Below are 54,693 nucleotides of genomic sequence, written 5' to 3'. Positions count from 1 at the left end.
TGCTGGCTCTGCCGCTGCTGCCGGTGGCCTACGTGTGGCTGCTGCAGCGCCGACGGCGCTCGGCCCTGCGCTACAGCAGCGTGCGCATCGCCAGCGAGGCGGCGCGCGCGTCCCGATGGCGCCGCCACGTCCCGCCCTTGCTGCTCTTGGTGGCCCTCGCCGGGCTGCTGCTGGCCGTGTCGCGGCCGGTGGCGAGGGTTTCGCTGCCGTGGGCCCGCTCGACCATCATGCTGGCCATGGACGTGTCGCTCAGCATGCGGGTCGACGACGTCAAGCCGACCCGGCTCGAGGCCGCGCAGGAAGCGGCGAAGGCGTTCCTGCAGTATCTGCCCAGTGACATCGAGGTCGGGCTGGTCACCTTCGCCGGCAGCAGCCACGTCGCGCAGCGCCCCACGCTGGACCGCCCCGCGCTGGCCACGGCCATCGACCGCTTCCAGATGCAGTTGGGCACGGCGGTGGGCGACGCCATCGTGCTGTGCCTGGCCGAGCTGTTCCCGGACCAGGGCATCACCGTGGACGAAGGGGCATGGAGCCACGGGACGCAGGGGCGCAGCTTGGACGAGCAGGAGAAGAAGGCACCGAAACCGGTCACGCCGGTGGCGCCGGGCTCGTACCCCTCGGCCGCCATCATCCTGCTGAGCGACGGCCGCCGCACGACCGGCATGGATACGCTGCACGCGGCGCGGATGGCCGCCGACCGCGGAGTCCGTATCTACGTGGTCGGCCTGGGCTCGCCCAGCGACGCAGCCACGTTCAACGGCCTGCCGATCTACGTCCAGCTCGACGAACCCACGCTGCGCGAGGTGGCGCGGATGACCGATGGCCAGTACCACCACGCGGGCACCGCCGAGATGCTGCGCGGCGTCTACCAGAACCTGGGTTCGCGGCTCGAAGTGGAGGTGCGCGAGACCGAACTCACCGGCCTGCTGTCCTTCGCCTCGGCGCTGCTGGCACTCGCAGGCGGCGGCCTGTCGGTGCTCTGGTTCGGACGCATCGCCTGAAGGCGCGCTCAGCGGGCGGCCGCTTCGTCCAGCGGCACCTGCCGCGTGCCCGGGCGCGCGTTCGGGAAATCGCGCAGCGCGGCCTGCAGCAGTGCCACCGGGCTGGCGCCGGCGCTGCCGCTGGCCTGTGACTGGAACACCACCTGCCCGCTGGCCAGGTCGCGGATCTGCACGTCCAGCCGCTGCGAGGCACGCGCGCCGGTGCCGCCGATGGGGATGCCTAGCCCGATGCCCACGCCGCCGCCCCCGCTGCCGCCGCTGATGCCTATGCCGACCGACGAACCCCCTCCATACGGACCGCCCCATGGCCCGTAACCCATCGGGTCCTGCGTGGCCGTCAGCTGCACGGCCAGCCGCCCCGATGCGTCGTCGCGCCGCAGTCCCGCGCGGGCCAGCACGGCATCGGCGGCGGCTTCCATTTCGTTGCGCCGCGGCTGTGCCTGCTGCGATGGCAGGCGCTCGTAGCGATAGGTGGATCCGGCCGGCAGCTGCACCGGACCGGTGAAGACCTGCACCGTCGCGGGCGGTGGCGGGCCGGCGCAGGCGGCGAGCAGCGCGACAGCGGACAAGAGGATCGAGCGGCGGGACGGTGTCATGGCCGCATGGTCGCGCTGCGGGGGGCCATCCGATGTAGGACCGCGGCCGGACCTTGGCGCACCAAGCTCGGCGCTTGCAGGCCGCGGCCGTCTGGCAGCATGGCGCCTTCGACCGGCCCTCGCATGCTCCTGCCCTCCTCCCTTCCGACGTCTTCGACCGGGCCCAAGCCTCCGGGCGAGTTGCGCGTGCTCCACCTCGACACCGACCTGGTCGCCATCGACAAGCCGGCCGGCCTGCTGGTGCACCCTAGCCGGCTCGATGCGCACGAGGCGCACACGGCGCTGGAGATGCTGGAGCGGCAACTCGGCGAGCGGCTGCTTCCGCTGCATCGCCTGGACAAGGCGACCAGCGGCGTGCTGCTCTTCGCCCGCACCGCGCAAGCTGCTCGAGAGTACGGGCAAGCCTTCGAGGCCGGGCGCATCGGCAAGCACTACCTGGCGCTGGTGCGCGGCTGGCCTCCCGAAGCCGGCGAGATCGACTACCCGCTCGCGCGCGACCCCGAGCAGCCTTCGGCCGGCCAGCCGCGCGTGGACGCCCTCACCCGCTACCGCCGCCTGCGCTGCTTCGAGTGGCCGTTCCGCGTGGATGGCCGCCACGCCAGCAGCCGCTACTCGCTGGTCGAGGTGGAGCCGCTGACCGGCCGCCGGCACCAGATCCGCCGTCACTTCAAGTACCTCGCGCACCCGCTGGTGGGCGACACCACGCACGGCAAGGGCGCGCACAACCGCGCCGTGGCGCAATGGCTGGGTGTCTCCCGGCTGTGGCTGCACGCCGCGCGCCTGGAACTGCCAGGCGGGCTGCGCATCGCGGCCGCCTGCGGACCCGAGTGGGCGCCGCTGCTCGGCTGATCCCTGCAACTCGAAGACGAAGAAAGGCGCGCACCATGCCTTATGAACTCCACTACTGGCCCACCATCCAGGGGCGCGGCGAATTCGTGCGCCTCGCGCTAGAGGCGGCCGGTGCGCCCTACGTCGACGTCGCGCGAGAGGAAGGCGGCATGCCGGCGATGACGCACTATTTGGCTTCGCCCGAGGTCGCGCGGCCGCCGTTCGCGCCGCCCTTCCTGGTCGAGGGCAAGCTGGTGCTGGCGCAGACCGCGGCGATCCTGATGTATCTCGGGCCCAGGCTCGGACTGGTGGGGCGCAGCGAGGCCGACGCGTTCTGGACCCACCAGGTCCAGCTGACCATCGCCGACTTCGTGGCGGAGGTGCACGACACGCACCACCCGATCGCCGTCAGCCGGTACTACGAGGACCAGCAGGCCGAGGCGCAGGCGCGCGCGGCCGACTTCCGCAGGAACCGGCTGACCAAGTTCATGGCCTGGTTCGAGGCGGTGCTGGAACGCAACCCGCGCAATGCGGGTGCTTCCCTGCCGCACCTGGTGGGCGGCCGGCTCAGCTATGTCGACCTGTCGCTGTTCCAGGTGGTGGACGGTCTGCAGTACGCCTTCCCGAAGGCGACGCGGCGGGTGCTGAAGAAGGCGCCGCTCGTCGCGGCGCTGCACGCCGGAGTCGGCTCGCACCGGCGCCTGCGCGGCTACCTGGGCAGCGAGCGGCGCATCGCCTTCAACCAGCAGGGGCTGTTCCGGCGCTACCCGGAACTGGACGGCTGAAGCGCGGAACGCAGGGATCCCACGCACATTCCGGCCGCGCTGTCTGCGAGCAATTGCAGCGGCCGCGACATATGCACGGGGCTGGCTGGCGCGCGCAACATGGCCGCGGCCCGCTGGCGCCGCCGTGCCCTCGCCGGGCGTGCGGACGCCGGCCAGCCCAGCCGGATCGTTTCTAATACGGGCCCCGCGGGCAGGCAACGCCCCGGCCTGCGGGGCGAGCCGGGCTCCGGCTCCCGGGCCCATCCGGGCCCACCTGCCAAGGGCCATCGCCCGCCCCATCAACCACAAGGACCCGCAGCGCACCTGCCCGGTGCAGAGGATCGCTTCTTGCACAGCACGTTCGGCCCCTCGCGACTCGTCCGCCTGCTCGGCGCCTGGACGCCGGTGGAGGCGGACCGGTCGGGCATGGACTTCGCCGAGCGGACCAGCCTGTGGATCGGCCCGCTGGATGCGATCCGGCTGCAGTCTGCGCAGCAACCGGTGCGCCCCCGACCCGCCAGCGCAGCCCGCGGCCCCGCCGCACGCAGCCAGGCGATCGCCGCCCTCGACGAGGACGTGCAGCGGGTGCGTGGCGTGCTCGCCAAGGCGATCGCGCAGGACCCGCTGGCGCTGGCCAACCTGAAGCCGTCCGACCCGGACTTCGGCTACGCGCCGTTCCGGCAGCGCCACCTGGAGCTGCAGCGCCAGATGGAGCAGATGCTCACGGCCCTGCGCGACCACGTGCGGCAGAAGGTTGCGGGGCGCTCGCCGCGGCTGCGGCCGCTGGCCGAACTGGATGCGGCGCTGGAGGACGTGCTCGCCGTGCGCGAGCAGAAGCTGCTGCCCACCGCCGCGGCGCTGCTGGAGCGCCGCTTCCACCAGTTGCGACACGCGCACGCCAAGGCCCAGGCGGCCGACACACCCGACGACCCCGCCCAGTGGGCCAGGCCTGGCGGCTGGCTGCACGCCTTCGGCGAGGACTGGCGCCAGGCCCTGCTCGCCGAACTGGAGCTGCGGCTGGAGCCCGTGGCGGGGCTGCTGGACGCGCTGCGCAACGAACACGAACACACCCCATGAGCCAACGCCTTTTCTTCCTGGCCTTCCTCCTCGGCCTGCTCGCCCTGGGCTGGGTCGCCACCGGCTTCGTCGGCACCAGCACGCTGGCGCTGGCCATGACGGCCCTGATCGCAGCGGCCTACGTCGTCGGCGCCAACGAGCTGCGCCAGTTCCGCGTCGCCACCGGCTCGCTGCGCGCAGCGCTGGACGGACTGACGACGCCGCCAGCCGCGCTGGCCGACTGGCTGCAGCAGGTCCCCGCCGCCCTGCGCGACACCGTGCGGCTGCGCATCGAGGGCCACCGTGGCGCCCTGCCCGGCCCGGCGCTCACGCCCTACCTGGTCGGCCTGCTGGTCATGCTGGGCATGCTGGGCACCTTCCTGGGCATGGTGGTCACCTTCAAGGGCGCGGTGTTCGCGCTGCAGGGCTCCACCGACGTGCAGGCCATCCGCGCCGCGCTGGCCGAGCCGATCAGGGGACTGAGCCTGTCCTTCGGCACCTCGGTGGCCGGCGTGGCGGCCTCCGCCATGCTGGGGCTGATGTCCGCGATCGCGCGGCGCGAGCGGCTGGAAGCCGCACGCCGGCTGGACGCCGCCGTCGCCGGCGTGCTGCAGCCCTTCTCGCTGGCGCAGCAGCGGCAGGAATCCCTGCGCGCGCTGCAGGCGCAGTCGCGCGTGCTGCCCGAGGTGGCGGAATCGCTGCACGCCCTGCTGGAGCGCATCGAACGGCGCAGCGAGCAGCTCGATGCGCAGCTGCTGGAACGGCAGGAGCAACTGCAGCGCGAGGTCACCGCGGCCTACGGCGAGCTGGCCCGCAGCGTGGCCGCCTCGCTGCAGCAGAACCTGGCTGCCAGCACCCAGGCCACGGGCGAAGCGATCCGCCCCGTCGTGCAGTCGGCGATGGCGCAGCTGGTGCAGGAAGCGCAAGGCCTGCACGCGCGCCTGGGCGAGGTCGCTCGATCGCAGGCGGAATCCCTGTCGACCCGATTCGCGGCCGCCGAGCAGCAGCGCCTGCAGGCCTGGACCGCGGCGCTGGAGCAGCGCGCCACCCAGGTGGCCGAGCGCGCAGGCGGCGAGGCGCAGCTCGCGCTGGAGGAGGTCAGGCGGCTGCTGGAGCAGTCGGGCGAGCTGGTGCGCTCGCGCGCCGAGGCCGAGGCGCGCTGGCTGCAGGAGCACGGCGAGCGCATGGACCAGTTGGCGGCGACCTGGCGCAGCGAACTGGCCGCGCTGCGCGAGGACGAAAGCCGCCGCGGTGAAGCGGCCGTCGGGCGACTGGCCGACCTGCAGGCCACCCTGGCGCAACACCTCGCCGGCCTGCGGCAGGACGAGAGCCAGCGCGGCGAGCAGGCCGCGCAGCGCCTGGGCGAGCTGCAGGCCACGCTGGCCCAGCACCTGTCCACGCTGCGCGCGGAGGAAAGCGCACGCGGCGAAGCGGCGGTGCAGCGGCTGTCGGAACTGCAGGGGGCCGTCACCGGGCACCTCGCCACCCTGGGCGCGGCGCTGGAGGCACCGCTCACCCGCCTGCTGAACACCGCCGCCGAAGTGCCGCAGGCCGCCGCCGGCGTGATCTCGCAGCTGCGCGAGGAGATGAGCCGCGTGGCCGAGCGCGACAACCTGGCGCTGCAGGAGCGCACCGTGCTGCTGGAGCGGCTGGGCGCGCTGATCCAGTCGCTGGAGCAGGCAGCGGGCGATCAGCGCGGCGCCATCGAGTCGCTGGTCGGCTCCGCGACCTCGGTGCTGGAGCAGGCGCAATCGCGCTTCGGGCAGGCCCTGGAGGCGCAGGGGGCGCAGGCGGCCGAGATGGGGTCGCAGGTGGCCGAGGGCGCGGCCCGGCTGGCCGGCGTGGCCGAATCCTTCGGCGAGAGCGTGCAAGCCTTCCAGGCCAGCCACGACAAGTTGACCGGCACGCTGCAGCAGGTGGAGTCCTCGCTGCGCAAGTCGACCGAGCGCAGCGACGAGCAGCTGGCCTACTACGTGGCGCAGGCGCGCGAGGTCATCGACCTGAGCATCGCCTCGCAGCAATCCATGGTCGACAGCCTGCGCGAGCTGAAGGGCCAGCCGCGGACCACGACGGTAGTCGCCGACATAGGCACCGAATGACCGGCGTCGACGACAACGAAGCCACCGCACCGGACGTCGCGCCGGCCTGGACGGTGTTTGCCGACCTGATGTCGGGCCTGCTGGGCGCCTTCGTGCTGGTGCTGATCGGCGTGCTGGTCGGGCAGATGGACCTGGCAGCCAGCCTGGAAGCCGAGATCGAGAAGCGCCGCATCGAGGAGCAGCGCCGCATCGCGCTGGAGAAGGCGCTGGCGGTGCCGCTGGCCTCCGGCCGCATCACCGTCAACGAGGGCCGCATCGGCATCAGCGGCAGCGTGCTGTTCGCGCTCGGGTCCGACCAGCTGCGGCCCGAGGGGCGGCAGCTGCTCAGGAGCCTGGTCCATCCGTTGCGCGTGTACCTGGGCGAGCGCAACGAGCTGCTGATGGTCAGCGGCTTCACCGACGACACGCCGGTGCAGCAGGGCAGCCGCCGCTACGAGGACAACCTGGAGCTGTCGGCCCAGCGCGCGCTGACCGTCACGCGCGCCCTGATCGAGGACGGCATGCCCTCCTCGCAGGTGTTCGCCGCCGCCTTCGGCGCCGAGCAGCCGGTGGCGCCGAACACCGAGGCGAAGGGACGCGCACTGAACCGGCGGGTGGAGATGGCGCCGGTGCCGCGCACCTCGGCGGCCAAGCCGGAGGCGCCGCGTGGCTGAGGCCGCGGCCGGGCCGGCGGATTCGCCGCGCACGCTGGCGGAACTGAACGCGTACATCCGGCGCCTTCGCGCCGCACGGCGCGGCGATGCCGACGCACCCGACCCGGACGAACTGGCCAGCGCGCGGCGCTTCCGCGAAGCCTGGGACCGCCATCGCACCATGGACCAGCTGCAGCAGGCCGTGGCGCGCACGCCGGCCAACGCCGGGCCGCTGAACTCGCATGCGCTGGTGCTGCGCGCGCTGGAGCGGATGGGGGAGCTGTCGCCCGACTACCTGCGGCGCTTCATGGCGCAGGTCGAGACGCTGCAGTGGCTGGAGCGGGCGGCGGAGCAGGTTCCGCGGGCGGCGGAGGCGAAGAAGGCGGCGCGAGGGCGGCGGAAGAAGTAGGGGGACGCCGTTCTCATGCCTTGGCCACCTGGCAAGGCATGCGAGGCTGGAGGCGGGAGCACTGGAGTCCCGCCTTCGCGGGAATGACCAGAATCCGAGGGTTGGTGCGCATTCGAATCGCACCTGTTCCCAAGGAAAACACATGGTCCTCCTCGAATTCGCGATGTCGCCCACCGCCCGGCCGGGCGAGAGCCTCAGTCCCTACGTGGCCCGCATCCTGGACATCATCGACGGCAGCGGCGTCACCTACCAGCTCACCGCCATGGGCACCATCCTCGAGGGCGAGTGGGACGAGGTGATGGCGGTGGTCGGCGACTGCTTCCGGGCGCTGGCGGCCGACTGCCCGCGCATCGGCATGAACCTGAAGATGGACTGGCGCGCGGGCAGCGAGTCGCGGCTGCGCAGCAAGATCGATGCGGTCGAGGAGAAGCTCGGCCGCAAGCTGCGCACCTGAGCCGCTCAACCGGCCTGCTGGCCGCCGCCCACCATCCAGGGCGTACCGAACCGGTCGGTGCACATGCCGAAGGCTTCGGCCCAGAAGGTCTTGCCCATGGGCATGGTCACCGAACCGCCGGCGCACAAGGCCTCGAAGACCTTTCGTGCCTCCTGCGCCGACGGGTAGGTCAGCGCCAGGCCGAACCCGGCCATGGGCTTGTGCTGGCCGGCGGGCGAGTCCGAGGCCATCAGCCGGCAGTCGCCGTCCAGCACCAGCGAGGCATGCATGATCCGGTCGGCCGAACCGGGCGGGCACTGGTCGGGTTCGGGCGACTGGGCGTAGGTCATGAAGGTCTCCATCCGCCCGCCGAGCGTCTGCTCGTAGAAGCGCATGGCCTGCGAGCACTGGCCGTCGAAGAAGATGTAGCAGTCGATCGTGGGCATCGTGGGTCTCCTGGTCGTCGATTCGGGAACGGGCGGACGCGGCAATCCGTGGGCCCGCCCGTTGCACGACGAACGAGGGCCCGCCGGATCGACATGCGCGAACTCAGCGGCTGCCCGGCAGGAAGGCTTCCGGCACGGCTTCGCAGAAGCTGCGCTCCTCGCGCAGGATGAAGCGCAGGCGCTGCGCCGTCTCGAAGTTGGCGCGGCCCTCCGGGTCCGCCTTCAGCCGCGCCCGGTAGGCCTCGTAGGCCGCCAGGCTGTCGAAGGCGATGAGGCCCCAGGCGATGTCGTTGCTGCCCTCGTGCGGCAGGAAGTAGCCGATCAGCCGGCCGCCGCAGCGCGGGATGATGCGGCCCCACTGCCGCGCGTACTCGGTGAAGGCCTCGCGCTGGAACGGGTCGATGCGGTAGCGGATGAAGCAGGTGAGGGTCATGGCGGGCCCGTCTCGATGTGGGCCGCCATGGTGCGGCGCGGAGGCCCATCCACGCTTCGTCGCAGGACGAAGCATGCGCTACGGCGATGCCGCACACTAGGACGCATGAACACCAACCAGGTCGCCCGCATCGCCGCGCTGGTCGGCGAACCGGCCCGCACCGGCATGCTGCTGGCGCTGATGGACGGCCGGGCCCTGACGGCGCATGAACTGGCGGACGCCAGCCGCATCACGCCGCCGACCGCCAGCCGCCACCTGGCGCTGATGGTCGAGGGCGGGTTGCTGCGGGTGGAACGGCAGGGCCGCCATCGCTACCACCGCCTGGCCGGGCCCGAGGTGGCGCGCCTGCTGGAAGGCATGCTGCAGCTCGCGGCCCAGTCCCCTGTCGCGCCGCGCCGGGTGGCCACCGGGCCGCGCGATGCCGCCCTGCGGCTGGCGCGCACCTGCTACGACCACCTCGCCGGCGGCATCGCCGTGGCGCTGGCCGACCGGCTGGTGCAGGACGGTGCCGTGGTGATCGAGGACGACAGCGCGACCGTCACCGACCGCGCCGCCGAAGTGCTGGCGCCGCTGGGCCTGACGCAGGAGGCCCTGCGCGGCGATGGCCGCAGCGCCCGCCCGGCGTGCCGTCCCTGCCTGGACTGGGGCGAGCGCCGGATGCACCTGGCCGGTCGTTTCGGCGCCCTGCTCTGCTCGCACTGCCTGCAGCAGGGCTGGCTGCTGCGCAAGCCCGGCACGCGCGCCCTGACACTGACCCCGCCCGGCGCCCTCGTCCTGCGCCAATGGCTGGGCGAGGAACGCTGGCAGGCGCTGGCCAGCGCGCCGTGAGCGCCGTCAGCGCCGGCCGCCCACCATCGCCATGACCTTGCCCATGTCCAGCGTGCGCGCCTGCTGCTGCATCTGCGGCAGGTAGCGCGCCTGCAGGCCCTGCGCTTCGCCGGCGATGCCGGCATAGGTCTCCTTGAGCATCTGCGAGGACAGGGTGCGGCCGCCGGCGTAGTAGCGCCGCGCCACATGGCCGAGCGCGTAGGTCGCCACGAAGCTCATGCCCGAACTCACGGCCTGGCGCCCGACGCCGCCCAGCAGGCCGCCGCCGACCCGGCCGAGCAACCCGCCCAGCAACTTGCGGCCGGCCTGCTCCAGGTACTGCGAGGTCAGGCCCACGCCGAGGGTGGCCAGGAAGTCCTTGACGTGCCCCTGGTCCAGCTCGTAGCCGTAGGACTGGCCGATGCGGTACACCAGCCGCATCTGCAGAGGAATGATGGCCAGGGTCGACAGCGATTCGGGCAGCAGTTCCAGTGCGCCGTTGGTGATGGCGGCGTTCAGGATCATCTGGTCCAGCTCGGCGTCCGGCAGCGTCGAAGGCCGCCCGCCCACCGGCTGCACCGGCGACACGGCCGCGCGCACGCCGGCGTCGGGCATGGGGCCCTGCAGCGGCGCGGCGGCCATGGCCTGCGCTTCGTCGCTGAACCGCTGGGCGCCGGCCTCGTCCAGCTTCAGCGCCGCCCGCAGTTGCGACAGGAACTGCTGCTCGGGCACCGACTGCACGCCATCGGCGTCGCACACGCACACGGCCATCTCGTAGGCGAGCTGGCGCGCTTCGGGCGAACCGAGGGCCGCGGCCGCCTGGGCGATGTCCACGCGCTTCATCAGCACGTCCTGCACCAGCGTGGGCAGGTGCACGGCATCGGCATGCGCCAGCCCGTCGGCGATGCGCCGGACCTCCTCCCGCTCGCGGTCGTGCTTGCCGCCGTCGGCGAAGGCCGCCATCAGGCTGAGGGTGACGATGGCCTGGGTATCGGACGGGTTCATGCGCGGGACTCCTGGAAAAGACGATTGGGGTCCCGGTTGCGGCGCGGGTTCCCGAATGGCTCAGCCGGGCACCGGCATCGTGAACCACAGGGTCGCGCCGCGGCCGGGCTCGCCCTCGCCCCACACGCGCCCGCCGTGGCGGGCGATGGCGCGGGCCACCGTGGCCAGGCCGATCCCGGTGCCGGGGAACTCGTCCTGGCGGTGCAGCCGCTGGAAGGGGCCGAACAGCTTGCCGGCATGGGCCATGTCGAAGCCGGCGCCGTTGTCGCGCACGAAGAACTCGCCGCGCGCCACGCAGCCGCCGACGACGATCCGGGCCTCTGGCGTGCCGGAGGTGAACTTCCAGGCGTTGCCCAGCAGGTTCTCCATGACCGAGCGCATCAGCCGCACGTCGCCCGTCACGTGCAGGCCGGGCTCCACCTGCCAGTGCACCTGCCGGTCCGGCGCGTCGGCCTTCAGGCGCTGCAGGATCTCCGTCGCCAGGCTGCTGAGGTCGATCCGGCCGCGCACCAGTTCGGCCTGCGTCACCCGTGCCAGCGACAGCAGCCCCTGCACCAGCTGGACCATCTCCTCGACGTTGGCGCGGATGCGCCGCAGGAAGTGCCCGGCGCGCGTGCCTTCCTGGCCGGCCAGTTCCTGCTGCAGCAGCTGCGCGAAAGCGCCTATGCGCTGCAGCGGCGACTGCAGGTCGTGCGAGACCGAGTAGGAGTAGGCCTCCAGCTGCTCGTTGGCCAGCCGCAGCGCGGTCTCCTGCGCCATCAGGTCGGTGATGTCGGTGTCCACGCCGACCCAGAAGGCGATCCGGCCATCGTCGCCGCGGACCGGGCTGGCCTGGTAGGTGGTGGTGTGGTAGGTCCCGTCGCGGGCGCGGATGCGCCGCGTGCCCCGGAAGGCGCGGCCCTCCCGGCGGCACCGCGCCCATTCCTGGGTCGACGCGGCCATGTCGTCCGGATGGACCAGCTTCTGCCAGTCGTCCCCCAGCCACTCGGGCGGGGCACCGCCCACCAGGTCGTACCAGGCGCGGCTGATGAAGGTGAGGTGGCCTTGCGGATCCACGGTCCAGATCGGCAGCGGCGCCTCGCTGGCCAGGGTGCGGAACAGCGCCTCCTGCTGCTGCAGCTCGCGCGTGCGCTGCTCGATGCGTTGCTCCAGCGTGGCATTGAGCTCGCGCACCTGCTCCACCAGGTCCATCAGGGGGGCGATGTCCTGCGTGGCCCCTTCAACCCGCACCACCGCGCCGGCGGCGTCGCGCACCGGCCGGCCCACCGAGTGCACGTACACGCGGCGGCCGCGCGGGGTCGTCATCCGGAATTCGGCGTCGAAGGGCAAGCCGTCCTCGAGCGTGCGGCGCACGGCTGCTTCGAACGGACCCCGGTCGCGCTCGTCGAGGCCGGCGATCAGTTCGTCCAGGCCGGCGCGCCGGTCGGGCGGGAAGTCCAGGATGGCCGCGGCTTCGTCCGACCAGCTCAGGGTCCTGCTGGCGACGTCGAAGGTCCACGAGCCGAGGCGGGCCAGGTTCGCGGTCATGCGCAGGATGTCGGCCTGCCGCTGCAGCTGCTCCTGGGCCACCTTGAGGTCGTGCACGTCGGTGGCGGTCCCGTACCACGACACCAGCTCGCCGTGCTCGTTGCGGTTCGGCACCGCCCGCACCAGCTGCCAGCGGTCGCTGCCGTCGCGATAGCGCAGGCGCATCTCGACCTGCACGGGCTGGCCCTCCGGCACCCCGGCCGCCCGCTCCTGCGCGACCCGGCGGCTGTCCTCGGGGTGCGCCAGTTCCTCCCAGGGCGCGCCCAGCACGGAAGCCACGGGACGGCCGGTCGCCTCGAACCAGCGCTCGTTGACGAATTCCACCGTGCCGGCCGCGTTCGTGATGAAGACGATCTGCGGCATGGCCTGGGCGAGTTCGCCGAAGCGCCGTTCCATGCGGCGGCGGCGCTGCGCCTGCCGCTGGAGCTGCCGCCCCAGGATGGTGGCGGCCAGCACGGCCAGCGACCACAGGCCCCCGGTCAGCCACGCGAACCGTCGCCAGTCGGCCAGCAACTGGGCCACCGGCGATCCCGCGAGCACGACCAGCTCGGGATAGGCGGGCAGCACCCGCCACGCGTAGAGCCGTTCGACCCCGTCCAGCACACCGTGGTTGCGGAAGCTGCCGGCCGGCCCGGAGGGCAGGTAGTGCGTGAACAGCGGCAGGTTGGAGAAGTCCAGGCCGAGGGCCTGGGGCATGGGCGGGCTGCGCATCATCGCCTGGCCACTGGTGTGGAACAGGGCGATCACGCCGTTGGTGGCGAGGTCGAGTTCCCGCCACTCGGCCTGGATGTGGGGCGGCTCGATGGCGGCGGCCATCACCCGTTGCACCCGGCCGTCGGGGCCGCGCACCGCACGCGAAACCACCATGATGCCCTCCCGGGTCACGCGGCTGCGCACGACCCGGCCGACGTAGAAGCCGGATTGCGGATGGTCGACGTGCGCCCGGAAGTACTCGCGGTCGGCCACCGAGAAATCGGCGTGGCCCGCCATCGACCAGAACAGGATGGTCCCTTTCGGATCGACCACCCACAGGTTGCGCACGAACGGGACGCCCTCCAGCGAATGCCGCAGCCGCTCGCGCACGCGTTCCTCGTCCAGCGGGCCGGCCGCCTCCATCTCCCGCAGTTCGTGGGCGGCCAGCTGCATGCGCACGTCGACCGCACCCAGGCTGCGCGTGGTCTGTTCGGCGATCACGTGGGCCAGCGCCTGCGTCAGCTCCCCGCCGGAGCGCAGCGCCTCGGTGCGGAACCAGGCCAGCGTCATGGCCAGCATGCCGGCCGTCACCAGCGCGAAGGCGGCCACGCCCCACAGGATGCGCGGCGGCCGGTCGCGCCCCGGGCCGGCCAGCATCGGTGTGGAATCGGTCGGTCCGAAATCGGCTGTCTTGCGCCGCAGCATCCGCATGCCCCTATTGTTGTTCGTTGCCGGCCCCTGCGTGCCTGGCGGCGCCTCCGCGCGCGGTCGGCCGTGTAGGCAAAACGACATGCCTTTGCCCCCAGGCCCCACCGCGCGCATACTCGCGCTCGCGACACGAGGCGCCCGCCGGGCGCCTGCCACCGGGAGGATTGTTCATGGGATTGATGGATCGGCTGCTCGGCAAGGGCGGCGGCTCGGCGCAGTCCGGCGGCGCGGCGGCGCCGGCGCAGGCGCCGCAATCGACGCTCGGCTCACCGCAATCGGTCCGCAAGGAGCTGGCCCGCATCGCGGTGCGCGAATCGCTGCTGCACACCGGGGTCCCCGCCCAGTGGATCCGTGCCGAACCGCTCACCACGGCGGCACCGGGGCGCGAGACGGGCGTGCACGTGCGGCTGGTGGTGCAGCACTGGGACGCCCGCCTGATGCTGCACGCGGTGGCACTGCAGGACTTCATCGAGAAGCGCATCCTGGCGCTGGACCCGGAGGCGGAGCAGTGGCTGATCGGCCTGTCGTGGCAGTTCGCGCTGGAGGATGCGTCGGCCTGCCCGCCCCTGCCCCACCCCGGGAGCTGGACGGCCACCGGAAGCGACGCGCCGGCCGCACCGGTGGTGAGCGCGGCGCCCACAGCGAGCGCCGCGCCCGCGGAGCCGGCGGCCCCGCCGGTCCCCGAGCGCCCGGCCGTCCACGAGAAGCGCGCCGAACTCGATCGCCTGTTCAGCGCGCGCGACGCGCAGTTCGGCGCCGACGAGGACGGCTTCGGCAAGACCCAGCCCATGCCCTTCGAGAAGACGCAGCCGATGGCGACCCTCGGGAAGTCCCCGGCCACGGAGTCCGAGCAGGCCTTCGCGAAGACGCAGGTGCTGGATCGCGGGCAGGCGTACCAGAAGACCCAGCCCGTGCAGTACGACAAGACCCAGCCGCTCAAGCGCCCCGATCCCAAGGGCTGATCCCCGGCACACCCTCGCCGTCGCATCGGCGTCATCGTCGCCCGATCCGGCGCGGACGCTCCGATACGATTCCACCCGATGAGCCCTTCCGCAGCCGGCGAATCGGCTCCCCTCTGGACCCGGTTCCTGGCCTTCCTGGCCCCGCTGGTCCTCACCAACGTCCTGCAGGCGCTGTCCAGCACCCTCAACAGCATCTATCTGGGGCGCATGCTGGGCACGGCGGCGCTGGCCGCGGCGGTGGCCTTCTTCCCGCTGTTGATGGCGCTGATCGCGCTGGTGATCGGCATGGGCACCGGCAGTTCCATCCTGGTCGGGCAGGCCTGGGGCGCGAAGAAGCCCGAGGTCGTGCAGCGGGTGGCCGGCACCGCGCTGGCCAGCGCGTTCGCGGGCGGCCTCGTCGTGATGGCGATCGGCCTGGTCTCGATCGGTCCCCTGCTGCAAGGACTGCGCACGCCGCCCGAGGTGCTGCCGCAGGCCGTGGCCTATGCCCGCGTGATGCTGCTGGCGCTGCCGGCGCTGTTCCTGTCGATCGTGGCCGCGGCGCTGCTGCGCGGCGTGGGCGACAGCGTGACGCCGATGCGGGCCCTGCTCGTCACCACGGCCAGCACCATGGTGCTGACCCCGGCCCTGATCCGCGGATCGCTGGGGCTGCCTCCGCTGGGGGTGGCCAGCGCCGCGTGGGCGGTGCTGGCCGGCAACCTCGCCAGCCTGGGCTGGCTGGCCTGGCACCTTGCCCGGCGCCGGCACGTGCTGGCCTGGCGCGCGCTGGCGCCGCACCTGCGCTTCGACCGTGCCCTGCTGCGGCAGGTCGCCCGCCTGGGCGTCCCGACAGCGCTGTTCTTCATCACCGGCTCGCTGGCCGACCTGGCGCTGCTGTCGCTGGTCAACGCGCACGGGCTGCACGCGACCGCGGCCTGGGGCGCCGTCGGCCAGGTCACGGCCTACGTGCAGTTCCCGGCGATGTCGATCTCGATCGCGGCGTCCGTGTTCGCCGCGCACGCCATCGGCGCCGGGCGGCTGGCGCAGCTGCGGGAGGTCACGCGCATCGGGCTGGGCATGAACCTGGCACTGACCGGCGGGCTGGCGCTGCTGGTCGCCGTGCTGGCGCGGCCGGCGGCCGGCCTGTTCGTGGACGATGCGGCCGTGGTCGATCTCGCCTCGGCCGCGCTGAGGTTGACGGTGATCGGCAGCGTGCTGTTCGGGATGGCCAGCGTGCTGAGCGGCGTGATGCGCGCCACCGGCACCGTGCGCGTGCCCACGCTGATCACGATCGGCTGCCTCGCCTTGCTGATGGCGCCGTCGGGATGGGCGTTCGGCCGCGCCTTCGGCCTGCCCTGGATCTGGCTGGCCTACCCCGCCACGTACGGCGCCGGCCTGCTGCTGCAGGCGGCCTACTTCTTCGGCCCCTGGTCGCAGCGTCCGGTGCGCGCGCTGGTGTGAGCGCGCGCGACGCTCAGAACAGGTCGCCGGTGCGCGGCGGCGGCGGGCGCACGGTCCGCACGCTGCCGGCCCTGGGCGCGCGCGGCGGCAGCGGCGAGGGCTGGGCCAGCAGCGGCTTGTCCCACATCCGGAAGTAGGCCGGCGCGTCCTGCACGCGGCAGCTGAGCCAGTTGCCGTAGTCCTCCGGGTCCAGGATCACGACCATGCGCTTCTCGTCGCCCGGGCGGTGGAAGCGCCGCATCAGCGGGTGCTCGTCGGCGTTGACGGTGAGCATGGCGAAGCTCAGGACCTCGCGCCCGTCCGGGTGCCGCCACGGTGCCCAGATGCCGGCCACGCCGAAGGGCACGAAGCCGTCCTGGTGGATGGCCCAGCGCACGCATTCGCCCGTCTCCCAGTTGGGCTCGTAGATCGCCTCGCAGGGAATCACGCAGCGCTGGCCGCGGCGCCAGGCGTCGCGGAAGCTGGGCAGCCGGTCCACGGTCTCGCTGCGGGCGTTGTAGGTGCGCCGGCCGAAGGCCAGCTCGGTGGCGAACTCGGGCAGCAGCCCGAAGATGCCGTCGTCGACCACCCGCTCGAAGCCCGAGCCGTCCTGCGCCAGCCGGATGAAGGGCGCCAGCCCCAGCGGCCAGGCGTCCACCGGCTCGTCGTCGCGCTCGCGGGCGACCCCGAAGAAGGCCAGCAGGCGGTCGCGCCGGCTGACCGGCACGTAGTTGGAGCACATCGCACGATCCTAGCGGCCCGGGCAGTGAGGGATTGCCCGCTATTGTTTGTGTAGCTAACGCATACACTCCCCCTCCCCGCTTCGCGAAGCGGGGCGGCGACAACAAGACCAAGGCATGAGCTCCAGGGACAACGCGGCCATCTTCCAGCTGCTGGCGCTGCTCGAGGCACGCTACGCGATCCGCGTGCTCTGGGCCCTGAAGGACGGCCACCCGCAGACCTTCCGCCTGCTGCAGGACAGCGTGGGCGGCATCACGCCCAACACGCTGAACACCCGCATCAAGGAACTGCGCGAGGCCGGCCTGCTGGCGCGCGGCCCGGACGGCTACTGCGTCACGCCGGTGGGGGCGGATCTGCTCAGGCGGCTGTCGGACCTGCCGGCCTTCTCGGCCCGCTGGGTCGCGGCCCAGGGCCGCAAGCGCTCGCCGCCGGAGACCTGAGCGGCGGGCGGCTTGTTACGGCGGCCCCTTGCGGCGTCGGTACACTCGCCCGCCATGATCACGACCCCTTCCGGTCTTCAGTACGAAGACACCGCCCCCGGCACCGGCGCCGAGGCCCGCCCCGGCCAGCACGTGCACGTGCACTACACCGGCTGGCTGTACGAGAACGGCGCTGCCGGCGCCAAGTTCGATTCCAGCCGCGACCGCAACGACCCGTTCGCCTTCTCCCTCGGCGCAGGCATGGTGATCAAGGGCTGGGACGAAGGCGTGGCCGGCATGAAGGTGGGCGGCAAGCGCACGCTGATCATCCCGCCGCAGCTGGGCTACGGCGCCCGCGGCGCCGGCGGGGTGATCCCGCCGAACGCGACGCTGAAGTTCGACGTGGAGCTGCTGGACGCGCACTGACGCTCCGGAGTCCCGGGGGCACTCGGGATGACCGCGCTCAGCCCCGCTTCCGCGCCGTCACCTCGATCTCGATCTTCATCCGCGGATCCAGCAGCCCGGCCTGGATCATCATCGCCGCCGGCCGCGCGACGCCGAAGTGCCGGCGCAGCACCGGCCAGCAGGCCTCGAAGTCCTTGCCATCGGGCAGGACGTAGGTGACGCGCACCACGTCGTCCAGGCTGGCGCCGGCCTGGGCCAGCGCGGTCGCGATGTTCTGCAGGCACTGCTCGCACTGGGCCGCCACGTCGTCCGCGATCGACAGGGTGGCGTAGTCGAAGCCGGTGGTGCCGGACACGAACACCCAGTCGCCGTCGACCACCGCCCGCGAGTAGCCGATCTGCTCCTCGAAGGGGGAGCCCGAAGCGATCCATTGCCGTGCCATGCCGTCCTCCTGCCGCAAAGTCCCTACTGTAGGGCCGGTTGCCAGCCCATCCGTGGCTGCGGTCGGGCTGGCGCGGGTGGCCCGTTCGGGCTGGCTCAGCCTTTTTTTGGCTGCCGCGACCGTTCGCCGGCTTGAAAACCACTACGCTGCCCCAAGCTGCGGCGCTGGTTTACCGCCGATTCGACCGAAAAAGAGATGAACCCCGACGACCCCAAGATCGAACCGACCCTGGATGGCGCCCCGGCTCCGGCCGACATCAGCCCCGAAGAGCGCGAGGCCGCTTCGGCGGCCAACGAGGCCGACCTCGCGGCCTCGCTGGGCGAACTGGAGACGCTGCGCAGCAAGAACGCCGAGCTGTCCGAGCAGTACCTGCGGGCCCAGGCCGAGGTGCAGAACACCCGCCGCCGGGCCGACGAGGAGATGGCCAAGGCCCGCAAGTTCGCGATCGAGAGCTTCGCCGAGAGCCTGCTGCCCGTGTGCGACAGCCTGGAGGCCGGCCTGGCCGTCAAGGAAGCCACCGTCGAACAGGTCCGCGAAGGCGCCGAGGTCACCCTGCGCCAGCTCAAGCAGGCTTTGGAGCGCAACAAGGTGCTGGAAGTCAACCCGGCCGTGGGCGACAAGTTCGACCCGCACCTGCACCAGGCGATCTCCATGGTGCCGGCCCCGGGCCAGGAGCCGAACACCGTCGCTTCCGTATTGCAGAAGGGTTACCTGATCGCCGACCGCGTGCTGCGGCCGGCGCTGGTCATGGTGGCGGCGCCGCAGTAAGGCCCGCCTGAGGAACGACTTGAAACAGGCCCGGTTATCCACAACTGGGCTGCAGCAAGGATAGGGGCGCAGCCCCGCAGGACAGGAGAGAAGACATCATGGGCAAGATCATCGGCATCGACCTGGGCACCACGAACTCGTGCGTGTCCATCATGGAAGGCAATACCCCCAAGGTCATCGAGAACAGCGAAGGCGCGCGCACCACCCCGTCGATCGTGGCGTACCAGGACGACGGCGAGATCCTCGTCGGCGCGTCGGCCAAGCGCCAGGCCGTCACCAACCCCAAGAACACCATCTACGCCGTCAAGCGCCTGATCGGCCGCAAGTTCGAGGAGAAGGAAGTCCAGAAGGACATCCACCTCATGCCCTACCAGATCGTCAAGGCCGACAACGGCGACGCCTGGGTCGAGGTGCGCGGCAAGAAGCTGGCCCCGCCGCAGGTGTCGGCCGAGATCCTGCGCAAGATGAAGAAGACCGCCGAGGACTACCTGGGCGAGCCGGTCACCGAGGCCGTGATCACGGTGCCGGCGTACTTCAACGACGCCCAGCGCCAGGCTACCAAGGACGCCGGCCGCATCGCGGGCCTGGACGTCAAGCGCATCATCAACGAGCCGACGGCGGCCGCGCTGGCCTTCGGCCTGGACAAGCAGGAGAAGGGCGACCGCAAGATCGCCGTCTATGACCTGGGCGGCGGCACCTTCGACATCTCCATCATCGAGATCGCCGACGTCGACGGCGAGAAGCAGTTCGAGGTGCTCTCCACCAACGGCGACACCTTCCTGGGCGGGGAAGACTTCGACCAGCGCGTGATCGACTACATCATCTCGGAGTTCAAGAAGGAACAGGGCGTCGACCTGTCCAAGGACGTGCTGGCGCTGCAGCGCCTGAAGGAAGCCGCCGAGAAGGCCAAGATCGAGCTGTCCAACAGCGCGCAGACCGACATCAACCTGCCGTACATCACGGCCGACGCGTCGGGCCCCAAGCACCTGAACATCAAGCTCACCCGCGCCAAGCTGGAAAGCCTGGTCGACGAGCTGATCGAGCGCACCATCGCGCCCTGCCGCACGGCCATCAAGGACGCCGGCGTGAGCGTGAGCGACATCCACGACGTGATCCTGGTGGGCGGCCAGACCCGCATGCCCAAGGTGCAGGAGAAGGTCAAGGAGTTCTTCGGCCGCGAGCCGCGCAAGGACGTCAACCCCGACGAGGCGGTGGCCGTGGGTGCCGCCATCCAGGGCCAGGTGCTGGGCGGCGACCGCAAGGACGTGCTGCTGCTGGACGTGACCCCGCTGTCGCTGGGCATCGAGACGCTGGGTGGCGTGATGACCAAGATGATCGCCAAGAACACGACCATCCCGACCAAGTTCGCCCAGACGTTCTCCACCGCCGACGACAACCAGCCGGCCGTGACGATCAAGGTGTTCCAGGGCGAGCGCGAGATGGCCAGCGGCAACAAGCTGCTGGGCGAGTTCAACCTGGAGGGCATCCCGCCGGCACCGCGCGGCCTGCCGCAGATCGAGGTCACCTTCGACATCGACGCCAACGGCATCCTGCATGTCAGCGCCAAGGACAAGGGCACGGGCAAGGAGAACAAGATCACCATCAAGGCCAACTCGGGCCTGTCCGAGGACGAGATCCAGAAGATGGTGAAGGACGCCGAGCTCAACGCCGCCGAGGACAAGAAGAAGCTGGAGCTGGTGCAGGCCCGCAACCAGGGCGAGGCGCTGGTGCACAGCGTGCGCAAGAGCCTGGGCGAGTACGGCGAGAAGCTCGAGGCCGGCGAGAAGGAGAAGATCGAGGCCGCGCTGAAGGACGTCGAGGAAGCCCTCAAGGGCGAGGACAAGACGCAGATCGACGAGAAGACCAACGCGCTGATGACGGCCAGCCAGAAGCTGGGCGAGAAGATGTACGCCGACATGCAGCAGGCCCAGGCCGCTCAGGCGGCGGGCGCCGGTGAGGCCGGCGACGCGCAGCCGGGCGCCGCGGCCTCCGGCCCGGCCGACGACAACGTGGTCGACGCCGAGGTCAAAGAGGTGAAGAAGGGCTGATTGCGGCGCCCAGCCGATGAACGCGCGCCGCGTTGGTGAGGAGCCAACGCGGCGTTCGCGCTGAAAGAAACGATCAAGACACGATGGCCACCAAGCGTGATTACTACGAGGTTCTCGGGGTCCCGAAGAACGCCTCGGAAGACGAGATCAAGAAGGCTTATCGCAAGCTGGCGATGAAGTTCCACCCCGACCGCAACCAGGGGGACGCGGCCAAGGAGGCGGAAGCCAAGTTCAAGGAGGCCAAGGAGGCGTACGAGATGCTCTCGGATGCCGACAAGCGCGCGGCCTACGACCAGTACGGCCACGCGGGCGTGGACCCCAACATGCGCGGGCCCGGCGCCGGCCCCGAGGGCTTCGGCGGCTTCGCGGAAGCCTTCGGCGACATCTTCGGCGACATCTTCGGCCAGGGCCGGGCGGGCGGCGCCCGCGGCGGGCGCCAGGTCTACCGCGGCAACGACCTGTCGTACGCGATGGAGGTGACGCTGGAGGAGGCGGCCGCCGGCAAGGAAGCGCAGATCCGCATCCCGACCTGGGATCCCTGCGACACCTGCCACGGCAGCGGCGCCAAGCCGGGCACCCAGGCCAAGCCCTGCGGCACCTGCCACGGGGCCGGCGTGGTGCAGATGCGCCAGGGCTTCTTCTCGGTGCAGCAGACCTGCCCGACCTGCCGCGGCGCCGGCAAGATCATTCCCGAGCCCTGCCCCACCTGCCACGGCCAGGGCAAGGTCAAGAAGCAGAAGACGCTGGAGGTGAAGATCCCCGCCGGCATCGACGACGGCATGCGCATCCGCAGCGCCGGCAACGGCGAGCCGGGCCACAACGGCGGCCCGCCGGGCGACCTGTACATCGAGATCCGGCTGAAGAAGCACCCGATCTTCGAGCGCGACGGCGACGACCTGCACTGCGTGGTGCCGATCTCCTTCACCAGCGCCGCGCTGGGCGGCGAGATCGAGGTCCCCACCCTGCAGGGCAAGGCGGCGATCGACATCCCCGAGGGCACCCAGGCCGGCAAGCAGTTCCGCCTGCGCGGCAAGGGCATCAAGGGCGTGCGCTCCAGCTACCCCGGCGACCTGTACTGCCACATCAGCGTGGAGACGCCGGTCAAGCTCACCGAGCACCAGCGCAAGCTGCTCAAGGAACTGGACGAGTCGCTCAAGAAGGGCGGCGCCCGGCACTCGCCCTCCGAGGAATCCTGGGCCGACAAGCTCAAGGGTTTTTTCAGCGCCTGAGGCAGCTTCGCGGGCGCTCAACACCGCGCCGCTAGCCGAGGCGCTGGAGCCGCGGGTCGACGTCTAACGATTGCTTACCGGTTGTTCCGGCAGCGCGACAACGGCATTGGCGTACGCCGGGGCAACCCGCACAATGTCGGGATGTCGCTGAAGCTGTTCAGGTCGACGGGCTTCCACTCCATCCTCACCCCCGGCGAGGCGCGGCTCGCCTTGCACCCCGGCTGGGCCGTGGCCATCGCGGCCGGCTGGATCGGGGTGGCCTGCAACGTCTGGTTCTGGCACGCGCTCGGTGGCCGCACGGAGCAGCTGCCGGCTGCCGTCGGTGCGGCCCTGACCATGGCGGGCGCGGCCGGCTTCGTGCTCAGCCTGCTCGGCTGGCGGCGCACCTTCAAGGCCGCCGCCACCGGCCTGCTGCTGCTCGGCGCCCTGCTGGCCGGAGGCGTCCTCACGCAGGACCTGCCGCCCGAGCTGCTGGTCGATTCGGGCCTGCGCCTGTCCACCCTGATGCCCACCTGGGCCAGCCTGTTCCAGTGGCAGGTGCCCTCGCTGCTGGTGCTGCTGGGCCTGCTGCCGGTGTTGTACCTGTGGAACCTGCAGCTGCGCCGCCTCCCGGGCTCGGCCCAGTGGCGCACCAACCTGGCCGGCATGGTGACCTGGGCGCTGGTGTTCGCCTGCGGCTTCGCCGCCTTGTACGCGCTGTCCTGAGGCTCAGAACAGCCGGCCCTGCCCCGGCGGCGACGGTGGCCGGAACAGGCCCAGGTCCATCTGCACCCGCTCCCGATTGAAGCCCAGCCGACGCGTGGCGCGGCGGAAGCGCTGCGCCAGCAGCTCGGCCCAGGGGCCGCTGCCCTTCATGCGGGTGGCGAAGTCGGCGTCGTAGTCCTTGCCGCCGCGCATGTCCTGCACCCGTGCCATGACCCGCTGCGCGCGCTGCAGGTAGTGCATCTCCAGCCACTGGCGAAACAGCGGGCCGACCTCCCAGGGCAGCCGCAGCACGTGGTAGAAGGCGCTGCGCGCGCCGGCGTCCCAGGCCGCTTCCAGCACCTGCTCCATGTCCTCGGTGAGGAAGGGGATCTGCGGCGCCAGGCTCACGCCGCAGGGCACGCCGTGCTCGGCCAGCGTGCGCAGCAGCCGCAGCCGCCGGTGCGGCGCCGCGGCGCGCGGCTCCAGCTTGCGGGCCAGATCCGCATCCAGCGTGGTGATGGTCACGTACACCGCCGCCAGCTTGCGCTGCGCCATGGGCGCGATCAGGTCCAGGTCGCGCTCGACGCCGCTGGACTTGGTGACCAGCGAGAAAGCGTGGTCGGTCTCGTGCAGCACCTCGATCACCGAGCGCGTCAGCTTCAGCTCGCGCTCGACCGGCTGGTAGCAGTCGGTGGCAGTGCCGATGGCGATCATGCGCGGCTCGTAGCGCGGCCGGGACAGCTCGCGCCGCAGCACCTCGGCGATGCCGCGCTTGGCGATGATCTTCGTTTCGAAGTCCAGCCCCGGCGACAGGTTCAGGTAGCTGTGGGTCGGCCGGGCGTAGCAGTAGATGCAGCCGTGCTCGCAGCCGCGGTAGGGATTGAGCGAGCGGTCGAAGTAGACGTCGGGCGAATCGACCTGGCCGACGGCGCTGCGCGGGTCCTCCCAGATGACCTCGGTGGGCGGCGGCCGCGGCGACCCGTTGTCGTCCGCCTCGCCCCAGCCGTCATCGAAGGCCTCGCGCTGGTCGCGCTCGAACCGGTGCGGGTGGCGCGTGGCCGTGCCACGACCCTTGATCGCCTCGACGGGAATGCGCTGGTCGGCCATGACACTGTATTTTCATACAGGATCGGCCGCCCTGCACGCGGGCCGGAAAAGAAGGGCTCAGGCGCAGAGGCGCTGCCGGGCCTCGGCGTACTCCCGCTTGAGCCTGGCAATGAAGTCCGCGGCGCTGCTCACCTCGTGCACTGCGCCGATGCCCTGGCCGCAGCCCCAGATGTCCTTCCAGGCTTTCTTGGCGCTCTCGCCGCCGCCGAAGTTCATCTTGCTGGGGTCGCTCTCGGGCAGGTTGTCCGGGTCGAGGCCGGCGTTGCGGATCGAGGGCTTGAGGTAGTTGCCGTGCACGCCCGTGAACAGGCTGGAGTAGACGATGTCGTCGCTGGTGCAGTCGACGATGGCCTGCTTGTAGGCGTCCGACGCGCGCGCCTCGTGGGTGGCGATGAAGGCCGAGCCGATGTAGGCGAAGTCGGCGCCCATGGCCTGGGCCGCCAGCACGGCACCGCCGTTGGCGATGGCGCCGGACAGCGCCAGCGGGCCGTCGAACCATTCGCGGATCTCCTGCACCAGCGCGAACGGGCTCTTCACGCCCGCATGGCCGCCGGCGCCCGCCGCCACCGCGATCAGGCCGTCGGCGCCCTTCTCCACCGCCTTGCGCGCGAAGGTGTTGTTGATCACGTCGTGCAGCACGACGCCGCCGTAGCCGTGGATGGCGTCGTTGACGTCGGTGCGCGCGCCCAGCGAGGTGATGATCACCGGCACCTTGTGCTTGACCACCATCTCCATGTCGTGCTCGAGCCGGTCGTTGCTCTTGTGCACGATCTGGTTGATGGCGAACGGGGCCGCCGGCCGGTCCGGGTGCTGGCGGTTCCACGCCCCCAGCGTCTCGGTGATCTCGTGCAGCCACTCGTCCAGCTGCGACGCCGGCCGCGCGTTGAGCGCCGGCATGGCGCCGACGATCCCCGCCTTGCACTGCTCGATGACGAGCTTCGGGTTGCTGATGATGAACAGCGGCGAGCCGATCACCGGCAACGCAAGGCCTTGAAGGGCGCGGGGCAGTCTGGACATGCGATCTCCGTCAGGGCCGTCGCGCTGAGCTCGTTCGAAGGCGCGCGGCGGGGTTCAGGGCTTCGAAGGCTCAGCCCGGTCTCGGGGGCGACAGGATGTCGTCAGAACGCATCCACCGCCATCGCCATCACGCTCTCCGCGCCTTCGACGATGGCGTCGCGCGCGGCGGGCACGCGCGGCAGGATGTGCTCGGCGTAGAAGCGCGCGGTGGCGATCTTGGCCTGCATGAAGGCGGGATCCTCGCCGCGGGCGGCCAGGTCCTCGGCCACCATCAGCGAGCGCGCCAGCTGCCAGCCGGCCACCAGGTTGCCGGCCATCAGCAGGTAGGGCACCGAGCCGGCGAACGCCGCGTTCGGGTTGCCGCGGGTCTCGCGGGCGATGAAGTCGACGACCTCGACGAAGGCCTTGCGCGCGGCCGACAGCCGGCGCAGCACCGCCTTCGCGGCGGCCGATTCGCGCCTGGCCAGCTCGCCCTCGGTCTGCTCGATCTGCGCCGCGATGGCCTTGGCCACCTGCCCGCCGTCACGCGCCGTCTTGCGGCCGACCAGGTCGTTGGCCTGGATCGCGGTCGTGCCTTCGTAGATCGGCAGGATGCGGGCGTCGCGGTAGTACTGGGCGGCGCCGGTCTCCTCGATGAAACCCATGCCGCCGTGCACCTGCACGCCCAGTGAGGTGACCTCCAGGCTCATCTCGGTGCTGAAACCCTTGACCAGCGGCACCATGAATTCGTAGAAGGCCTGGTTCTGCCGCCGCACCTCGGCGTCCGGATGGTGGTGGGCGGCGTCGTAGGCCGCCGCGGCCACCGAGGCCATCGCGCGGCAACCCTCGGTGAGCGCGCGCATGGTCATCAGCATGCGGCGCACGTCCGGGTGGTGCACGATGGGCGCGCTGGCGTTGATCGAACCGTCCACCGGGCGCGACTGCACGCGGTCCCGGGCGTACTCCGCCGCCTTCTGGTAGGCGCGCTCGGCCACCGCGATGCCCTGCACGCCGACGGCGTAGCGGGCCGCGTTCATCATGATGAACATGTACTCGAGGCCGCGGTTCTCCTGGCCCACGAGGTAGCCGATGGCCCCCCCGTTGTCGCCGTACTGCAGCACCGCCGTGGGCGAGGCCTTGATGCCCAGCTTGTGCTCGATGCTGACGCAGTGCACGTCGTTGCGCGCGCCCAGCGAGCCGTCGGGATTGACCAGGTACTTGGGCACCACGAACAGGCTGATGCCCTTGACGCCCTCGGGCGCACCGGCCACGCGCGCGAGCACCAGGTGGACGATGTTGTCCGCCATGTCGTGCTCGCCGTAGGTGATGAAGATCTTGGTGCCGAAGACCTTGTAGGTGCCGTCGGCCTGCGGCTCGGCGCGGCTGCGCACCAGCGCCAGGTCGCTGCCGGCCTGCGGCTCGGTCAGGTTCATGGTGCCGGTCCATTCGCCGCTCACCAGCTTGCCCAGGAAGGTCGCCTTCAGCTCGTCCGAGCCGGCGGTCAGCAGCGCCTCGATGGCGCCGTCGGTCAGCAGCGGGCACAGCGCGAAGCTCAGGTTGGCTGAGTTGAGCATCTCGCTGCACGCAGCGCCCACGGTCTTGGGCAGGCCCTGGCCGCCGAAATCGCCCGGGTGCTGCAGCCCCTGCCAGCCCGCTTCGGTGTACTGGCGGTAGGCCTCGCTGAAGCCCGGGGTGGTGCTGACCCGGCCGTCCTTCCAGCTCGAGGGATCCAGGTCGCCGGGCACGTTCAGCGGCGCGACCACTTCCTGGTTGAACCTCGCGCATTCCTCCAGCACGGCCTGCGCGGTGTCGAAGCCGGCTTCCTCGAAGCCGGGCAGCTTCGCGATCTCGTCGATCCGCGCCAGGTGGCGGATGTCGAACAGCATGTCCTTGAGGGGTGCGCGGTAGGTCATGGCAGGACTCCTTACAGCGCCTTCACCAGCTCCGGCACCGCCTGGAACAGGTCGGCTTCCAGCCCGTAATCGGCCACGCTGAAGATCGGCGCCTCGGGGTCCTTGTTGATCGCGACGATCACCTTGGAATCCTTCATGCCGGCCAGGTGCTGGATGGCGCCGCTGATGCCGGCGGCGATGTACAGCTGCGGCGCGACGATCTTGCCGGTCTGGCCGACCTGCAGGTCGTTGGGCGCGTAGCCGGCGTCCACCGCGGCGCGCGAAGCGCCGATGGCGGCGCCCAGCTTGTCGGCCAGCGGCGTGATCACCTCGTTGAACTTCTCGGACGAGCCCAGCGCGCGACCGCCCGAGACGATGATCTTGGCGGCGGTCAGCTCGGGCCGGTCGCTCTTGGCGATCTCCTGGCCGACGAAGCTGCTCTTGCCGCTGTCGCCCACGGCCGCCACGCTCTCCACCGCGGCGCTGCCGCCGGTGGCCGGCGCGGCGTCGAAGCCGGTGGTGCGCACCGTGATCACCTTCACCGGGTCGGCGCTCTGCACGATGGCGATCGCGTTGCCGGCGTAGATCGGGCGCTCGAAGGTGTCGGGACTGTCGACGCGGCTGATGTCGCTGACCTGCGCCACGTCCAGCCTGGCCGCCACGCGCGGCGCGGTGTTCTTGCCGCTGGCGGTGGCCGGGAACAGGATGTGGCTGTAGTCCTTGGCGATCGCCAGCACCTGGGCAGCCAGGTTCTCGGCCAGGCCGTGCGCCAGCTGTTCGCCGTCGGCGTGCAGCACCTTGGCCACGCCGGCGATCTGCGCGGCGGCCTTGGCCGCTTCGGCCGCGTTGTGGCCGGCGACCAGCACGTGCACGTCGCCGCCACAGGCCGCAGCCGCAGTGACGGTGTTGAGGGTGGCGGCCTTGATGGACGCGTTGTCGTGTTCTGCGATGACGAGGGAGGTCATGAATGGGGTCCTTGAATTTCGGTCATTCCGCGAGGGCGGTCAGATCACCTTCGCCTCGTTCTTCAGCTTCTCCACCAGCGTCGCCACGTCCGGCACCTTCTGGCCGGCCGAGCGCTTGGGCGGCTCCATGACCTTGAGCGTCTTCAGGCGCGGCGCGACGTCCACGCCCAGGTCGGCCGGCGACACCGTCTTGAGCGGCTTCTTCTTGGCCTTCATGATGTTGGGCAGCGTCACGTAGCGCGGCTCGTTGAGGCGCAGGTCGGTGGTGACCACCGCCGGCAGCGTGATGGCCACCGTCTCCAGGCCGCCGTCCACTTCGCGCGTGACCTGGGCCTTGCCGTCGGCCACCTCGACCTTGCTGGCGAAGGTCGCCTGCGGCAGGTCGGCCAGCGCGGCCAGCATCTGGCCGGTCTGGTTGGCGTCGTCGTCGATCGCCTGCTTGCCCAGGATCACCAGCCCGGGCTGCTCCTTGTCGACCAGCGCCTTCAGCAGCTTGGCCACCGCCAGCGGCTGCAGTTCCTCGTCGGTCTGCACCAGGATCGCGCGATCGGCGCCGATCGCCATGGCCGTGCGCAGGGTTTCCTGGCACTGCTGCACGCCGCAGGACACGGCGATGACCTCGGTGGCCACGCCCTTTTCCTTCAGGCGCACCGCCTCCTCCACCGCGATCTCGTCGAACGGGTTCATGCTCATCTTCACATTGGCGATGTCCACACCCGTGTTGTCCGACTTGACACGGACTTTCACGTTGTAGTCCACCACCCGCTTGACCGGGACGAGAACCTTCATCAGGGGGCTCCTAAAGGGAAGAATTGACGTTGACGTAAAGCCCAAAATTCTATGACGCACTGCGGCATCGATCCGGGGCAAAAAAGAACGGTCGTTCGCTTTTGATTATAGGGACCCATGCAGGCCGGCAACGGTCGCATCGCTCGCGTCGAATCCCTGTCGTCGTCACGACAATTCGCGCGCCGCTGCTCTGCAGCAGTTCGGGTAATTCAGGACCGACATATGTCAACTGTCGCCTTACAGTGCGCCGACTGCCATCCAAGGAGCTCCGCAAGATGAAACGCCTGTCGCTCACGGCCGCCGCCATGGCCGCCGCATTTGCCAGTGCCCCCGCCGCCGCCCAGACGGTGCTCACCCTGTCCAGCTGGGTGCCGCCCACCCATGCGCTGACCCTCGCGCAGAAGGAGTGGTGCGACCTGGTCGCGAAGAACTCCGCCGGCAAGATCAAGTGCAACCAGCTGCCGCGCGGCGTCGCCGCGCCCCCCGGCACCATCGATGCCATCAAGAACGGCCTGGCCGACGTCTCCTTCACCGTGCACGGCTACACCCCGGGGCGCTTCGTGCTGACGCAGATGGCCGAGTTCCCGTTCCTGGGCGACAGCGCCGAGCCGCTGTCGGTGGCCTTCAACCGGGTCGCCTCCAAGCACCCCGAGTTCGCCAAGGAGCACGCCGGCGTGCACGTGCTGACCTACTTCACGCACGGCCCCGGCATGGTGCTCAACACCAAGAAGCCGGTGACCAAGCTGGAGGACCTGCAGGGCCTGAAGTGGCGCGTGGGCGGCGGCATGGTCAACGAGATCTCCAAGACGCTGGGCATGAACGTCACGCTCAAGCCGGCACCCGAGTCCTACGAGCTGCTGTCCGGCGGCGTGATGGACGGCACGCTGTTCCCGGCCGAGTCGGTCGACTCGTTCAAGCTCGACAAGCTGATCAAGTACGCCACCACCTTCCCCGGCGGCCTGTACAACACCAGCTTCGTGTTCATGATGAACGAGGACAAGTACAAGAAGCTCAGCCCCGAGGAGAAGAAGGCCGTCGACGACGCCTCCGGCGAGGTCGCCGCCCGCATCTTCGGCCGCGGCTGGGACAAGGTGGACAACAAGGCGCTGGAGAACATGAAGGCCAACGGCGTGCAGTTCACGAAGGCCGACGCCAAGTTCATCGCCGATGTCAAATCCCATACCTCCAAGCTGGAGGAGAAGTGGGCCAAGGAAGCCGAGGCCAGGGGCCTGAAGGACGCGGCCAAGGTGCTGGCCGAGTTCCGCGCCGAGATCGCCAAGGCAGCCAAGTAGGGCGGCCTGCTTGAACGGAAGGCGGCACCCTCTGCCCGGAGGTGCCGCCTTCGCACATGGGGGCGCGCGGAAGGTCCGGCGCGCCTGACGGAATACTCAGCATGAAAAAAACCCTGGAGCTGCTGTGCGGACTGCTGTCCGCCGCGGCGCTGTTCGCCATCATGGCGCTCACCTTCTTCGACGTGCTCGGGCGCAAGTTCCTGAGCAACTCCATCACCGGTTCGCTCGAGCTGACCGAGCTGATGATGGTGGTGGTGATCTTCAGTGCGCTGCCGCTGGTGTCCGCGCGCGGCGAGCACGTCGAGTTCGACTCGCTCGATCCCTACCTACCCGGCTGGCTGCGCCGGGCCCAGGCCGTGGTGGTCCACCTGCTGTGCGCCGTCGTGCTGTTCGCCCTCGGCTGGCTGATGTGGGACACCGGGCGCCAGTTCCTGGCCAGCGGCGAGACCACCGCCCAGCTGGAGATCCTGAAGGCGCCCTTCATCTACGGCATGGGCGTGCTGTGCGCGCTCACCGGCGCCATCCACCTGTGGCTGCTGGGCCAGAAGCCGGTCGATCGCGCCGAGGGCGAGGGGACTGCGCTGTGACGGAGGCCCTGCTCGGATTCGGCGCCATCTTCGCGTTCGCCCTCATGCGGGTGCCGCTGGCCTTCGCCATGGGCATCGTCGGCTTCGCCGGCATCGGGCTCACGCGCGGCTGGATTCCCGCCATGGCCAGCACCTCGCAGGCCGTGTACGAGACCGGCTTCGCCTACACCCTGTCGGTGGTGCCGCTGTTCATCCTGATGGGCAACTTCGTCGCCCGCGCCGGCCTGGCGCACGAGCTGTTCCAGGCGGCCTACTCCTTCATCGGCCACGTGCGCGGCGGGCTGGCCCACGCCACCATCGCGGCCTGCGCCGGCTTCGGGGCGATCTGCGGCTCGTCCATCGCCACGGCGGCCACCATGAGCAAGGTGGCCTACCCGTCCATGCGCAAGCTGGGCTACAGCGAGGCGCTGTCCACCGGCGTGATGGCCTCCGGCGGCACGCTGGGCATCATGGTGCCGCCCTCCACCATCCTGGTCATCTACGGGATCATCACGCAGTCCAACATCGGCAAGCTGTTCGCGGCCGGCGCGATTCCGGGCCTGCTGACGGCGCTGGCGCTGATGGCGGCCGTGTCGGTGATCACGGCGCGCGACCCCGAACACGCCCCGCCGGGCGAGCGGGCGAGCTGGCCCGAGCGCTGGCACGCGGTGCGCGGCATCTGGGGCGTGGCGGTGCTGGTGGTGGTCGTGCTGGGGGGCATCTACGGCGGCTTCTTCACCGCCACCGAAGGGGCGGGCTTCGGTGCCTTCGGCGCCTTCCTGTTCGCCCTGCTGCGCGGCCGGCTGACCTGGTCGGTGCTCTACCAGGTGCTGGTGGAATCGGCCCGCACCACGGCCATGCTGTTCACGCTGCTGATCGCCGCCACCATCTTCGCCAACTTCGTGAACTTCACGACCATGCCGGGCGACCTGCGCGACTGGATCACCCACCTGGGCCTGTCGCCCACCATGATCGTGGTGGCCATGATGGGCATCTACGTGCTGCTGGGCACGGTGATGGAGGAACTGACGATGGTGCTGCTGACCATCCCGCTGTTCTTCCCCATCGTCACCAGCCTCGGCTTCGACCCGATCTGGTTCGGCGTGCTGATCGTGATGGTGGTGCAGATCGGGCTGATCTCGCCGCCGGTGGGCATGAACCTGTTCGTGCTCAACGCGCTGCTGCCGGGCGTCGGCCTGCCCACCATCTTCCGGGGCTGCTGGCCCTTCGTGGCCGTGATGGTGCTGATGCTGGGCGTGCTGATCGCCTTCCCGCAGCTGAGCCTGTGGCTGCCGTCGCTGATGAAGTGACGCGGCCCCGCCGCCGGGGCCGTTCCGGCCGCTAGGCGCGGGCCAGCTCGACGCCCGCCGCGCGCAGGCCCCTGAGCACGGCCAGGTTCACGTCGGAGCGCACGTTCAGCTGCAGCGTGCTGGCATCCGGGATCCAGAACTGGACCGTGAACTCCAGCCCCTGCGGCAGGAAGCGGCCCAGGCGGGCGGCCGGCGCCGGCTCCGACATCACCAGCGGCACCGAGCGCGCCGCGTCCACCAGCACCCGTTGCACCACCTCCACGTCGCTGTTGGCCATGACGATCACGTCGGTGGTCACCAGCACCTTGGGGTCGGCGCTCGACAGGTTCTCGGTGCGCTCGATGATCAGCTTCTCGTTCGGGACGAAGGCCTCGCGCCCGTTGGCCGCCCGGATCCGGGTGTAGCGGGTCTTGATGTCCAGCACCCGGCCCTCGAAGTTGTCCACCTTGACCAGGTCGCCGATGCGCAGCGAGCGCTCGAACAGGATCACGAAGCCGCTGATGTAGTTGGACGCCAGCTTCTGCAGCCCGAAGCCCAGGCCCACGCCGAGCGCGCCACCCAGCACCGACAGCGCCGTCAGGTCGATGCCGGTGGCCGACAAGGCGAACAGCAGCGCCAGCAGCAGCAGGGCGGAGCGGATCGCGTTGGCCGCCACCTTGCGCAGCGAGAGGTCCTGCACGGCCGGCTGCAGCACCTGCCGCTCCAGCACCGCCGAGACCCACAAGGCGCCCACCAGCACCACGCCGGCCCACATCAGCCCCTCGATCAGCGTCAGCACGCTCACGCGCGACTTGCCGAAGGCGAACTGGACGGCATCCATCTCGGCCAGCACGGCGGGCAGCACGCCGGCCACCCACAGCGCCGCCGCCAGCCAGGCCAGCCAGGAGAACCAGCGCTCGACCACCCGCGCCAGCCCGGAGTGCGGGAAGGCGACGGTCAGCACGCGGGCGATGAAGCGGATGCCGGCCAGCGAGAGCAGCAGCGGCACCGCCAGCCGCAGCAGGACCAGCGGCAGGTAGTCGTCGAGGACGGCGCGGGCGCTGAGCACCAGCCCGAGCGCCAGCAACGGGAACAGCAGCCCGTCCACGACGACGCGGCCGAACCAGACCGAGCGGCCGCGGCGGCTGCGGCCGACCGCCCACGAGAGCCCGGCGGCCACCAGCAGGCAGCCGAGCAGCACGCCTGCCTCGAGCGGCAGGCCCGGATGGTCCAGGCTCAGGATGAGCCGGCGCAGCGGGTTCGGCGTCACCACGCCGATGCCCCCCGCCGCGGGCAGGACCGGCTCAGGCCCACTTCGGCTTGCGTTTCTCGGTGAAGGCGGTCACGCCCTCCTGGGCGCAGCCGTCCATCATGTTCACCGCCATGGTCTGCGAGGCGAGCTGGTAGGCCGCCTCGATGCCCAGCTCGCGCTGCCGGTAGAACAGCTCCTTGCCCATGGCCAGCGCCTTGCGCGGCTTGGCCAGGATGCTGGCGACCAGCGATTCCACCTCCTCGTCCAGTCGCTCGGGCGGCACCGCCCGGTTGACCAGCCCGCGCTGCCTGGCCTGCTCGGCGTCGATGAACTCGCCCGTGACCAGCATCTCCATGGCCTGCTTGGGCGCGATGTTGCGCAGCAGCGGCACGCTGGGCGTGGAGCAGAACAGGCCGAAGTTGACGCCGCTGACGGCGAACTTGGCGTCGGTGGACGCCACCGCCAGGTCGCACTGGGCGACCAGCTGGCAGCCGGCCGCCGTGGCGATGCCGTGCACCCGGGCGATCACCGGCACCGGCAGCTTCTGGATGGACAGCATCACGCGGCTGCACTGCGAGAACAGCTGCTGGTAGTAGTCCAGCTCGGGCCGGGCGATCATTTCCTTCAGGTTGTGGCCGGGGCAGAACGCCTTGCCCTCGGCGGCGATCACCACCACCCGCACCGACTCGTCGTCGGCCAGCTTGTCCAGTTCGGACTGCAGCGCCCCCAGCATCTCCTCGCCCAGCGCGTTGAAGTTGCCGGGCCGGTTCAGGGTCAGGGTGACGACGCCGCGGGCGTCGCGCGTCTCGAGGATCGGCGGGTTCTCCATCTCAATGCTCCTTGTCGTTCACAGGTCCGCCAGCACTCGCACATGCGCCTCGACGCTGCGGCCCAGGGCGTCGAGGTTGTAGCCGCCTTCCAGGGCGGACACGATGCGGCCGTCGGCGAAGCGGTCGGCCACCTGCTTGATCCGGTGGGTGATCCAGGCGTAGTCGTTCTCGGTCAGCCCGAGCTGGCCCAGTTCGTCCTCGCGGTGGGCGTCGAAGCCGGCGCTCACGAAGATCATCTGCGGCCGGAACTGCTCCAGCCGCGGGATCCACAGCAGCTCGACCATCTCGCGCACGTCCATGCCGCGGGTGTACGCCGGCACCGGCACGTTGACCATGTTGTCGGCCGCCGGCGGCTCGCCGGTGTACGGGTAGAACGGGTGCTGGAAGATGCCCACCATCAGCACCCGCGGGTCGCCGGCCAGGATGTCCTCGGTGCCGTTGCCGTGGTGCACGTCGAAATCCACGATCGCCACCCGCTTGAGGCCGTGGCGCGCCAGCGCGTAGCGCGCCGCCACCGCGACGTTGTTGAAGAAGCAGAAGCCCATCGCGTGGTCGCGGCAGGCGTGGTGGCCGGGCGGACGGACGGCGCAGAAGGCGTTGCGCAGCTCGCCGGCGATCACCGCGTCGGTCGCCGCCAGCACGGCGCCCGCGGCATGGAGCGCGGCGTCCCAGGTGTGCAGGTTGAGCGCGGTGTCGGGATCGATTTGGGCGTAGCCGCTGCCGCCCGCGGCGATCCGGTCCTTCAGCTCCGCGCCCAGGCCGCGCACGGCGGCGATGTGCAGCCGCTCGTGGGCCAGCTCCAGGTCGTACAGCGAGGCTTCGGGGGCGTCGCGCGACTCGAGCGCGTCCAGCACGCCGGTGACCAGCAGGCGGTCGTCGATCGCGTCCAGCCGCTGCGGGCACTCGGGGTGGCCCGGGCCCATCTCGTGCAACCGGCACGACGCATGCGTGAAATACCCGGTCTTGTTCGCACTCATGGCTGGCGGCACGGAAAATTCGGATAACGTCATGCCCTGATGGAAGCACGACAAAAACTCAAGGCGCTGCTGGACCAGCTTAACACGGTGATCGTGGGCAAGCCGGACCAGGTGCGCGACTGCGTGGCCTGCCTGCTGGCCGGCGGCCACCTGCTGATCGAGGACGTCCCGGGGGTGGGCAAGACCACCCTGGCGCATGCGCTGGCCCGCTCGTTCGGGCTGCAGTTCTCGCGGGTGCAGTTCACGGCCGACCTGATGCCCAGCGACCTGTCGGGCGTGTCGATCTACGAGCGCGGGAAGGAGGCCTTCGTCTTCCACCCCGGCCCGGTGTTCGCCCAGGTGCTGCTGGCCGACGAGATCAACCGCGCCAGCCCCAAGACCCAGAGCGCGCTGCTGGAGGCGATGGAGGAGAAGCAGGTCACGGTCGAAGGCGAGACCCGGGCCCTGCCCTCCCCGTTCTTCGTGATCGCCACCCAGAACCCGCACGACCAGCTCGGCACCTTCGCCCTGCCCGAGTCGCAGCTCGACCGCTTCCTGATGCGCATCTCGCTGGGCTACCCGGACCGGGCCGCCGAGCGCGAACTGCTCTCGGGCGCCGACCGGCGCGACATGGTGGTGGGCATGCCCGCCCGGCTGACGGCCGCCGACCTGGAGACCCTGCAGCGCCAAGTGCTGGCGGTGCACACGGCCGAGCCGCTGCTGAACTACGTGCAGGACCTGGTCGCGGCCACCCGCAGCGGCCGCTGGTTCCTGCAGGGGCTGTCGCCGCGCGCCGGCATCGCGCTGGTGCGGGCCGCCAAGGCGCAGGCCCTGATCAGCGGGCGCGACTACGTGGCGCCCGACGACGTGCAGGCCATCCTGCCGCAGACCATCGCGCACCGGCTGGTGCCGGTCGGCGATGCGGGGCGGGGGCCGGTCGAGCAGGTGCGTGCAATGCTCGACGCCGTGCCGCTTCCGTAGTACATGACGTATGGCCTCGCCTGCGGCGTCGAATGACCCATGACGGGCATCCGCTTGTCCTCACCGGCTGAGCAGCAGCCGGGGCATTCGTCCTTCGTCATCAGCCCGATCGCCCTGGTGCGCCGGCGCTTCCGCGCCTGGTGGCAGGCGCGGCTGCCGCTGTCGGACACCACCACCCTCACCCAGCGCAACGTCTACATCCTGCCGACCCGCCCCGGCCTGATGCTGGCCCTCACGCTGCTGGTGCTGCTGGTCGCCTCCATCAACTACCAGCTCAACCTGGGCTACCTGCTCACCTTCCTGCTGGCCGGCAGCGCCGTGGCCGGCATGCACGTGTGCCACGCCACGCTGCGCGGCCTGACGCTCACGCTGGCGCCGCCGGAACCGGTGTTCGCCGGCAGCAACGCGCCGCTGCGGGTCACGCTCACCAACGGGCGCAGGTCCACGCGCTACGGCATCGGCCTGTCGGTGCTCGATGCGGAGCACGAGGATCGCTGGGCCTGGACCGACGTGCCGGCGCTGGGCACGGCGACGGTCTCCGTCGCCTTCCAGCCGCCGCGGCGCGGGCTGCACCGGGTGCCGCCGCTGACGGCCGAGACGCGGTTCCCACTGGGCACCTTTCGCGTCTGGACCGTCTGGCGGCCGGCCGCCCAGGTGATGGTCTGGCCGGCGCCGGAGCCGCTGCCGCCACCGCTGCCCGAGGGCGAGCCGCGCGCCGGCACCGCCGGGCCCGCACGGGTGCAGAGCGCGGGCGAATTCGACGGCGTGCGGGCCTACCGCCGCGGCGATCCGCTCAAGCTGGTGGTGTGGAAGAAGGTCGCCAAGGCCGACGAGCTGGTCAGCCGCGACACCCAGCAGGCCCAGCGGCGCGAACTGTGGCTGGATTTCGCGCGGGCCGGCGCCGTCGACGGCGAAGCGCGCCTGTCGCGGCTGGCGGCCTGGGTGCTGCAGGCCGACAAGCTGGGCGTGGACTACGGCCTGCGCCTGCCCGGGCTGGAGATCGCGCCCGATGCCGGCGAAGGCCATCGCCGCCGCTGCCTGGAGGCGCTGGCGCTGTGCTGAGCGATCGCGCAGGCGCTGCTACCGTGCCGGCCGCCGGCCCGGCCCGCCGCTCGTGGCTGTCGGCCGCCGCCTCGCTGCCGCGCGAGGCGCGCGACACCCTGTTCCTGCTGGTTGTCATCGCCTGGCTGATCCTGCCGCAGGCGGGCCGCCTGCCCGCCTGGTGCATCGCCCTGACCGCCGCCATCCTCGTGTGGCGCGGGGTGCTCGCCGTGCGCGCCGCGCCGCTGCCCGGCACCGCCTGGGTGCTGGGGCTGCTGGCCGCCACGGTCGCGGCCACCGCCTTCTCGCACCGCACGCTGCTGGGGCGCGATGCGGGCGTGACGCTGATCGTGGTGCTGCTGGCGCTCAAGACGCTGGAGCTGCGCGCCCGCCGCGACGCCTTCGTGGTGTTCTTCCTCGGCTTCTTCACGCTGCTGACCAACTTCTTCTTCTCGCAGTCGCTGCTGACCGCGGCCGCCATGCTGGTCGGCCTGCTGGGGCTGCTGACGGCGCTGGTCAACGCCCACATGCCGGTGGGCCGGCCCTCGCTGGCGCAGGCCGCCCGCACGGCCGGCACCATGGCGCTGCTGGGGGCGCCGGTCATGGCGGTGCTGTTCATGCTGTTCCCGCGCTTCGCGCCGCTGTGGGGCATCCCCAACGACGGCATGACCGGGCGCTCCGGCCTGTCGTCCACCATGCGGGTGGGCAACGTGGCCCAGCTCGCGCTGGAGGAAGGCATCGCGATGCGGGTCAAGTTCGACGGGCCGGTGCCGGCCGCCAACGACCTGTACTTCCGCGGCCCGGTGCTGTCCAGTTTCGACGGGCGCGAATGGCGCCCGCTGCTGCCGCGGCTGGGTGCGTACGCCCAGGCGCTGCTGCCGCCGGTGCGGCTGCAGGCCTTCGGCGAGCCGGTGCGCTACACCGTGACGCTGGAGCCGAACAACCGGCCCTGGCTTCTGGTGCTCGACGTCGCCACCCGCCCGCCCAGCGGCCCGGGGGTGGAGGCGATCGGCGGCGGCGAGCTGCAATGGATCTCGACGCGCCCGGTGACCGACCTGCTGCGCTACCAGGTCGAGAGCCACCTGGCGTGGCGGGCCGACGCGCAGGCCAGCGTCGCCATGCTGGCGCCGCAATACCGGGAGCTGCCGCCCTCGTTCAACCCGCGCACGCTGCAGATGGCGGCCGAGATGATGCGCAGCGCGCCCGGCGGCCCGGCCGACAAGCCGGCACTGGTAGAGGCGGCGCTGGAGCGCCTGCGCACCGGCGGCTACGTCTACACGCTGGAGCCGGGCGTCTATGGCGAGCACACGGCCGACGAGTTCTGGTTCGACCGCAAGCAGGGCTTCTGCGAGCACATCGCCTCGGCGTTCGCGGTGCTGATGCGCGCGATGGACATCCCGGCGCGAGTGGTCACCGGCTACCAGGGCGGCGAGCTCAATCCGGTGGACGGTTTCTGGATCCTGCGCCACAGCGACGCCCACGCCTGGACCGAGGTCTGGCTGGCCGGGCGCGGCTGGGTGCGGGTCGATCCGACCTCCATGGTGGCGCCCGGGCGCACCGGCTCGCTGCAGCGGCTGCGCGCCCCGGAAGGCGCGTTCGCCGCGGCGCTGGGCACCGTCAACCCGACCCTGCTCGCGCAGCTGCGCCAGACCTGGGAGGCGATCAACAACGGCTGGAACCAGTGGGTACTCAACTACACCCAGAGCAAGCAGCTCGACCTGCTGCGCAAGCTCGGCTTCCGCTCGCCCAGCTGGGAAGACCTCAGCTACGTGCTGATCGCGGTCGTGGTCGCCGTGGCGCTGGCGGGCGCGGCGTGGGCGCGCTGGGAGCGCAGCCGGCAGGATCCCTGGCTGCGCCTGCTCGCGCGCGTGCACCGCCGGCTGGCCGAAGCGGGCGTACCGCTGCCACCGGCCGCCGGCCCGCGCCAGATGGCCGAGGCCGTCACCAACCGTTTCGGCGCCGACGGCGCGGCGCTGGCAGACTGGCTGCTGCGCCTGGAGGCGCAGCGCTATGCGGCGCGCGCGCCGGCCCCCCTGCCGGCGCTGCAGCGCGAACTCAACCGACTGTCCTGGCCCTCTCCCCAATGAAACCCGTGCTCGCCGCCGTGCTGGCGGCCCTTGCCCTTGCCATGGCAGCCCCGCCTGCGTCGGCCCGGCCCTCCTCGCCGAAGAAGGTCAAGGTGCAGGCGCCGGCCCGCCAGGGCACGCCGTATGCGATGCGGGACGACGCCATGGCCTTTGCCGAGCAGGTGGCCGAACGCCGTGGCCTCGACCCGGCCTGGACGCGGCAGGCGATCGCGCAGGCGCAGCGGCTGCCGGTGGTCGAGCGCCTGATGCAGCCCGCGCCGACGGGCACGCCCAAGAACTGGGCGGCCTACCGCAACCGCTTCATCGACCCGGTCCGCGTGCAGGCCGGGGTGCGCTTCTGGCAGGACAACCGCGAGGCGCTGGGCCGGGCCGAACAGGACTTCGGCGTGCCGCCCGAGATCGTGGTCGGCATCCTCGGCGTGGAGACCCTCTACGGCCAGCACATGGGCAATTTCCGCGTGCTGGACGCGCTGGCCACGCTGGCCTTCGACTTCCCGGCCTCGCATCCGCGCGCGGCCGAGCGCAGCGCCTTCTTCCGCGGCGAGCTGGAGCAGTTCCTCGCGCTGCAGAGCCGGCTGGGCGGCGACCCGGCGCAGCCGCTGGGCAGCTACGCCGGCGCCATGGGCCTGCCGCAATTCATGCCCAGCAGCTGGGTGCGCTGGGCGATCGACTTCGACGGCGACGACCGCATCGACCTGTGGCGCAGCCCGACCGACGCGATCGGCTCGGTGGCCAACTACTTCAAGGCCTTCGGGTGGCAGCCCGGCATGCCCACCCACTACCCGGTGAGCTTCGACGTGGAGCGGCTGGACCTGGAGGCGCTGCTGGCGCCCGACATCCTGCCCACCTTCAGCGTGCCCAGCTTCCTGGCCAAGGGCGCGCACCTGGAAGGCGAGGCCGTGCAGCACGACGGCCCGCTGGCGCTGGTGGAGCTGCAGAACGGCAGCGAGCCGCCGACCTACGTGGCCGGCACCGAGAACTTCTACGTGATCACGCGCTACAACTGGTCCAGCTACTACGCGATGGCGGTGATCGAACTGGGGCGCGAAGTGAAGGCGGCGCTGCCGGGCGGCTCATGACGGCGATCGGCCTGGCCTCGTGGCAGCGCCTGTGGGGCGAGCTGGGCGCCGCCAGCGTCAACGGCGGGCTGCTCAACCAGCTGGTGGCGGCCTGGGGTGAGCGCCAGCGGCACTACCACACGCTGCAGCACCTGCGCGAATGCCTGGCGCACTTCGAAGCCGCCTCCATGCTGGCGCGCCGGCCGGCGGAACTGGAACTGGCCTTGTGGTTCCACGACGCCGTGTACGAGCCGACGCGCGACGACAACGAGCAGCGCAGTGCCGACTGGGCCCGCGCCAGCGTGCTGGCCGCCGGCTGCACGCCCGAGGTCGCGGACCGCGTGCACGCGCTGGTGATGGCCACGCGCACCCACCAGTACGCGGGCGACGATCCCGACACGCGCCTGCTGCTGGACATCGACCTGGCCATCCTCGGCGCCGCACCGGCCCGCTTCGACGAGTACGAGCGGCAGATCCGGCAGGAGTACGCCCACGTGCCCGAGGCGATGTGGCGCGAACGCCGGCCACAGCTGCTGCGCGACTTCCTGGCCCGGCCGCGGATCTACCTGACCGATGCCTTCCACGACGCGCTGGAGGCGCGGGCGCGGGAGAACCTGCAAAAGAGCTGCGCGGGCTGAAGGCGCCAGGGCGGCGGCACCCATGGTCCTGTCATCCCCGACAGAGCTCCCGCTTCCAGCAGCGCGCACGCGCATGGAGAGGTTGCAAGCCAAGAGCGGGGAGCGCGGCGGTCGGCGCCCGCCATAGCCTCATGGTGTGGCGGCCCCTGCTCGCTGCCGCTCGCAGGGGCTTCCCGCGAAATTTCTCCGGCCTGGGGCGGGCGGCATAACTCGCTGCGCTCCTTCGTCGCGCTGCTCAAACAGATGCCGCCAGTCAGAGCACGGTCGCGCGCCTGCGGCGCGCTGCCCCAGTCCGGAGAAATTTCGCGGCGCCACACAAATCGGCTCCGGCAGCCACCGCCCGCCGCGGGAACGGCAGCGCGGGTGCCAACACCCCTATACCTGCGCTCCCGCATGAGATACGCGATTCCCGGGACAGCAGTGCGCCTCGCGAGAAGGAGGGGAATAGCCGCTCAGCCTGCTCCCTGGGCCGAGGCGCTCTCGTAGGCCAGGATCGCCGCCGCCAGGTCTTCCAGGGCGGTGCCCACCGACTTGAAGACGGTGCGCTCCTGCGGGCTGCCGCGTCCCGCCGCCTCCCCGCGCGCCAGGGCGGCCAGGGTGCCGCGCACGTCCTCAGCCCGGAAGACGCCACGCGACATCGGGCCCAGCAGTTCCCCGCTCTTCTTCAGCGCTTCCTCGGTGTCCACGTAGAGGGCTGCACCGGCGAAGCAGGCGTCGTCGGCCTCGCGCATGGACGGCGTGAAGCTGCCGATCAGGTCGAGGTGGGTGCCCGGACGCAGCCAGGCGCCGCGGACCACGGGCTCGCTCGCCAGCGTCGCGCAGCTGACGATGTCGGCTTCGCCGCAGGCCGCCTGCAGGTCGGGCACCGCGCGCGCGGGCAGCCCCTGCTGCCGCCATTCGGCGGCGAGCGCCTCGGCCTTGGCCGGCGAGCGCGCCCACACGCTGACGCGATCGATGGCCCGCACGGCCCGGTAGGCGTGCGGCAGCAGGCGGGCGACCTGCCCGGCGCCGACCACCAGCAGGTGGCGCGCATCGGCCCGCGCGAGCCAGCCGGCCGCGAGCGCCGAGGCGCCGGCGGTCCGGCGGTGGGTGATGGCATCGCCGTCCAGCACCGCCAGTGGCACGCCCGTGCTGCCGTCGCACAGCAGGTAGCTGGCGTGCAGGCCCGGCAGGCCGCGCTGCGCGTTGCCGGGCGCGATGTTGATGGTCTTGATGCCGTAGTAGCGCCCGGGGATCCAGGCCGGCATGATCAGCGAGGTGAAGCCGGCCTGGCCCGGCACCGGCACTTCGTGCACGTGCCGGGGCGGCACTTCGCAGCCGCTGGCGAACAGCGACTGCAGGGCGGGCAGCAGCCGGTCGAACGGCAGGGCGGCACGGGTGGCTTGGGCGTCCAGGACTTTCATGTGGCTAGGGTAGCCGGCCCGGCGGATGCGCTTGCGCGAGATGCCGCTGCCGATGCGCCGCCAGCGCCTGCACGACCCTCGCGACCTGCTGTTCGCGGCTCTCGTCCGGACCGCGCCGGAACAGCCGCAGCGACGCATACCAGGGCGAGTCCTCGCGCTCCAGCAGCCAGCGGGCATCGGCGTTCGGCGGCAGCATCACCCAGGTCGGCACGCCCAGCGCGCCGCCCAGGTGCGCGGTGGCGGTGTCCACCGTGAGCACGAGGTCCAGTTGCTGCAGCATCGCCGCGCTGTCGGCGAAGTCGCGCCACTCGCCGGCCAGGTCCACCATCGGCTCGCCCTGGACAGCGACGTCGGTCCACGCGCCCCCATCGTCCTTCTGCAGGCTGAAGGCCTGCACCCCCTCCATCGCCAGCAGCGGTCGCAATTGGCTGAGCGCCAGCGAGCGGTTGCGGTCGTTCGGATGTCCGGCTGCGCCGCGCCAGGCCAGGCCCAGCCGGAAGCGGTCCTGCCAGGGCGCCAGCCGCTCCTGCCACTCGCGCACCCGCGCGGCGGGCAGACGCAGGTAACCCCGCGGCGACGGGATGTCCTGCAGCGTGGTGCCGAAGCGCCCCGGCAGATCGAGCAGTGCGGCGTGCAGGTCGGCCTGCACGTCGCGATCGGGCCGTACGCACTCCACGCCGGGGAAGCTGGACTCGACCAGCGGCACCAGGGCCGTCGGCACCACGCACACCAGCTCGGCGCCGAGCTGCTGCAGCAGCGGCAGGTAGCGCAGCGCCTGCATCGTGTCGCCGTGGCCCGGCTCCGCATAGACCAGCAGGCGGCGCCCCTGCAGCGGCTGCGATGGCCCGGCCCATTCGAGATCGGCTTCGTAGAACGGCGGCCGGCGTGCCAACGCGGGGTCGTCCCAGCGCCGCTCGAACTCGCCCCAGGCCTCCGACAGCCGCCCTGCCAACCACAGGCAGCGGGCCAGCTCGACGTGCGTGGCGGCCGCGTCCGGGTCGAGTTCCAGCGCGCGCCGCAGCTGCCGTTCGGCCTCGTCGGCCTGGCGCGCTTGCAGCAGCGCCACGCCCAGCGTACGCAGCGCCTGTGGATGCTCCGGCGCCAGGTGCACGCCGGCCCTCGCGTGAGAGAGCGAATCCTGGAATTCGCCCAGCCGCCACAGCACGCCGGACAGCTCGAGGTGCGCCTCCAGGAAGCCCGGCTCCTGCACCGCCGCTTCGCGAAAGCGCGCGGCCGCCGGCTCCAGCTCGCCGGCCCTAGCCAGGCACTGGCCGTAGTGCAGCACGGTGTAGCGGTCGCGATCGCCGATCTCCTCGTACAGCCGGCGGTAGGCGGCCAGCGCCTGCGCGTGCTCGCCCGCCTGCAGCAGGCGCCGGGCCTGGTCGGCGAACAGGAGGGTGGTGGCCTGGACGGGATCCATGGGTGGGTTTGCCCGCAGGATAGCCTCAGGGTCCGGCCTCCGGCACCCGGTGGCGCCAGTAGCGCGGCTCGGCCTGTCGCTCGCAGCGGATCGCGTCCGGCCGCGCCGACGACCACCAGGCCGCGCCGCAGCGCGCCGACTCGACCACTTCGACCTGACGCTGCACGTAGCGCTCCAGCACCGCCGCCGCCGGGTGCCCGAAGCGGTTGCGGTAGCCGGCCTGCACCAGCGCCCAGCGCGGCTGCACCGCGTCCAGGAAGGCTTCGCTGGACGAGGTGCGGCTGCCGTGGTGCGGCACCAGCAGCACCTGCGCCCGCAAGGCCGCGCCGCGTGCCAGCAGCGCCGCTTCCTGCGGCTGCTCGATGTCGCCGGCCAGCAGCGCCGCCTGCGCCGCGTTGGCCACGCGCAGCACGCAACTGAGGGTGTTGGGCCGCGCCGCCCGGCCGGCTCCGGCGGCCGATGGGTGCAGGAACTCGAAGCGCACGCCGTCCCACTCCCACCGCCGGCCCGCCAGGCAGGGCTGGCCCGCGTTCTGCGCGACGAGCGCGTGATCCGGCTCCAGCGAAGCGAGCAGCGCGGCCTGCGGCTGCATCGCCAGCACCGCTGCGGCGCCGCCCGTGTGGTCGCTGTCGCGGTGGCTGAGCACGACCGCGTGGACCCGCTCGCCCAGCGCGCGCAGCAGGGGCACCAGCACGCGCTGGCCGGCATCGCTGTCGGCGCCGAAACGCGGGCCGGCGTCGTACAGCAGGGTATGCGAGGCGGTGCGCACCAGCACCGCATTGCCCTGCCCGACGTCGGCGGCCAGCAGTTCGAACTCGCCCGCCGCCGGGCGCGGCGCCTGCCACAGCAGCACGGGCAGCAGCAGCGGCACGCCGAGGGCCCGCACCGGCGCCGGCCAGCGCAGTGCCAGCAGCACGCCGCCCAGCACGCCGGCCGCGCCGGCCCACAGCGGCGGGGCGGCGCCGTACCAGACCGCGAACGGCAGCGCGGCCAGCTGCTGCAAGCCCGCTGCCAGTGCCTGCACCGCGAATGCCGCGAGGTCCCAGGCGGGCGCGACCAGCACGCCGACCATGGCCAGCGGCGTGACGACCAGCGTCACCCAGGGAATGGCCACCAGGTTGGCGAGCAGCCCCACCACGGACACCTGGCCGAACAGCAGCAGGGTGAGCGGGGACAGGGCCAGGGTGACGATGCCCTGTTCGCGCAGGAGGGCGAGCAGGCGATCGATCCACGTTCGCGCCGTGCTGCATGCAACGGCACCGCTGAAGGCGGAAGCACTGGATTCCCGCCTTCGCGGGAATGACGAAGGGGGGCGCTCGCCTGCCGTATCGGTGGCGAACAGCACCCCCACCGCCACGAAGCTGAGCCAGAACCCGGGCTGCACCAGGGCCCAGGGATCGGCGGTGACCACCACCGCGGCGGCGAGCAGCCAGGTGGCCGGCCAGGGCCAACGCCGACCCGACAAGCGCAGGCCCGCGACCGCCGCCAGCATCAGCAGCGTGCGCTGGGCCGGCACGCCCCAGCCGCTGAACAGCGCGTAGGCGGCCGCCAGCAGCAGCCCGCCGAACAGCGCCGCGTGCTGGGCCGGCCAGGCCAGGCACAGGCGCACGCTGCGCCGCCAGGCCCGGCCCACCAGCGCGCCGGCCAGCCACGCGAACATGGTGACGTGCAACCCGGAGATCGACATGAGATGGGCCACGCCGGTGGCGCGGAACACGTCCCAGTCGTCGCGGGCGATCGCGTTCTGGTCCCCCGCCACCAGCGCGGCGACGATGCCGGCCGCGTTCGGGTCGGCGACGCGGGCCAGGATGGCGTCGCGCACCGACTGCCGGGCGCGCTCGACCGGGTGGCGCCAGCTGGCGCCCACGAGCCGCGGCGGCGGGTCGTCGCGACCGGTGCGCACGTAGCCGGTGGCCTGCACGCCCTGCTCCCACAGCCACAGCTCGAAATCGAAACCGTGCGGATTGACGTTGCCGTGCGGCGCGCGCAAGCGGACCGTGAGTTGCCAGCGGTCGCCCGCGCGCAGCGCCGGTGCCGCGCGCTGCGGCTCGACCAGCGCTTCGTCGGCGAACGCACTGGCGGCATACCAGCCCAGCGACAGCCGGCGCGGGAGGCGCACGGGCCGGCCGTCCAGCGCCGCTTCGTCCACCGCGAAGCGGAAGGCCTGCCCCCAGTCGTGGCGCTGCGGCATGGACGAGATCGTGCCGGTGACCACGAGGTTGCGCCCCTCCAGGGCCGGGTCCAGCGCCTGGGCGGCGAACAGCGCCGCGCGGCTGCCGCACAACCCGAACGCGGCCAGGGCCGCGAACGCGAGCACGACCGGGGCGCGGCCGGCACCGCGCCATGCAAGGGCAGGCAGCAGGCCCGCCAGCCCTGCCGCCAGCACCGCGGCATAGACCGGCAGCGGCCACAGTTGCGGCTGCTGCAGCTGCAGTGCCGGCCCGAGGACCGCGCCGGCCAGCACGGATGTCCAGGGGCTTGCTCCGACGTGCATTGGCGGCTCAACGGTTGCCCGGCCCGCGCGGCCGACAGCGCCCTCCCCTCGTTTCGGGAACCGGTCCGACGCTCATCGGCAACCCGTCCTGCCATCCTGCGGCCGTGCTGGTCCTGCTCGCCTTCCTCGCCGCCCTGCTGATCGCGCTGCTGGTCGTCAACTTCGGCAGCGGCGAGCGGCGCGTGGAGCAGGTGATCGAACACCTGTACCCGGTGGACGACCGGCAGTTCCACCGTTCGATGGCCATGCTGCTCGGCCCGACCATCGTCGAGGGCAACCGGGTGCAGGAACTGGTCAACGGCGACCGCATCTTCCCGGCCATGCTGGAGGCGATCCGCGGCGCGAGCGAGACGGTGTTGTTCGAGACCTTCATCTACTGGTCGGGCGAGATCGGCACCGAGTTCGCCGAGGCGCTGTCGGACCGGGCGCGTGCGGGCCTCAAGGTGCACGTGCTGCTGGACTGGGTCGGCAGCACCAAGGTCGACCGCGAACTCGTGCAGCGCATGCGCGACAGCGGCGTCGAGGTGCGCATGTACCACCCGCTGCGCTGGTTCAACCTGGGCCGCATGAACAACCGCACGCACCGCAAGCTGCTGATCGTGGACGGCCGCATAGGCTTCACCGGCGGCGTCGGCATCGCGCCGCAGTGGTGCGGCGACGCGCAGGACCCGGAGCACTGGCGCGACATGCATTTCCGGGTGGAGGGGCCGGTGGTCGCGCAGATGCAGAGCGTGATGCTGTCCAACTGGAACAAGACCACCGGCCGGGTGCTGCACGGGCACGACTACTTCCCCGACCTGGCGCCGGCCGGCGGCATGCCGGCGCAGATGTTCGCCAGCTCGCCGAGCGGCGGCAGCGAGTCCATGCTGCTGATGATGCTGCTGGCGATCACCGCGGCGCAGCGCAGCATCGACATCGCCAGCGCCTATTTCGTGCCCGACGACGTGGCGCTGGCGTCGCTGCAGGCGGCGGCCCGGCGCGGCGTGCGCGTGCGCGTGATCACGCCCGGCCCGCACACCGACCAGGACACCGTGCGGCACGCCTCGCGCGGCCTGTGGGGGCCGCTGCTGGAGGCGGGCGTGGAGATGCACGAATACCAGCCGACCATGTACCACTGCAAGATGATGATCGTGGACGACCTGCTGGTGTCGGTCGGCTCGACCAACTTCGACCCGCGCTCCTTCCACCTCAACGACGAGGCCAACCTCAACGTCTACGACGGCGCCTTCGCCCGCCGCATGACCGAGGTTTTCGAGGCCGACCTGCGCAGCTGCAGGCGCATCACGCTGGCGGACTGGCAGCGCCGGCCCTGGACCGAGAAGCTGCACGAGCGCGTCACCGCTGTGCTGGCGCCGGTGCTGTGAAGGGTGGCCTGCTGTCGCGTTGGACGCAACTGCGGGTGCGGACGTACAGTGCGCCGGCGAAGCTCCAGGAGATCCGCATGCGCAAGCTCTCCCTGCTCACCCCGGCCGCGGCGGCCCTCGCGCTGGCCGCCTGCGGCACCCTGACGTCCGGTCCGTCCGCCGTCGCCACGCTGTCGCCCACCACCGGCAATGCGACCGCCGGCCAGGTGCGCTTCACGCCGTCGGGCGACAAGGTCGTGGTGTCCGGCGAGGTGCGCGGGCTCAAGCCCAACGCCGAGCACGGCTTCCACGTGCACGAGAAGGGCGACTGCTCCAGCGGCGACGGCATGAGCGCGGGCGGGCACTTCAACCCGGCCGGCGCCCCGCACGGCCGGCACGGCAGCGGCCGGCACCACGTGGGCGACCTGCCCAGCCTCAGGGCCGATGCCACCGGCGTGGCGCGCTTCAACTTCGAGAGCCGCTCGATCGCCGTCGGCAGCGGCCCGGCCGACATCGTCGGAAAGGGCCTGATCGTGCACCGCGACCCGGACGACTACGCCACGCAGCCCACGGGCAACGCCGGGCCGCGGCTGGCTTGTGCGGTGATCGCACGAGGCTAGTTCAAGGCTGGAGGCGCGTTGCGCTGGATCCTCCGCCTGCGCGGAGGATGACCACTTGCTTTCATCCCCGCGGAGGCGGGGATCCGGTGCGTCCGTCTTCCGCGGCGCCCGCGCGCAGCCGGCGCTCCGCATCGGCCAGCGCATCCACCGTATCGATGTCCACCTGCACGCCTTCGTCCTGGACGGGCAGTTCCGTCACGCGGTGAGCCTTCACCACCGCCGCCGCCCCCTTGGGCCCGGTGAGGGCCACCAGCGCCTCGCCGCACGCCGCCGAAAACCCCACCGGATGCCCGCGCTCGCCGCGATACGACGGCACCACCACCTCCGCGCCCTCCGCCAGCGCCTGCGCCACCTGCCGCAGGGTCGCAGGCTTGACCAGCGGCAGGTCCCCCGGCAGCACCAGCCAGCCCGGGGCGCCGCGCGTGGCCCGCACCGCGGCGGCGATCGAGTCGCCCATCCCGGGATGCCCCGCATCCTCGACGTGGAAGGGCAGCCCGCTCGCCCGCACCGCGTCCAGCGTCCACTGCAGCACCGGCTTGCCGGCCAGCAGGGCCTGCAGCTTGGAGCCCGCACCGCCGGACGCGACAAAGCGCTCGCCGCGGCCGGAAGCGAGCACCAGCACGACAGGGAGCGGCGGCACAGGGGGCATGGCGAAGACTGTAATCTCCGGCGACATGAACCTCGCCAACAGCCTCGCCCGCATCGCGCGGCAGGATCCCCGCCGGCCGGCGGTGTTCGCCGGCGACCGGCTGCACCTGGACTACGGCGCGCTCGCCGGGCGCGTGGCCCGGCTGGCCGCCGGCCTGCGCGAACGCGGGCTGGACCCGGGTGACCGGGTCGCCCTGTTCATGCACAACCACACGGCCTACCTGGAGCTGCTGTACGCCTGCTGGTGGGCCGGGCTGGCCGTGGTGCCCATGAACGCCAAGCTGCACCTGCGCGAGGCGCAGTGGATCGCCGACCACGCCGGCGCGCGCTGGGCCTTCGTCACCGCCGACGTGGGCACCGGGCTGCAGGTGCCGGGCGCCTGCATCGACGTCGACGGCAGCGACTACGCGGCGCTGCCGGCCCCGGTTCCGCTGCCGATGGCCTCCTGCGCGCCGACCGACCTGGCCTGGCTGTTCTATACCAGCGGCACCACCGGCAAGCCCAAGGGCGTGATGCTCACCCACCGCAACCTGCTGGCGATGGCGATGGCCTATTTCACCGACGTGGACGCAATCGAACCGGAGGACGCGATCGTCTACGGCCCGCCGATGTCGCACGGCGCCGGCCTGTACGCGCTGCCGCACATGGTGGCCGGCGCGCGGCACGTGGTGCCCGCCTCGGGCGGCTTCGACCCGGAGGAGATCTTCGGGCTGGCCCGGCGCATCGGCCGGCTGACCATGTTCGCCGCACCCACCGTGGTCAAGCGCCTGGTCGACCACGCCGAAGCGAACGGCCTCTCGGGCGAGGGCTTCAAGACCATCGTCTACGGCGGCGCGCCCATGTACGTGCAGGACCTCCACCGCGCGCTGCGGGTGATGGGGCCGCGCTTCGTGCAGATCTACGGGCAGGGCGAGAGCCCGATGGTGATCACCGCGCTGTCGCGCCGCCACCTGCTGGACAGCGCGCACCCGCGCCATGCCGAACGCGTGGCCTCGGTGGGCGTGGCGCAGACGCCGGTGGAGGTGCGCGTGGCCGATGCCGACGGCGTGTCGCTGCCGGCCGGCGAGGTGGGCGAGGTGCTGGTGCGCGGCGACACCGTGATGGCCGGCTACTGGCGCGACCCGAAGGCCACCGAAGCGGCCATCCGCGACGGCTGGCTGTTCACCGGCGACATGGGCAGCCTGGACGAGGACGGCTTCCTGACCCTGCGCGACCGCAGCAAGGACATGATCATCAGCGGCGGCTCCAACATCTACCCGCGCGAGGTCGAGGAGGTGCTGCTGACGGCGCCCGGCGTGGCCGAAGTCTCGGTGGTGGGCGCGCCCGATCCGGAATGGGGCGAGATCGTGGTCGCCTTCGTGGTGCCGCAGCCCGGCCAGGCGCCGGACTCCGCCGCGCTCGATGCCGTGTGCCTGCAACAGATCGCCCGCTTCAAGCGGCCCAAGCGCTACGTGTTCTGCGACGCGCTGCCCAAGAACAACTACGGCAAGGTACTCAAGACCGAACTGCGGGAGCGCCTGAAGAACGGCACCGCGTAAGGCTGGAGCTCCCCGCCCCCACCATGCTCTGGCTCGCCTTCAAGTACCTGGTGACGGCCGCGCTGGTGGTGGCCGTGTCGGAACTGGCCAAGCGCAGCGACCGGCTGGGCGCGCTGTTGGCCGCGCTGCCCCTGGTGACCACGCTCACGCTGATCTGGCTGCACGTGGAGGACCAGCCGCGCTCGACCATCGCCAACCACGCCTGGTTCACGTTCTGGTACGTCCTGCCGACCCTGCCCATGTTCCTGCTCTTTCCCTGGCTGCTGGGACGGGCGGGCTTCTGGGGGGCGCTGGGCCTGTCGGCCGTGGTCACCATGGGCAGCTTCGCCCTCACGGTGCTGGTGCTGCGCCGCTTCGGCGTGGACCTGCTCTGACGCGGAAATCGTGAGCGCCTGACCGAGCGTCAGGCGGGCTGCGGCAGGATCTGCAGCTTCTGCAGCCGGCCGTGGTGCGCCAGTTCGCGCAGCAGCAGCACGTCGGCGATGAAGGCCGGCTCCTCGGGCTGCAGCGCGGCGCGCGGGCCCAGCACGCGGTCCACCACGCGCAGGAACAGCGCCTCCCACTCGTCGGTGTCCCATTCGGTCGCGCCGGCGGCGTAGCCGGCTCGCAGCCCTGCGGCCAGGCGGCCGCTTTCGTCCAGCACTTCCAGTACCTCGCCCTGCAGCGCGGCGGCGTGCGGCATCAGCCAGTCCTCGGCCCGTTCGATGGCGGCCTCCATGTGGGCGTCGCTGATGGAAACCCTGCCGGCCGGCAGCAGCGCTCCGGCGCCGCCTGGCAGGCGGGCGACCTCGGTCCAGCCCACGGCCGAATCGCGCGACAGCACGTAGTCCGCCGCGATCACCAGCCGCGCGCTCACCCCAGGTATCCCAGCGCCAGCTTGGCGGCGCGCGCGTCCACGCCGTGCCCGAGGCCGGGTAGCAGGTCCACGCTGGCGCTGCCCCCGAGCCGGCCGATCGCTTCGGCCGCTTCCGCGCTGAAATGCGCCGCGATCACCGGATCGTCCGTGCCGTGGATGAAGTGGTAGCGCACCGCGGCCGGCGCGCGCCGCACCGGCTGCGCGAAGCGCCCCGCCAGCGCGATCACGCGGCCGGCCAGTGGCTCGTCCGACTGGGTCGATTCGAGCGACATGATGGAGCCCTGCGAGAAGCCGACCAGCGTGGTGCGGTCCGGACCGATGCCGCCCTCGCGCTGCCAGTGCGCGACGGTGTCCCGGAACAGCGGCATGGCGGCGGCTATGCGCGGCGGGCGGCTCTCCTCGGTCACGCCGAGCACCGAGAACCACTCGCGGCCGCGGCCCAGGCCGGACGGGTGCGGCGCATCCACGCTCACCGCGAAGGCCTGCGGCCGCACGGCGGCGATCGCCTCGGCCAGCGGCAGCAGGTCGGCGGCGGAGGCGCCGACGCCGTGGAACAGCAGCACCAGCTCCGTCGCACCGGGCGGGCGGGCGGCGACGATGGAGGCGTCGCTCATGCCGCCACCTCTTCCTGGCCGTCGACCGCGACTTCGAGCTCGCGCCCGAACAGGTAGGACTCCATGGCCAGCACGCTGTCGCGGATGCCGCCGTCCAGCACCGTGGCCGGCGCCCCCTCCCTCGAGGCGCCCAGGGCGACCAGCAGCGGCAGGAAGTGCTCGTCGGTCGGATGGGCACGGGCGGCGTGCGGCGCGCGCTCCATGGCCTGCAGCAGCCGCTCGCGGTCGCCTTCCAGCACCGCCTGCCGGATCCACAGGGCGAACTCGCGCGCATAGGCCGCACCCTCGGTGCTGCCCATGCGGAACTCGTACAGGTTGTGCGTGAGGCTGCCCGAGCCGACCACCAGCACGCCTTCCTCAGCGAGCGGTGCGAGGGCGCGGCCCAGCGCGTAGGCGCCCGCGGCGTCGGCATCCATCGGCAGCGAGACCTGCACCACCGGCACGTCCGCCTCCGGGTACAGGTGCATCAGCGGCACCCAGGCCCCGTGGTCCAGGCCGCGGGCGCGGTCCAGGGTGGCCGGCAGGCCGGCCTCGCGCAGCAGCTGTGCGGCGCGTTCGGCCAGCTCCGGTGCGCCGGGCGCCGGGTATTGCAGCCGGTACAGCGCGCGCGGGAAGCCGCCGAAATCGTGCACCGTCTCGGGTCGACCCACCGCGCCGACTTCGATGCCGCGCGTCATCCAGTGCGGCGACACGACGACGATCGCACGCGGCTTGCCGAGGGCCAGGCCCAGCGCGCGCAGCTGTGCGCCGGCCAGGCCGGGTTCCAGCGCGAAGGTGGGTGCGCCGTGGGAGACGAACAGGGCGGGCAACGTGTCCATGGGTGATCCTTTCCTGTCCCGATTCTGTGGGCCCGGCCGCCCCCGAAAAACCACCCGGCCAGCCATGGCTTCTTGCTGATTCAGCAACAGTGGGCGGCTGCGGCGCGCCGGCGAGCTGATCCGCCGGGCCCCCCGCGGCCCGCCGCCCGCTTGATGGCGATCAGCCCGGGGCGCATCCGGCGCAACAGAATGCTCGTACCCGAGCGAAGGAGCGTCCCATGCGCATGAAGCAGAGCTTGATGGTCCTGATGGCGGCGGCCGCACTGACCGCCTGCGCGCAACCCTATGGCCCCGGCGGCCAGGGACCCGGTGGCAGTGGCAACGGCCCCGGGATGATGGGTGAGTACGGGCCCGGAATGACGAGGGGCTACGGCCCCGGGATGATGGGTGGCTACGGCCCAGGGATGATGGGCGGCTACGGGCCGGGGATGATGGGTGGCTACGGACCCGGAATGATGGGTGGATACGGCCCCGGGATGATGGGTGGCTACGGCCCCGGCATGATGGGCGGCCACGGCCACGGAATGATGGGCGGTTTCGGCCCGGGGATGATGGGTGGATACGGCATGGCCTGGCCCGCCGACCTCAGCGCCGACCAGCAGGCCCGCATCGCCGAGGCGCAGCAGGCGTTCCAGCAGAGGCAGTGGGGCCTGATGCAGCAGATGCACCAGCTGATGTGGAGCGCCAACGCCCCGGGCCGCCCCTTCGACGAGCAGGCCGCGCGCAAGCACTACGACGACTCGGCCGCCCTGCACAAGCAGATGTTCGAGAACTCGCTCGAGCTGCGCAAGCGCATGGACGCGGTCCTGACGCCGCAGCAGCGCGAGCAGATGGGCCGCGGCTGGCGCCGCTAGGACGCGCGTCGCGGCACACGCGGGATCGCGTCGCCGCCGCGGCGTTCAGCGTCGCTCCAGCTGCTGGCGGCGCTGGTCGAACTCGGCTGCGTCGATCTCGCCGCGAGCGAAACGCTCGCGCAGGATCTGCAGCGCGCTGTCCTGCCGCGGCTTGCCGCCGCGCAGCAGCGCGCGCACCAGCACGATGGCGCCCGCCAGCAACAGCACCCACCACACCAGGTGCATCAGGCCGAACCATCCCCAGCCACCGTCCCATCCCCACATCGGGTGCCACATGGCAAGCACTCCTTTCGCCCACACGTTAGCCGCTTGCGCGCCGACCTGCGCTGACCGCGGTCAAGCCGCGCGCCACGTCGGCTGCACGGCCTTGCGGCCGGCTGCGACAATCGCCCCATGAGCTCCCCTTCCAGCCGCCTCGCCGACCTGCGCAAGAGCTACGAACGCGCCGAGCTGAGCGAGGAAGCCAGCCACGCGGACCCCTTGCGCCAGTTCGAGCAGTGGCTCGGCGAGGCGATCGCCGCCGAGATTCCCGAACCGAACGCGATGACGCTGGCCACCGTGGGCAGCGACCTGCGGCCCAGCACCCGCATCGTGCTGATCAAGGGCTACGACGAGCGCGGCATCGTCTGGTACACCAACTACCAGAGCCGCAAGGGCCGCGAACTCGCCGGCAACCCCTTCGCCGCGCTGCAGTTCCACTGGGTCGAGCTCGAGCGCGTGGTGCGCATCGAGGGCACGGTCGAGAAGACCGAGGAGGACGAGAGCGACGCCTACTTCGCCAGCCGCCCGCTCGATTCGCGCATAGGCGCCTGGGCCAGCCCGCAGAGCGAGCCCATCCCCAGCCGCGCGGTGCTGGTCACCAACGCGGCGAAGTACAGCGCCCAGTTCCTGCTCAACCCGCCGCGCCCGCCGCACTGGGGCGGCTTCCGGCTGGTGCCGCACCAGTGGGAGTTCTGGCAGGGCCGCAAGAGCCGGCTGCACGACCGGCTGCGGTACTCGCGCGAGGACGACGACTGGCTGCGCGAGCGGCTGGCGCCCTGAGCCGGCTCGGCGGCCACGCACGATCGACAGCGAGCCTGGAACGAGGCGCCGATGGCAACGATGGCCGCATCCCTGAACCGCCGCCAGTGGCTGGCACTGGCGATGCCCGCTCCCCTGCTCGCCACCGGCTGCGCGGCGCCATCCGGCGCCCGTCCGCCCACCGAGGTCGACCTGGTGGCACAGCCCGCGCAGGCGGCAGTGCGCGGCGACGGCCATCCCGCCATCGAGGCCTGGAGCTACGGCGGCAGCGTCCCCGGACCGGTGATCCGGGCCGTGCAGGGCGGCCGCCTGCGCGTGAACTTCCACAACCGGCTGCCGGTCGAGACCACCGTGCACTGGCACGGCGTGCGGGTGCCCAACGCCATGGACGGCGTGCCGCACCTCACCCAGCCCCCGGTGGCGCCGGGTGGGCGCTTCACCTACGAATTCGAGCTGCCGGACGCCGGCACCTTCTGGTACCACTCGCACCTGCAAAGCGCCGAACAGGTCGAGCGCGGCCTGCAGGGCGCTCTGGTGGTGCAGGAGCGGCAGCCGCTGGAGGTGGACCGCGAGCTGGTGTGGGTGCTCGACGACTGGCGCCTGGCACGCGACGGCGGCCTGGCCGGCGACTTCGGCCACCCGCACGACATCGCCCACGCCGGGCGGATCGGCAACCTGGTCACGCTCAACGGGCAACTGCCGCGCGACCTGCCGGTCCGGCGCGGCGAGCGGATCCGGCTGCGGCTGGTGAACGCGGCCAATGCCCGCATCT

55 protein-coding genes (1 of these 55 only partly in view) are annotated in these 54,693 nt (G+C 71.7%); 32 read left to right on the top strand and 23 right to left on the bottom strand.

The window, feature by feature from the left end:
- A protein-coding gene (locus tag VEC03_RS10295) for a VWA domain-containing protein (RefSeq protein ID WP_324914915.1) crosses the window boundary here: on the top strand, positions 1-1,001 show its 3' portion. The gene continues 34 nt to the left of window position 1, outside the view; only the last 1,001 of its 1,035 coding nucleotides appear in the window; its start codon lies beyond the left edge, outside the window; its stop codon occupies positions 999-1,001.
- Positions 1,002-1,009: 8 nt separating this feature from the next.
- On the opposite strand, the gene VEC03_RS10290 is transcribed toward VEC03_RS10295, so the two are convergent.
- Positions 1,010-1,597 (bottom strand): DUF4136 domain-containing protein, encoded by a 588-nt coding sequence (locus VEC03_RS10290; RefSeq protein ID WP_324914913.1) that lies wholly within the window; start codon positions 1,595-1,597, stop codon positions 1,010-1,012.
- Positions 1,598-1,783: 186 nt separating this feature from the next.
- Here VEC03_RS10290 and VEC03_RS10285 point away from each other — a divergent pair, with 186 nt between their 5' ends.
- The 7 genes from VEC03_RS10285 (at position 1,784) to VEC03_RS10255 (ending at position 7,839) form a co-directional block, all read left to right on the top strand.
- Positions 1,784-2,446, top strand: a complete 663-nt coding sequence (locus tag VEC03_RS10285) for a pseudouridine synthase (RefSeq protein ID WP_324914912.1) — start codon at positions 1,784-1,786, stop codon at positions 2,444-2,446.
- Between the two features lie 35 nt (positions 2,447-2,481).
- Positions 2,482-3,210: a glutathione S-transferase gene (locus VEC03_RS10280; protein WP_324914910.1), complete on the top strand. Its 729-nt coding sequence runs from the start codon at positions 2,482-2,484 to the stop codon at positions 3,208-3,210.
- A 327-nt stretch (positions 3,211-3,537) separates the two neighbouring features.
- Positions 3,538-4,266: a DUF3348 family protein gene (locus tag VEC03_RS10275; RefSeq protein ID WP_324914908.1), complete on the top strand. Its 729-nt coding sequence runs from the start codon at positions 3,538-3,540 to the stop codon at positions 4,264-4,266.
- Positions 4,263-6,344: a hypothetical protein gene (locus tag VEC03_RS10270; protein ID WP_324914906.1), complete on the top strand. Its 2,082-nt coding sequence runs from the start codon at positions 4,263-4,265 to the stop codon at positions 6,342-6,344. The genes VEC03_RS10275 and VEC03_RS10270 overlap by 4 nt, the downstream gene beginning before the upstream one ends.
- Positions 6,341-6,997, top strand: coding sequence for an OmpA family protein (locus VEC03_RS10265; protein ID WP_324914904.1), 657 nt, complete (start codon positions 6,341-6,343; stop codon positions 6,995-6,997). Before VEC03_RS10270 ends, VEC03_RS10265 begins: the two co-directional genes overlap by 4 nt.
- Entirely contained in the window at positions 6,990-7,385 is a 396-nt protein-coding gene (locus VEC03_RS10260; protein ID WP_324914902.1) for a DUF2894 domain-containing protein, read from the top strand. Before VEC03_RS10265 ends, VEC03_RS10260 begins: the two co-directional genes overlap by 8 nt.
- 142 nt (positions 7,386-7,527) lie before the next feature.
- Positions 7,528-7,839 (top strand): MTH1187 family thiamine-binding protein, encoded by a 312-nt coding sequence (locus VEC03_RS10255; protein ID WP_324914900.1) that lies wholly within the window; start codon positions 7,528-7,530, stop codon positions 7,837-7,839.
- A gap of 5 nt (positions 7,840-7,844) precedes the next feature.
- Here VEC03_RS10255 and VEC03_RS10250 read toward each other — a convergent pair whose 3' ends face one another.
- Both VEC03_RS10250 and VEC03_RS10245 read right to left on the bottom strand, forming a co-directional pair.
- Positions 7,845-8,264 carry a VOC family protein gene (locus tag VEC03_RS10250; RefSeq protein ID WP_324914898.1) on the bottom strand — a complete coding sequence of 140 codons (420 nt, stop codon included), beginning with the start codon at positions 8,262-8,264 and terminating at the stop codon, positions 7,845-7,847.
- 103 nt (positions 8,265-8,367) lie between these two features.
- Positions 8,368-8,697, bottom strand: a complete 330-nt coding sequence (locus VEC03_RS10245) for an NIPSNAP family protein (RefSeq protein ID WP_324914896.1) — start codon at positions 8,695-8,697, stop codon at positions 8,368-8,370.
- A 105-nt stretch (positions 8,698-8,802) separates the two neighbouring features.
- On the opposite strand from VEC03_RS10245, the gene VEC03_RS10240 reads away from it, so the two are divergent.
- A complete protein-coding gene (locus VEC03_RS10240; RefSeq protein WP_324914894.1) occupies positions 8,803-9,525 on the top strand; it encodes a helix-turn-helix domain-containing protein in 723 nt (240 codons plus the stop codon).
- A 6-nt stretch (positions 9,526-9,531) separates the two neighbouring features.
- Here VEC03_RS10240 and VEC03_RS10235 read toward each other — a convergent pair whose 3' ends face one another.
- The gene (locus tag VEC03_RS10235; protein ID WP_324914892.1) at positions 9,532-10,509 is read right to left on the bottom strand and encodes a YcjF family protein; all 978 of its coding nucleotides are present in this window, start codon (positions 10,507-10,509) and stop codon (positions 9,532-9,534) included.
- A 60-nt stretch (positions 10,510-10,569) separates the two neighbouring features.
- Positions 10,570-13,440: a PAS domain-containing protein gene (locus VEC03_RS10230; protein ID WP_324914890.1), complete on the bottom strand. Its 2,871-nt coding sequence runs from the start codon at positions 13,438-13,440 to the stop codon at positions 10,570-10,572.
- Positions 13,441-13,607: 167 nt separating this feature from the next.
- Between VEC03_RS10230 and VEC03_RS10225 the strand changes: the two genes are divergently transcribed.
- Complete coding sequence (locus tag VEC03_RS10225; protein ID WP_324914888.1) at positions 13,608-14,399, top strand: hypothetical protein; 792 nt, start codon at positions 13,608-13,610, stop codon at positions 14,397-14,399.
- Positions 14,400-14,477: 78 nt separating this feature from the next.
- Entirely contained in the window at positions 14,478-15,839 is a 1,362-nt protein-coding gene (locus VEC03_RS10220; RefSeq protein ID WP_324914886.1) for an MATE family efflux transporter, read from the top strand.
- A 13-nt stretch (positions 15,840-15,852) separates the two neighbouring features.
- On the opposite strand, the gene VEC03_RS10215 is transcribed toward VEC03_RS10220, so the two are convergent.
- A complete protein-coding gene (locus VEC03_RS10215) occupies positions 15,853-16,560 on the bottom strand; it encodes an SOS response-associated peptidase (protein ID WP_324914884.1) in 708 nt (235 codons plus the stop codon).
- Between the two features lie 115 nt (positions 16,561-16,675).
- Here VEC03_RS10215 and VEC03_RS10210 point away from each other — a divergent pair, with 115 nt between their 5' ends.
- Entirely contained in the window at positions 16,676-16,999 is a 324-nt protein-coding gene (locus VEC03_RS10210; RefSeq protein ID WP_324914882.1) for a winged helix-turn-helix transcriptional regulator, read from the top strand.
- A 54-nt stretch (positions 17,000-17,053) separates the two neighbouring features.
- Positions 17,054-17,404: an FKBP-type peptidyl-prolyl cis-trans isomerase gene (locus tag VEC03_RS10205; protein WP_324914880.1), complete on the top strand. Its 351-nt coding sequence runs from the start codon at positions 17,054-17,056 to the stop codon at positions 17,402-17,404.
- Positions 17,405-17,441: 37 nt separating this feature from the next.
- Here VEC03_RS10205 and VEC03_RS10200 read toward each other — a convergent pair whose 3' ends face one another.
- The gene (locus tag VEC03_RS10200) at positions 17,442-17,825 is read right to left on the bottom strand and encodes a RidA family protein (protein ID WP_324914879.1); all 384 of its coding nucleotides are present in this window, start codon (positions 17,823-17,825) and stop codon (positions 17,442-17,444) included.
- Between the two features lie 195 nt (positions 17,826-18,020).
- On the opposite strand from VEC03_RS10200, the gene grpE reads away from it, so the two are divergent.
- From grpE to VEC03_RS10180, 4 genes are all read left to right on the top strand, one after another.
- A complete protein-coding gene (gene grpE / locus VEC03_RS10195) occupies positions 18,021-18,593 on the top strand; it encodes a nucleotide exchange factor GrpE (RefSeq protein WP_324914877.1) in 573 nt (190 codons plus the stop codon).
- Positions 18,594-18,691: 98 nt separating this feature from the next.
- Complete coding sequence (gene dnaK / locus VEC03_RS10190) at positions 18,692-20,641, top strand: molecular chaperone DnaK (protein ID WP_324914875.1); 1,950 nt, start codon at positions 18,692-18,694, stop codon at positions 20,639-20,641.
- Between the two features lie 83 nt (positions 20,642-20,724).
- Positions 20,725-21,870: a molecular chaperone DnaJ gene (dnaJ, locus tag VEC03_RS10185; RefSeq protein ID WP_324914873.1), complete on the top strand. Its 1,146-nt coding sequence runs from the start codon at positions 20,725-20,727 to the stop codon at positions 21,868-21,870.
- 141 nt (positions 21,871-22,011) lie between these two features.
- On the top strand, positions 22,012-22,575 hold the full coding sequence (locus VEC03_RS10180) for a hypothetical protein (protein WP_324914871.1): 564 nt from the start codon (positions 22,012-22,014) through the stop codon (positions 22,573-22,575).
- A 3-nt stretch (positions 22,576-22,578) separates the two neighbouring features.
- On the opposite strand, the gene VEC03_RS10175 is transcribed toward VEC03_RS10180, so the two are convergent.
- From VEC03_RS10175 to VEC03_RS10155, 5 genes are all read right to left on the bottom strand, one after another.
- Positions 22,579-23,661 (bottom strand): PA0069 family radical SAM protein, encoded by a 1,083-nt coding sequence (locus tag VEC03_RS10175; RefSeq protein ID WP_324914869.1) that lies wholly within the window; start codon positions 23,659-23,661, stop codon positions 22,579-22,581.
- Between the two features lie 57 nt (positions 23,662-23,718).
- The gene (locus VEC03_RS10170; protein ID WP_324914867.1) at positions 23,719-24,678 is read right to left on the bottom strand and encodes a nitronate monooxygenase family protein; all 960 of its coding nucleotides are present in this window, start codon (positions 24,676-24,678) and stop codon (positions 23,719-23,721) included.
- Positions 24,679-24,779: 101 nt separating this feature from the next.
- Positions 24,780-26,570 (bottom strand): acyl-CoA dehydrogenase, encoded by a 1,791-nt coding sequence (locus tag VEC03_RS10165; protein WP_324914865.1) that lies wholly within the window; start codon positions 26,568-26,570, stop codon positions 24,780-24,782.
- Between the two features lie 11 nt (positions 26,571-26,581).
- On the bottom strand, positions 26,582-27,514 hold the full coding sequence (locus VEC03_RS10160; protein ID WP_324914863.1) for an electron transfer flavoprotein subunit alpha/FixB family protein: 933 nt from the start codon (positions 27,512-27,514) through the stop codon (positions 26,582-26,584).
- A 39-nt stretch (positions 27,515-27,553) separates the two neighbouring features.
- Entirely contained in the window at positions 27,554-28,303 is a 750-nt protein-coding gene (locus VEC03_RS10155) for an electron transfer flavoprotein subunit beta/FixA family protein (RefSeq protein WP_324914861.1), read from the bottom strand.
- A 275-nt stretch (positions 28,304-28,578) separates the two neighbouring features.
- Here VEC03_RS10155 and VEC03_RS10150 point away from each other — a divergent pair, with 275 nt between their 5' ends.
- The 3 genes from VEC03_RS10150 (at position 28,579) to VEC03_RS10140 (ending at position 31,471) form a co-directional block, all read left to right on the top strand.
- A complete protein-coding gene (locus tag VEC03_RS10150) occupies positions 28,579-29,595 on the top strand; it encodes a TRAP transporter substrate-binding protein (protein WP_324914859.1) in 1,017 nt (338 codons plus the stop codon).
- 101 nt (positions 29,596-29,696) lie between these two features.
- Complete coding sequence (locus VEC03_RS10145; protein ID WP_324914857.1) at positions 29,697-30,182, top strand: TRAP transporter small permease; 486 nt, start codon at positions 29,697-29,699, stop codon at positions 30,180-30,182.
- A complete protein-coding gene (locus VEC03_RS10140; RefSeq protein ID WP_324914855.1) occupies positions 30,179-31,471 on the top strand; it encodes a TRAP transporter large permease in 1,293 nt (430 codons plus the stop codon). The genes VEC03_RS10145 and VEC03_RS10140 overlap by 4 nt, the downstream gene beginning before the upstream one ends.
- 31 nt (positions 31,472-31,502) lie before the next feature.
- Here VEC03_RS10140 and VEC03_RS10135 read toward each other — a convergent pair whose 3' ends face one another.
- Genes VEC03_RS10135 through VEC03_RS10125 form a run of 3 tightly spaced genes read right to left on the bottom strand, consistent with a single transcriptional unit; the run spans position 31,503 to position 34,509 of the window.
- A complete protein-coding gene (locus tag VEC03_RS10135) occupies positions 31,503-32,720 on the bottom strand; it encodes a mechanosensitive ion channel family protein (RefSeq protein WP_324914853.1) in 1,218 nt (405 codons plus the stop codon).
- Positions 32,721-32,754: 34 nt separating this feature from the next.
- A complete protein-coding gene (locus VEC03_RS10130) occupies positions 32,755-33,531 on the bottom strand; it encodes an enoyl-CoA hydratase (protein WP_324914851.1) in 777 nt (258 codons plus the stop codon).
- An 18-nt stretch (positions 33,532-33,549) separates the two neighbouring features.
- The gene (locus VEC03_RS10125) at positions 33,550-34,509 is read right to left on the bottom strand and encodes a histone deacetylase family protein (RefSeq protein ID WP_324914849.1); all 960 of its coding nucleotides are present in this window, start codon (positions 34,507-34,509) and stop codon (positions 33,550-33,552) included.
- 39 nt (positions 34,510-34,548) lie between these two features.
- On the opposite strand from VEC03_RS10125, the gene VEC03_RS10120 reads away from it, so the two are divergent.
- Genes VEC03_RS10120 through VEC03_RS10100 form a run of 5 tightly spaced genes read left to right on the top strand, consistent with a single transcriptional unit; the run spans position 34,549 to position 40,293 of the window.
- Complete coding sequence (locus VEC03_RS10120) at positions 34,549-35,469, top strand: MoxR family ATPase (RefSeq protein ID WP_324914847.1); 921 nt, start codon at positions 34,549-34,551, stop codon at positions 35,467-35,469.
- Between the two features lie 39 nt (positions 35,470-35,508).
- Positions 35,509-36,531 carry a DUF58 domain-containing protein gene (locus tag VEC03_RS10115; RefSeq protein WP_324914845.1) on the top strand — a complete coding sequence of 341 codons (1,023 nt, stop codon included), beginning with the start codon at positions 35,509-35,511 and terminating at the stop codon, positions 36,529-36,531.
- Positions 36,532-36,554: 23 nt separating this feature from the next.
- The gene (locus VEC03_RS10110) at positions 36,555-38,597 is read left to right on the top strand and encodes a DUF3488 and transglutaminase-like domain-containing protein (RefSeq protein ID WP_324914843.1); all 2,043 of its coding nucleotides are present in this window, start codon (positions 36,555-36,557) and stop codon (positions 38,595-38,597) included.
- Positions 38,594-39,676, top strand: a complete 1,083-nt coding sequence (mltB, locus tag VEC03_RS10105) for a lytic murein transglycosylase B (protein WP_414708478.1) — start codon at positions 38,594-38,596, stop codon at positions 39,674-39,676. The genes VEC03_RS10110 and mltB overlap by 4 nt, the downstream gene beginning before the upstream one ends.
- Positions 39,673-40,293, top strand: coding sequence for an N-methyl-D-aspartate receptor NMDAR2C subunit (locus VEC03_RS10100; RefSeq protein ID WP_324914841.1), 621 nt, complete (start codon positions 39,673-39,675; stop codon positions 40,291-40,293). Before mltB ends, VEC03_RS10100 begins: the two co-directional genes overlap by 4 nt.
- 452 nt (positions 40,294-40,745) lie before the next feature.
- Here VEC03_RS10100 and VEC03_RS10095 read toward each other — a convergent pair whose 3' ends face one another.
- Genes VEC03_RS10095 through VEC03_RS10085 form a run of 3 tightly spaced genes read right to left on the bottom strand, consistent with a single transcriptional unit; the run spans position 40,746 to position 45,610 of the window.
- Entirely contained in the window at positions 40,746-41,696 is a 951-nt protein-coding gene (locus tag VEC03_RS10095; RefSeq protein WP_324914839.1) for an ornithine cyclodeaminase family protein, read from the bottom strand.
- A 4-nt stretch (positions 41,697-41,700) separates the two neighbouring features.
- On the bottom strand, positions 41,701-43,116 hold the full coding sequence (locus tag VEC03_RS10090) for a tetratricopeptide repeat-containing glycosyltransferase family protein (protein ID WP_324914838.1): 1,416 nt from the start codon (positions 43,114-43,116) through the stop codon (positions 41,701-41,703).
- A 25-nt stretch (positions 43,117-43,141) separates the two neighbouring features.
- The gene (locus tag VEC03_RS10085) at positions 43,142-45,610 is read right to left on the bottom strand and encodes a DNA internalization-related competence protein ComEC/Rec2 (protein WP_324914836.1); all 2,469 of its coding nucleotides are present in this window, start codon (positions 45,608-45,610) and stop codon (positions 43,142-43,144) included.
- Positions 45,611-45,714: 104 nt separating this feature from the next.
- Between VEC03_RS10085 and cls the strand changes: the two genes are divergently transcribed.
- Both cls and VEC03_RS10075 read left to right on the top strand, forming a co-directional pair.
- Positions 45,715-46,974 carry a cardiolipin synthase gene (cls, locus tag VEC03_RS10080; protein ID WP_324914834.1) on the top strand — a complete coding sequence of 420 codons (1,260 nt, stop codon included), beginning with the start codon at positions 45,715-45,717 and terminating at the stop codon, positions 46,972-46,974.
- 77 nt (positions 46,975-47,051) lie between these two features.
- A complete protein-coding gene (locus VEC03_RS10075; RefSeq protein ID WP_324914833.1) occupies positions 47,052-47,573 on the top strand; it encodes a superoxide dismutase family protein in 522 nt (173 codons plus the stop codon).
- 61 nt (positions 47,574-47,634) lie between these two features.
- Here the strand turns inward: VEC03_RS10075 and VEC03_RS10070 are convergent, their stop codons facing one another.
- Positions 47,635-48,222 carry a nucleotidyltransferase family protein gene (locus VEC03_RS10070; protein WP_324914831.1) on the bottom strand — a complete coding sequence of 196 codons (588 nt, stop codon included), beginning with the start codon at positions 48,220-48,222 and terminating at the stop codon, positions 47,635-47,637.
- A 25-nt stretch (positions 48,223-48,247) separates the two neighbouring features.
- On the opposite strand from VEC03_RS10070, the gene VEC03_RS10065 reads away from it, so the two are divergent.
- Together VEC03_RS10065 and VEC03_RS10060 are read left to right on the top strand one after the other, a co-directional pair.
- A complete protein-coding gene (locus VEC03_RS10065; RefSeq protein ID WP_324915046.1) occupies positions 48,248-49,759 on the top strand; it encodes a class I adenylate-forming enzyme family protein in 1,512 nt (503 codons plus the stop codon).
- A gap of 23 nt (positions 49,760-49,782) precedes the next feature.
- Positions 49,783-50,133, top strand: coding sequence for a DUF3147 family protein (locus VEC03_RS10060; protein WP_324914829.1), 351 nt, complete (start codon positions 49,783-49,785; stop codon positions 50,131-50,133).
- A 29-nt stretch (positions 50,134-50,162) separates the two neighbouring features.
- On the opposite strand, the gene VEC03_RS10055 is transcribed toward VEC03_RS10060, so the two are convergent.
- The 3 genes from VEC03_RS10055 to VEC03_RS10045 are packed head-to-tail and all read right to left on the bottom strand — an operon-like array spanning position 50,163 to position 52,047.
- A complete protein-coding gene (locus VEC03_RS10055) occupies positions 50,163-50,615 on the bottom strand; it encodes a hypothetical protein (protein WP_324914827.1) in 453 nt (150 codons plus the stop codon).
- Positions 50,612-51,229, bottom strand: coding sequence for an esterase (gene ypfH / locus VEC03_RS10050; protein WP_324914825.1), 618 nt, complete (start codon positions 51,227-51,229; stop codon positions 50,612-50,614). The genes VEC03_RS10055 and ypfH overlap by 4 nt, the downstream gene beginning before the upstream one ends.
- A complete protein-coding gene (locus VEC03_RS10045; RefSeq protein WP_324914824.1) occupies positions 51,226-52,047 on the bottom strand; it encodes a class III extradiol ring-cleavage dioxygenase in 822 nt (273 codons plus the stop codon). Before VEC03_RS10045 ends, ypfH begins: the two co-directional genes overlap by 4 nt.
- A 224-nt stretch (positions 52,048-52,271) precedes the next feature.
- Between VEC03_RS10045 and VEC03_RS10040 the strand changes: the two genes are divergently transcribed.
- Positions 52,272-52,901 carry a hypothetical protein gene (locus tag VEC03_RS10040; RefSeq protein WP_324914822.1) on the top strand — a complete coding sequence of 210 codons (630 nt, stop codon included), beginning with the start codon at positions 52,272-52,274 and terminating at the stop codon, positions 52,899-52,901.
- 45 nt (positions 52,902-52,946) lie between these two features.
- Here VEC03_RS10040 and VEC03_RS10035 read toward each other — a convergent pair whose 3' ends face one another.
- Positions 52,947-53,177 (bottom strand): SHOCT domain-containing protein, encoded by a 231-nt coding sequence (locus VEC03_RS10035; protein WP_324914820.1) that lies wholly within the window; start codon positions 53,175-53,177, stop codon positions 52,947-52,949.
- 117 nt (positions 53,178-53,294) lie between these two features.
- Here VEC03_RS10035 and pdxH point away from each other — a divergent pair, with 117 nt between their 5' ends.
- Complete coding sequence (gene pdxH, locus VEC03_RS10030; RefSeq protein WP_324914818.1) at positions 53,295-53,942, top strand: pyridoxamine 5'-phosphate oxidase; 648 nt, start codon at positions 53,295-53,297, stop codon at positions 53,940-53,942.
- Positions 53,943-53,993: 51 nt separating this feature from the next.
- A partial coding sequence (locus tag VEC03_RS10025; protein WP_324914817.1) for a multicopper oxidase family protein occupies positions 53,994-54,693 on the top strand: 700 nt, incomplete at its 3' end.

The organism is Ramlibacter sp. (assembly GCF_035627355.1).
GTDB lineage: Bacteria > Pseudomonadota > Gammaproteobacteria > Burkholderiales > Burkholderiaceae_C > Ramlibacter.
This window is presented reverse-complemented; position numbering and strand designations above follow the sequence as displayed.

Excerpts from the sequence above, each read along its gene's own strand:
- VEC03_RS10290 (WP_324914913.1), bottom strand. The coding sequence starts at position 1,597 with ATGACACCGTCCCGCCGCTCGATCCTCTTGTCCGCTGTCGCGCTGCTC.
- VEC03_RS10280 (WP_324914910.1), top strand. The coding sequence starts at position 2,482 with ATGCCTTATGAACTCCACTACTGGCCCACCATCCAGGGGCGCGGCGAA.
- VEC03_RS10270 (WP_324914906.1), top strand. The coding sequence starts at position 4,263 with ATGAGCCAACGCCTTTTCTTCCTGGCCTTCCTCCTCGGCCTGCTCGCC.
- VEC03_RS10265 (WP_324914904.1), top strand. The coding sequence starts at position 6,341 with ATGACCGGCGTCGACGACAACGAAGCCACCGCACCGGACGTCGCGCCG.
- VEC03_RS10255 (WP_324914900.1), top strand. The coding sequence starts at position 7,528 with ATGGTCCTCCTCGAATTCGCGATGTCGCCCACCGCCCGGCCGGGCGAG.
- VEC03_RS10250 (WP_324914898.1), bottom strand. The coding sequence starts at position 8,264 with ATGCCCACGATCGACTGCTACATCTTCTTCGACGGCCAGTGCTCGCAG.
- VEC03_RS10245 (WP_324914896.1), bottom strand. The coding sequence starts at position 8,697 with ATGACCCTCACCTGCTTCATCCGCTACCGCATCGACCCGTTCCAGCGC.
- VEC03_RS10240 (WP_324914894.1), top strand. The coding sequence starts at position 8,803 with ATGAACACCAACCAGGTCGCCCGCATCGCCGCGCTGGTCGGCGAACCG.
- VEC03_RS10235 (WP_324914892.1), bottom strand. The coding sequence starts at position 10,509 with ATGAACCCGTCCGATACCCAGGCCATCGTCACCCTCAGCCTGATGGCG.
- VEC03_RS10230 (WP_324914890.1), bottom strand. The coding sequence starts at position 13,440 with ATGCGGATGCTGCGGCGCAAGACAGCCGATTTCGGACCGACCGATTCC.
- VEC03_RS10225 (WP_324914888.1), top strand. The coding sequence starts at position 13,608 with ATGGGATTGATGGATCGGCTGCTCGGCAAGGGCGGCGGCTCGGCGCAG.
- VEC03_RS10220 (WP_324914886.1), top strand. The coding sequence starts at position 14,478 with ATGAGCCCTTCCGCAGCCGGCGAATCGGCTCCCCTCTGGACCCGGTTC.
- VEC03_RS10215 (WP_324914884.1), bottom strand. The coding sequence starts at position 16,560 with ATGTGCTCCAACTACGTGCCGGTCAGCCGGCGCGACCGCCTGCTGGCC.
- VEC03_RS10210 (WP_324914882.1), top strand. The coding sequence starts at position 16,676 with ATGAGCTCCAGGGACAACGCGGCCATCTTCCAGCTGCTGGCGCTGCTC.
- VEC03_RS10205 (WP_324914880.1), top strand. The coding sequence starts at position 17,054 with ATGATCACGACCCCTTCCGGTCTTCAGTACGAAGACACCGCCCCCGGC.
- VEC03_RS10200 (WP_324914879.1), bottom strand. The coding sequence starts at position 17,825 with ATGGCACGGCAATGGATCGCTTCGGGCTCCCCCTTCGAGGAGCAGATC.
- grpE (WP_324914877.1), top strand. The coding sequence starts at position 18,021 with ATGAACCCCGACGACCCCAAGATCGAACCGACCCTGGATGGCGCCCCG.
- dnaK (WP_324914875.1), top strand. The coding sequence starts at position 18,692 with ATGGGCAAGATCATCGGCATCGACCTGGGCACCACGAACTCGTGCGTG.
- dnaJ (WP_324914873.1), top strand. The coding sequence starts at position 20,725 with ATGGCCACCAAGCGTGATTACTACGAGGTTCTCGGGGTCCCGAAGAAC.
- VEC03_RS10180 (WP_324914871.1), top strand. The coding sequence starts at position 22,012 with ATGTCGCTGAAGCTGTTCAGGTCGACGGGCTTCCACTCCATCCTCACC.
- VEC03_RS10175 (WP_324914869.1), bottom strand. The coding sequence starts at position 23,661 with ATGGCCGACCAGCGCATTCCCGTCGAGGCGATCAAGGGTCGTGGCACG.
- VEC03_RS10170 (WP_324914867.1), bottom strand. The coding sequence starts at position 24,678 with ATGTCCAGACTGCCCCGCGCCCTTCAAGGCCTTGCGTTGCCGGTGATC.
- VEC03_RS10165 (WP_324914865.1), bottom strand. The coding sequence starts at position 26,570 with ATGACCTACCGCGCACCCCTCAAGGACATGCTGTTCGACATCCGCCAC.
- VEC03_RS10160 (WP_324914863.1), bottom strand. The coding sequence starts at position 27,514 with ATGACCTCCCTCGTCATCGCAGAACACGACAACGCGTCCATCAAGGCC.
- VEC03_RS10155 (WP_324914861.1), bottom strand. The coding sequence starts at position 28,303 with ATGAAGGTTCTCGTCCCGGTCAAGCGGGTGGTGGACTACAACGTGAAA.
- VEC03_RS10150 (WP_324914859.1), top strand. The coding sequence starts at position 28,579 with ATGAAACGCCTGTCGCTCACGGCCGCCGCCATGGCCGCCGCATTTGCC.
- VEC03_RS10145 (WP_324914857.1), top strand. The coding sequence starts at position 29,697 with ATGAAAAAAACCCTGGAGCTGCTGTGCGGACTGCTGTCCGCCGCGGCG.
- VEC03_RS10130 (WP_324914851.1), bottom strand. The coding sequence starts at position 33,531 with ATGGAGAACCCGCCGATCCTCGAGACGCGCGACGCCCGCGGCGTCGTC.
- VEC03_RS10125 (WP_324914849.1), bottom strand. The coding sequence starts at position 34,509 with ATGAGTGCGAACAAGACCGGGTATTTCACGCATGCGTCGTGCCGGTTG.
- VEC03_RS10120 (WP_324914847.1), top strand. The coding sequence starts at position 34,549 with ATGGAAGCACGACAAAAACTCAAGGCGCTGCTGGACCAGCTTAACACG.
- VEC03_RS10115 (WP_324914845.1), top strand. The coding sequence starts at position 35,509 with ATGACGGGCATCCGCTTGTCCTCACCGGCTGAGCAGCAGCCGGGGCAT.
- mltB (WP_414708478.1), top strand. The coding sequence starts at position 38,594 with ATGAAACCCGTGCTCGCCGCCGTGCTGGCGGCCCTTGCCCTTGCCATG.
- VEC03_RS10100 (WP_324914841.1), top strand. The coding sequence starts at position 39,673 with ATGACGGCGATCGGCCTGGCCTCGTGGCAGCGCCTGTGGGGCGAGCTG.
- VEC03_RS10095 (WP_324914839.1), bottom strand. The coding sequence starts at position 41,696 with ATGAAAGTCCTGGACGCCCAAGCCACCCGTGCCGCCCTGCCGTTCGAC.
- VEC03_RS10090 (WP_324914838.1), bottom strand. The coding sequence starts at position 43,116 with ATGGATCCCGTCCAGGCCACCACCCTCCTGTTCGCCGACCAGGCCCGG.
- VEC03_RS10085 (WP_324914836.1), bottom strand. The coding sequence starts at position 45,610 with ATGCACGTCGGAGCAAGCCCCTGGACATCCGTGCTGGCCGGCGCGGTC.
- VEC03_RS10075 (WP_324914833.1), top strand. The coding sequence starts at position 47,052 with ATGCGCAAGCTCTCCCTGCTCACCCCGGCCGCGGCGGCCCTCGCGCTG.
- VEC03_RS10070 (WP_324914831.1), bottom strand. The coding sequence starts at position 48,222 with ATGCCCCCTGTGCCGCCGCTCCCTGTCGTGCTGGTGCTCGCTTCCGGC.
- VEC03_RS10065 (WP_324915046.1), top strand. The coding sequence starts at position 48,248 with ATGAACCTCGCCAACAGCCTCGCCCGCATCGCGCGGCAGGATCCCCGC.
- VEC03_RS10060 (WP_324914829.1), top strand. The coding sequence starts at position 49,783 with ATGCTCTGGCTCGCCTTCAAGTACCTGGTGACGGCCGCGCTGGTGGTG.
- ypfH (WP_324914825.1), bottom strand. The coding sequence starts at position 51,229 with ATGAGCGACGCCTCCATCGTCGCCGCCCGCCCGCCCGGTGCGACGGAG.
- VEC03_RS10045 (WP_324914824.1), bottom strand. The coding sequence starts at position 52,047 with ATGGACACGTTGCCCGCCCTGTTCGTCTCCCACGGCGCACCCACCTTC.
- VEC03_RS10040 (WP_324914822.1), top strand. The coding sequence starts at position 52,272 with ATGAAGCAGAGCTTGATGGTCCTGATGGCGGCGGCCGCACTGACCGCC.
- VEC03_RS10035 (WP_324914820.1), bottom strand. The coding sequence starts at position 53,177 with ATGTGGCACCCGATGTGGGGATGGGACGGTGGCTGGGGATGGTTCGGC.
- pdxH (WP_324914818.1), top strand. The coding sequence starts at position 53,295 with ATGAGCTCCCCTTCCAGCCGCCTCGCCGACCTGCGCAAGAGCTACGAA.